The sequence below is a fragment of the Paenisporosarcina quisquiliarum genome, from assembly GCF_027563315.1.
GTDB lineage: Bacteria > Bacillota > Bacilli > Bacillales_A > Planococcaceae > Paenisporosarcina > Paenisporosarcina quisquiliarum.
This window is the reverse complement of the sequence record NZ_JAMKBJ010000004.1, coordinates 114536-170790: the sequence shown is the minus strand read 5'-3', so window position 1 is coordinate 170790 and position 56255 is coordinate 114536. Positions and strand designations below refer to the sequence as shown.

The following is a 56255-nucleotide window of genomic DNA, read 5'->3' as shown; positions in this document are numbered from 1 at the left end:
CAAGGAAAGCTTTGACGACTATCAAAGTCTGGAGCGGGTGAAGGAGTTGGATGTTCTCTTTAAAAAAGAAGTGGAGGAGTTTGTCCTTTCCTGGAATCCTCAAATGGAACATAATGAAGTGCGAGAAACGAGCCAGGATGGAATAGTGGAAATCTTCACTTGCGGAGAAATAATGCGTCATGTTATTGCACATGAAATTCACCATATCGGTCAGTTGTCCGTTTGGTCCAGGGAGCTAGGTAAAAAACCTGTATCTGCAAATTTGATTGGTAAAGGACTCACGACTTAGAATCGGGAACTCCTTCTAATTTGCTCCTTTCAAGAGGATTATAATGGATGATGATGATCAAGGTTTGAAGAGCAAATAATCACCTGTTCTAGGATCGAAAATATAGTATAAAATTTTCCCATCTTTAATGGCTGAGATAAAATAATCTTCTTGATTTTGTAAGTTAGGCACTTTTTTTGTATGCTTCCAGCCAAAATCAACCGCATTAAATTTCTCAGCATTATCTTTGTTAGGGAGCTCTACTTTTTCTTTTTGTTCAATTAACAATTCAGCTTCTTGAAAGGTGTATTGAGGTTGAATGACGAAGTAATAGATTGGTAACCCGATCAATATTCCGTATAAAATGAAAAGTTTACGATTCTTTTCACTTTGTTCATGAGGCTCAGTCGGAATTACGTACAATATGAATGTGAAAAAAATGACCATTATTAATATACTTATGTGTATCATATAGTCTTCCATGTATGCATAATCCCTTGCCTTGAATGTATAATAAATTCCTTCTGAAAATGCCAATAGAAAAGCGGCGATGGTCAACTTTTCATTCTTCAACATCTATTGCATCACCCCTTCACAGAGTATATAGTCAAATCATACAACAATGTAAAAAATAAACAAAATTAAATTTAGGGTGATAAAATGAAAACTTTAATAAATATCCGTCCCTACCGATCTGATGACTATCCGTCCATTAAACAACTGAATCAAATGGAGGGATGGAGTAACCTCGTAGAAAAAGAAGAAGATACGAAAAAAGCGTGGGACCATTCAAATATCGCTTATGTGGTAACGATGGAAGAGGAAATAGTTGCTTATGTGAGAGGAATAACCGACCAGGCAATCACGCTTTACATTTGTGAAATACTCGTCAGTGAAAAGTTAAGGGGCCAGGGAGTTGGCCAACAGTTACTGAAGTTCGTACATAATCAATACCCAACAACCCGAATGGAAATGTTGGCAAGCTCGACGTCACATACTTACTATGAACAACATGGCTTCAGGCCGTTTTTTGGATTCCGGAAAACCTTACCTGAATGGAAGTAAATTACTACGAAGGAAGTTGTGAAAGATGAACAATATTGATAAACGGAATCGTCTTGATGAAGAAGTGTTTAGTTATCGAGTTAGTAAAAACAATTCATTATTTATTAACTTCAAAGGGAAAGAAATCAAAATTGTAAAAGGCAAGGAAGCAGAGAGGTTGCTTTCAAAGATTCATGCGGCTGAAACTGATAAAGAAATCCAGTTAGTCCTTGCGAAGATTACAGGAAATTTTAAACATGGTAATGAAAAAAACAGTAAAAAGAAGGCATAGATACCCTAATTTAGGTATCTATGCCTTCAGTTTATTCGATAATCGCCAGTTCACTTGTTGCCTTAATAAAAGACGCATAAGTTACTGGTCCAAAGTGGTCTGGATTTCCTTTGAAGAATTTCTCCAGCGTATATTGTTGAGCACAGATAATTGAGCACTGCTTCGCTTGCATAATTAAGTTCATATAAGCGATAAAGTAACCCACTGATAAATTCCCGCCTTTGTTTACGACCATATTAAACCCTCCAAATTGTTAACAACACGAACTTTTTCCACCGATATTGGTACTGCAAACACCCGTTTCGGGTAAATCAAGTTCCACTCGTTTTGCTGCTTCTTGATCTCCTGTTAAGTGGGCAACAATGGAACGGATCTGTTCATAGCCAGTCGCCATTAAAAATGTCGGTGCACGTCCATAGCTCTTTACGCCTACAATATAAAAATTCTTTTCTGGTTGGCGAAGTTCGGCTTCTCCGTGAGGGCGGACAGTTCCACAGCTATGAATGTTCGGGTCAATGAGTGGCGCCAAGGCAGACACGCTCTCGGTAGCAGCATCAATGTCGAGTCGAATTTCACGCAGGAAATTGAAATCAGGACGTGATCCAGTATTTGAGATGATTTCATCAATCGTATCAATTGAATATTTCTCATTTCTCATAGTGCCATGAATCATTAACTTGCCATTGTCTTGAACGATTTCGTTAATAAGGAAAGGGGTATGAACGCTAATTTTTCCACTGTCGACTAGTTGGTGAATACGTGAACCCAATTGACCTCTTGCAGGTAGTGCATCACGGGCTTCTCCACCATACACTTCCTCTACACGATTCTTACGCAGGATCCAAACGATTTCCGTTCCATCTAATTCAGCCAATTCTAAGATTGTGTTAATTGCAGAATGACCACCGCCGACAACGGCAACACGCTTCTGTTCAAATTTAGTACGTTCTGTTCCTTTTATATTTGGGATGCCGTACGTGATTTTAGTTGAAAGTGATTCTTCTCCTTTTGTCCATACATTATCTGCATTCACAGGATTCGGTTGAGCCCATGTGCCAGATGCATCTATGACTGCTTTTGCTTCAATTCGTTCCGTATTGCCATCTTGTTCGATATACAGGATGAAAGACTGTTGGTCTCTGTTGGCATCTTTCATTTTGTCCAAGCCTTGCTTACTGATTGCCACTACTTTTGCATTGAATTTGATTAATGGTTTAATTTGAGGCAAGTTGGCTAGCGGAATCAAATAATCTTCCACAAGATCTTTGCCGAAAGGTAATCGCTTCATGACAGGTGCTTTCCACCTACTTTCCTCCAAAAGTTTCAAAGCCACTTTGTCGATATTATATTGCCAAGGAGAAAATAAACGGACGTGACCCCATTTTAAAATATTATGTCCAACGGTAGGACCGACTTCGATTATCAAGAATGGTTCGTTTTTAGCTGCCAGATGTGCAGCTGCCGCTAATCCCACTGGACCTGCACCGATGATGACTGTTGGCAAAGTAGGCGCCTCCATTGTAGATTTAGGAGAACTACAGCAATTCGTTAAAATGTTAAAATTCATTTTTTCATTTGTCATGTTGCTTCCTCTTTTCTTTTATTTGTAACTTGCAAGTATAGGGTGAAATAATAAGCAAGATTTCTCTTGCTCATATAATAGGTGTACAGCACACGCTTGATTTTGCCATGGCATTGTTCAATACTTTAATCGATCTCAAAACTGTTTCTTGTTCAAATTCATTCATATGTGAGAAAATTTCATCTAAGTAATTATTCATTGACGTTTCAATTGCCGTGGCCATGAACTTGCCTTGAGTCGTTAAGGATAAAATGTAATATCTTTTATCATCAAGGGAAGGGGATTTTGTGACCAGTCCCATTTTAATCAATGTTTGAATTTGTCTACTAAATGTCGTTACATCAATGGCAAGCAATTCTGCGATTTGTTGCATGGTTGGTTCATGATGTTTATCGATTTCGTATAAAATATGACTATGCACAGCTGAAATATCGATTCCACCAATTGCGCAACAATTTTTATTCAAAAGGCCGAAGCGACGGGTTAATACTTGAAATAACTCTCGTTTGTTTTCCATGATTCCACCTCTTTAATATAGTTATATGCTAATTGTTTGCAAAATGCAACTAAAAACTTAAAAATAAAATAAAACGAATAAAGAAGGTATGAAAATGTCCATAACAATTCGTCACATGCGTGCTACTGACTGGCCAGAAGTAAAAGAGATTTACGAAGAAGGCATTAAATCGAAAAATGCTACATTTGAAACTCAAGCACCTTCCTATGGGAAATGGATGGAAACGTCCCATCCAGACTGTCATTTGGTTGTAGAAGAACACAATCGAGTATTAGCCTGGGCGAAAGTGCTGTACACTTCAGCACGTCCTGTTTATTCTGGGGTGGGTGAAGTCAGCATATACGTCCATCCAGATGCGAAAGGCAAAGGTGTCGGAAAACGTTTATTGCAGGAATTGATCAAAGTTTCTGAGGAAAATGGATTCTGGACATTAAAAGCAGTGATTTTTCCAGAAAATGAAGCCAGCATCAAACTCCATAAATCCTGCGGTTTTCGGGAAGTGGGGGTTCACGAGCGACTAGGAAAGATGGGTGGTGTATGGCGTGATAATACGCTTTTGGAAAAACGCAGTACAATTGTAGGTGTAGACTAAAGCTTTTCTAAAGGGTTGTCTTAAAAGTCATCCATATGGACTTTTAGGTGCAACCCCTTTTTTCATGCAGCTTAATAGTTAATCTTTTAAGGCTCTACCTTTTAAAAGTCTTTTACTGGCTCAAAAATTTCAACGAACCATCTTTTTTAGATTTAAAACAACGATTAAAGTTAACGTACCAATACTTGTATAAATAATAGTAAATCCTACTGCCGAAAGAAAATCTGTGAGTAAAATAAAAAGTGAAGCTAGTAAGCCTCCTGTAGTTGCCACAACCCCCAAGACTCCTGAATAGGTACTTCGGTATTCATCTGGAATAATTTCTGCGATGATTGTTTGAGTCGATGGCAATAAAATAAGCTCACCTATCGTTACAATACCCATTGCTAAAAATAAGATGTTCGAAAGCTCACTAACACTTAATAAAATATAGCCAATAAAGAAAATCATCGAACCGGTGATTATAGCATTTAGATCACTCATCTTCTTTAGAAATCTTGTGAAAAATACTGTAAGTCCTACTGCTAATAACGTATTTTCAGTACGTAAAAACCCTAAAAGTGTATAGCCTTCATCTCCAAATAAACTAACGTAGCGAATACTTAAATAATAAGATAACTGTTCATCCATTATGGCAAAAGTCAAAGTCACATATGCTACGGAAATGAATACCGGATCCCTAAGCATCTCTCTATAGACTTTTAATGTAGAATGATTTGGTTTACCTTTGGCTTCTGGTGTTACTGCTCCCTCTACAATACTTTGATACTTGTCTTCTATCCAAATAAATACACAAATGAAGGAAATAAATGAGACAGATGCTACTACTAAAAACAATATGGTTGCATATTGATCAAAGAGAAATCCTCCTGTTAAACTACCCAAAGCAATAGATAAGTACGCTGTCCACAAGAGAACTGTGTAAACATTTTTCCGATTTTCTTTTGTTGTTTCATCAATGATAAAAGCACTGTAGGCGGGATTTGCAACACTCGAAAAAAAATAAATGATAATAAAACCTATAAAACTTACAAAGGGTTTGCTACCAACTGGCATATTCCCAATTGCAACAATAAGGAATCCAACTGCCGTTAGAAATTCGCCTATTAATATAAGCTTTTTCCTGCCATACTGATCTGCCATTTTACCTCCGATTAAATAACCAATAATACCGGAAAAACCAATACAAATAATCATCCAAGTTGCAGTTTTGTTCCCAACTTGTTCGACAAAAAATACAACTACATAAGGCATTACTATCGCATTTGAGAAAACTGTTAAAAAGCGAAGCGCTATCCTAATCTTAATGGCTGAGCTAAAGGATTTTATATCCATAATACCTCCAATTATGATTGATTAATCAATCATTTTTGTTTGTAAAAAAAGACCAAAATATTATTTCGGTCCAAATAAGCGCATAGCTATTTCTGCAAATTGGTTCCAATTTTCAAGTGATGGATCATCCGCATAAGATAATCGTAACCCGAACAGTAAACTAACGTACGCTATAGCTATTTTTTCTGCATCTCCATCGGCTAATTGATTCGCTTGCTGACCGTTTACAATTAACTGAGATACTTTATTATTTAATTTTTCATTATGTTCGTTTACTACTTTAAAAGCTTCAGAAAAACGTTCATATTGCCCGATTACTTGAACCAGTAATCGTAAATATTCTTTTTGGGTAGAAAACAACTCAAAGTGCTTTAGGATAAATGTTTGAATTTCTTCTCTGTATGAATTGGGGGATGGATCAAAATCCAACAGACTTTTCGTAAATTCTTCCAATGGTAGTACTACACAGGCCATAAAGAGTTCTTCTTTATTTCCAAAATAAATAGATACACTTCCAAAGCTAACATTAGCCTCTCGGGCAATTTCAGCCATCGTTGTTGCCTCATAGTTTTTTTCAGCAAATAGTCGAATAGCAGCCTTTAAAACAGTATCTTTCTTCATTTCAATCGTTCTTTTTTTATTGTCATTAGCCATAAATTACCACCTCACTTATACAATACAGATAAATGATTGATTAATCAATCATTTTTTATAAATTTAATTTACTCTAAACTAAGCTCTAATCTAAAAAAACGTAACCCCTGAACACAGGAGTCACGTTTTCATTTACAAGCTTCATTTATTTTTCCAACCACTCCAAAAATTCCAGGCGATTGCCGAATGGGTCACTTACATAAAAGCGGTTAGCTCCAGGTAATTGATCATCTGTCGTGACCGATATGCCTTTATTGCGAATATGTGATGCCAAAGCTTCTAGATCATTTACTTCAAAGGCAGGATGCGCTTTCTTCGCGGGAACAAAAGGTTGTTCAACGCCTATATGAATATGAACACTCCCATTTGAAAACCAAACGCCGCCATTCTTTTTCAGACTTTCAGGCTTTTCTACTTCTTCTAATGAAAGAACATCGCGATAAAAAGAGCGTGCAGTATCTTCACTACCTACTGGAGCTGCCAATTGAATATGGTCAATCCGTTTAATTAACATCATTTTTATTTTCCAACCTTTCATGTTTAATTAAAGGCATTAAGAAGAGTGCGCCGACGAATACTACAGAAGCTGCACCAACTAGTGCCAAGGAATAACTTTCTGTTTCGGTAGCTAAAACTCCTGCAATCGAAGGTCCGATCATTTGTCCGAGTGCATAAATTGTAGTCATAATTGCAATCACTCTCGCACTGCCATGGGGATTTTTGTTGCGTGCAAAGGCTGTAGCAAGAGTGGTGACACCCATAAAGGTAGCCCCAAACAAAATAGCACTTATATAAAAGCTTGTAGAGGACTCTGATAGGGCAGGCAAGGCGATCCCAATCGACTGGATTATTAATAAAATCATCAGTGAAAGCATATAGCCATGTTTACTGCCAAAATAAGCCCAAATGACGCATGAAGGGATTGCTGCCAAACCAACTAATACCCAAACACTTGTCGCGTTCCCACTAAAAGCAGGCGTGTGTTCAGCAATTGCTACAATAAATGTACCTGTTACGATATAGCCTAATCCTTCCAAACCATATGCAACGAGCAACCAAGGTAGCCATTTGGGTGTTTTGGATTGTTTTGAGGACTCGGCAACTGGACTGATAGCTGGCTCGGAGTGGTCTTCTTTTACGGTTAAGAAGACGATTATGCTTAATACTGCTGCCAACCCGGCAAGTCCAATCCAGGCACCTTCATACTGGTAATTCTTAATTAATAGGGGAACGAGTAGACCTGATACGAAAATTCCTAGACCAACTCCGCCATACATAATACCGACCAGGCTTAGTTTCCGTTGTTTAGCCAATTGATCCAATATCAAACTGGAAGCAAGAACGAAGACCAATGCACTTGTAATGCCGGACAGGAATCGCCAGACCATCCACACCGTATAACTATATGTAAGTCCCATGACTAACGTTAATAAAATACTAATGATAATGGTGATGCGTAATAAAATGGCGCGATGACGCTTTAATGGAACGATACTAGCAATGACAGCACCTACTAAATAACCAGCATAATTACTTGAAGCTAAATAGCCGGCAAAACGTGTAGAGAACCCAGTGTCCTGTTGCATAAAAGGTAGGATGGGTGTATAGGCAAAGCGGCCGATACTCATGGCTATAAACAGAGCAAAAACGCCACCGATGACAAGTAAATAAGGATTTTTAGACAAGGCGATTTCCCCCTTTAGTTTTCTTCTATAATCATACGCCTTTCATTCAAAATTTCAAAAGAAGGTTTGATTTCAACAATAAAGGAAATAGATAGGGAAAGCGAAAAGAACTTGGAGGAACTATATATGACTGATCAACAATTAAAAAAATTAAAAGACCAACTGACGAAAGAACTGGAAGATGTGAAAAATCGTCTTCATGAAGACCACCATTTAGAAACAACGGAGTTATCAAATTATGATAATCATCCAGCAGATAATGCGACGGATTTAACTGATCAAAATACAGAAATGGCAATTGAACAACATAAAGAAGAAGAAGTCGAGCAAATTGAAGCAGCCTTACAAGCAATTGAAAATGAAACGTATGGAGTTTGCGCTGTATGTGGGGAAGACATTCCATTTGAACGACTTGAAGCATTGCCAACAGCTCAGACATGCATTGAGCATGCCAATCATGATTTCGGCACGGATGGTAGACCACCTGAAGAAGACATCCTTGGTTCTTCTACGGATCATCCTTTAAAAGATCAAGGTGGTGTCCGAGATTATGAAGACAGTTTCGATGATGTTGAGAATTTCGGTTCATCTGACTCGCCACAAGATGCAGTGAAAAGCGATCAAAAAAACTTTTATAAAAAATAAGATGTAAGCGAGAATTCCTAGGAATTCTCGCTTTTTTAGTTTAATCGTAAACCGCTTGGGCTCTATTCAAAGTTGGTTCTTTTCACATATAATGGGAGAAATAAAAATATTTAAATTATCATAAAATAATCTGTAACTATTTTTTTGATGATACGTTTAATTGATTTGGAGGAACTAAAATGAGATTGGTGAAACCATCACTTGAGTGGAAAGAACAACATGAAGAGTATGTGGCGGAGTGGGGTTCTGATCGAATGGTTCCTAGTAGCATGGATTTATCGGGCTTTGATACATACGATGAGTTTTTATTCGCATTAGACTTACGAGCGAAAGGAGAAATTCCTTGGGTTCCAAGCTCCCATTACTTTTTAATAGATAGTCAGAATCAAATAGTTGGAATGGTCGATATTCGTCATGAACTGAACGAGTTTTTGCGAACAATCGGGGGACATATCGGTTACGGTATTCGTCCGAGTGAACGCAACAAAGGATACGCAACCCTTCTATTACAAGAAGCTTTAAAAAAATGTAGAGAGCTTCAAATTGAACAAGTTCTTATTACATGTGATGAAGACAACATCGGTTCTGCTAAAGTCATTATGAATAACGGTGGATTAGAGGAAGATATATTTATCACTGAAGAGGGCTTAATGAAAAGAAGATTTTGGATTTCAGTTAAGGAAAACTAATAGAATGTCTATAATTCATCACTAGGTAATTAGATAGAGAAAGTGTTGAAAAAATGTGAAATTATTAGAAACTGAGAATATACTCCTTATTATTTTAAATGCAAACAATCAAAATCATTGATATTTACATTAAAAATGGTAAATATATGTTTTCATTCATGAAATTATCAGTTACAATGGATATAATTAAGTGAAAATTCATATTAATTTGAATCTTTTTGGAATAATTACCATTTTGTAGCGGTTTTTTTAGATATCCTTCACATATTTGCCCAGTCCAATGTAGAATGGAGCCGAATCATGAATCAAGTGTTAGAGTCTATGGAATCGAAAGTAAATAGTGAAATCATGTATAGCCAGATAATTGAATACTCCGTTGAAACCATCATTATTCATGTGGATCATAAAGTTCTTTACATTAATCAATCAGGTGCAAATTTTCTCCGTGGGCCAAAAGAAGAATTCATTGGCAAAAACGTCTTAAACTTCTTTCAGGACGATATGAAGGATATGATTCGGAGAAGAATTCAAAAAGCCATGGATGGAAACGAACCGACGAATTTAATAGAACAAACTGTTACACGGTTTGACGGTTCGTTGGTTGATGTCGAGCTATATTGTCATCCTGTACAATTTGGCGAGAGAAGAGCCATTCAAACAGTTTTGCGGGATATTACTGTTCGAAAAGAAACGGAAAAGATGTTAAACGACCGACAAAAATTGGCTTCAATTGGGCAAATTGCTGCAGGAATCGCACATGAAGTGAAAAATCCACTTACATCAGTAAAAGGTTTCTTGCAATTATTGAAAGAAAACAATTCACATCCATACTTATTTACGATGGAAAGCGAACTGGAAAAGGCAATCGATACTTTGCAAAATTTACTTCAAGTATCCAAACCGAATTTTTACGAAGAACAGATTGTAGAAATTGACGTTTGTAAAGAGTTGAATTCAATTGTCTTCCTATTTCAGGACAAGCTTTACAACGTGGAGCTTGAAATGGATATTAAGGATTGCAGAAAACATATTTATGGCAAGAAAAATCTATATTTAAAAGCGTTTTTTAACTTGATTAAAAATGCAATCGAATCAATGCCATCAAAAGGAAAACTTCGAATTGAGCATTACTTTCAAGATGATCTAGTCCATGTGAAAATCAGTGATACAGGAGTAGGTATTCCAGAAGATAAACTAAATTTACTTGGCACACCTTTCTATTCAAGTAAAAGTGATGGAACTGGATTGGGTTTAACACAAGTCTTTACTACAATTAATGACCATGGTGGTCAAATGACGGTAAATAGTGTGGAGGGTCAAGGAACAACCTTCCATTTGAAATTACCACAATTTCCGGTTGGTATGTAAAGGGGTATTCGATGAGCAGATTTGGACTGTTTGGAGAAATCACGACGATCGAAGGTAAACGTGATGAATTAGTCACTATTTTGTTGGAAGCTGCAGAGGCAATGAATACTCTAGAAGAGTGTGAGCTTTATATTGTTAGTGTAAAGGAAGAAGTACCAGACGGGATTTGGATAACTGAAGTTTGGCAAAATGCAGAAGCGCATCAATCATCACTCTCACTTGATGCAATAAAAAACTTAATAGAAAAAGGCCGCCCTCTCATTAAGGGAATGAATACAATGAATACGTTTTCCCCACTAGGTGGAAAAGGCCTTTAATAGATTTCAGTCACCCGTCCGTTCTAATTAGAGAATGGATTTTTTTTTGGAAAAAAAGATTATTTTAAATGAAAAAAGCACCAATCCATGAAAGACTGGTGCGAAAAAACGATAATACTTTTAACAGTCCACCACCAGCATTCACAAGTGACTGTTTAAAGGGAAGCCAAGAATAAAACGCCCTCTGCAAATTCCTTTTCACTCGGAAGCGGTTACGTTACAGTTTTTTAAAAAACTGTAATCCATCTGAGACCTCTTCTCTAATCGTGATTAATTTACCTCCAGGTTTGCTTCCAATTCTATTTCCACATTTCCTTTTAATGCCCGACTGATCATACAAGAGCTTTCAGCTTTCTGCACCAGTTTGCTGGCTACACCTAAATCTTTTTCCGAACATAAAACAAGATGGGGACGATGAATGATTTTTTTATATGTAATGATTCCTTTGGTAATATCAACGATGCCTTCTGACGTCATCGTCAAACATTCTTTTTCAATATTGCTTCGTTCGAGCATAGCTGCGAGCGTAATAATATAGCAGGTTGCGGCTGCCCCTAATAACATTTCATCGGGATTTGTCCCAATACCTGGTCCATCCATTTCAGGTGGAATTGAAATTTTGGTATGTAAGTTTGCAGTATTAATGGTACCAACGTCATTCCGGAGACCCGGCCAATTTGCGGTTAAATGAAAAGAATGAAGTGCCATGGAATTCCTCCCTATGTTGTTTTTTCAGTGTAATGTAAATTGAAGAAAAATAGCAGGAAAATGAATTGAAGCTATTTGATAGATTTACCTGTATAGGTAAGTCGGGATAGGAAAGGTGGGGTTTTCAATTTTTTTCATTAAGCTGTATCTTTATGCTATAGCCTAAGCTCAAACAATGTTACACTTACTATAAATTTCGGTCGTATAAAGGGGTTTGTAAATTGATGGAAGAGCGTATGCTAACATTAAAAGGCAAGAGTTTCCAAAACTTTGATGATGCAGCCGACAGTATTCTAAAAATGATAAGTAAAATCGTTGATATGAATACCATATTCATCGCGAAGAACGATAAGAAAACTAATCGGATTGTCAAAGCGGTTAACACCAAAGAAGTACTGTTAGATGAAGGGGATGAACTCCCTTTTAAAGATACCTATTGCAAATTAAGTGTAGATCATGGACGAGAAATTTTAGTCATTGAAGATATAACGAAAAACGACTTATCTCAGCCTCTACAAGTGACGGAGAATTTAGGTAGTGGTTCATTCATCGGTATTCCAATTTATTATGAAAATGGAGACAATTACGGAACCATATGCGGTTTAGATACGAATAACATTAATTTTTCAGATCAACATATAGAAATTTTTGAGACCATGGCATCCTTGCTTACATATGTCCTGGAACTTGATAAAGCTAATCAACAAATACAAACTTTGTCAGCCCCATTGGTACCCGTAACTAAAGGTGTGGCAATATTACCGATAATCGGGGAAATTACCGCGTCCCGGGCAGAAAACATCATCCATACTGCACTAGCGAAGAGTCAGGAATATGATTTGGATTACTTAATCATCGACTTATCTGCAGTGACTCATATTAACGCTACTGTCAGTGAAGCTCTTTTAAAATTGGCAAATATTCTAGGGATTATCGGCGTGAAACCTATACTTACGGGATTTCAGCCAGTAATGGCGCTGAATGCCATACAAGTACATGCAGATTTAAAAGATATACTTATTGAATCCACTTTGGAACGTGCGTTAGAAAGAATTGGGTTTACGTTAGTTAAAGATAATTGATATGAAAACATCTTTCCAATTGGGAAGATGTTTTTTGTTTATATAGAAGAAAACCAATTGAATATATTCTTCATTAAGTGGTCAAATGTATGAGAAATAGATGATTTTGGATGTTATCTATAAAAAATGGACATATGTGTATATATTACAAATGTATCAGAATGACGAATCCTGTCACACAAATGATAACTCCTGCACATGCCCTTGCAATTGATTTGCAATGCGCGGGTGGTATGCTAGTGGTCGTTAGTGAAAAGGAGGAAATTCATTTATGAAAAAGAAAATCGTTGCACTAACTGCAATTGCAGTACTATCAGTAGGGGCAGCAGGTCAAGCATCTGCATCTAGCGTCCATACGGTAAAATCAGGAGATACATTGTGGTCTATTTCCCAAGATAACAATGTTAGCGTACAAGATTTACAAGATTGGAACGACTTAGAGTCTACTCTTATATATCCATCAGAAGAACTTAAAGTAGAAGATAAAGTGAAAAAACATGTTGTTGTAAAAGGTGATTCACTTTTCAAAATCGCTAAAAAACACAACTTGTCAGTGGACGAATTAAAAACTTGGAATAATATTTCTGGTGATTTAATCTTCCCAGGTGACCAGTTAGTATTGGACGGAGCAAAAGTTGCGTCTGCACATACAACTGCAAAACCTGCTTCTAATAAAGCAAAAGCTCCAGCTCCAGCTCAATCTCAATCTCAATCAACAGCTAAAGCATCTGCTCCGGCACCAGCTGCCGTACAAACTTCAGCTTCAGTTAAAGAGATGACAGTAACAGCAACAGCATACACGGCTTATTGCCCGGGATGTTCTGGTACTACGGCAACGGGAATTGATTTGCGTGCAAACCCGAATCAAAAAGTCATCGCTGTAGATCCATCTGTCATTCCATTGGGATCACGTGTATGGGTTGAAGGTTATGGAGAAGCAATCGCCGGTGATACTGGCGGCGCTATTAAAGGGAAAATCATTGATTTGTTCATGCCTAAAGAGCAAGACGCTCTTAATTGGGGACGTAAAACAGTCAAAATTAAAATCTTAGATTAATAGTGAGAAAAAAGATGAGCCTTGTGCTCATCTTTTTTTGTGGAGAAGTGGCCCGGACTCCTGACAAGAGCGCGACGTCTGAAATTTTGCGAGTGACGTCTGAAATTTTGGCGTTCACGTCGGAAAAATAATGAGTCACGTCTGAAAAAACAGCGTTCACGTCTGAAAAGACACTACCCCCCAGACCCAAACAAAAAAGCTTGAGCACACATAAATGGCTCAAGCTTTTTATAGTGGGCAGGTTTTGCATGCTTTGATAGCACCTGCAGTCTGATAATAAAGGCAACAAGTTTTTCGAGTACCCTCATCACTAGAAACATACAAAGACAACGGATGCTGTTTTGTACCGAATTCGACAGCCGGTATATCAAGCAATTGTTGAAAAGTCGCGGGATCTTGAAGATGGGTTAAAAAAATCCATTTAATATAAGTAAAGATATTTTCGAAGAGGACGACACGTGAAATCCCTTTTTCCTTTGCGAACAAATTAACCAAAGGAACGAGCGTCGCACAATATAATTCCTTTACAATCCACTCCAGTACCGTCTCGGATGAGGCAGTTTCCTTTAGTGGAAACGAATAGACTGGCAACCAACCAGCTTTTGATGATTCATCCGCGATTGTGATGAAGCGGCACTCTTTCGGGTTCGTCAATACATTGTGTTTTATACGTGCATAAATAATCAGAGCCGCCATATAACCGATACGTTTCGTAGTCATGGAAGCGGCATGACCTCTTGAAGGGCTACCATACTCACTCATTAACCGTGAAAAATGGTGCTCACGAACTTCGGAATCAAACAATTGATTCAGCGTTAACGTGTGCAATGCGTCTTCGTCCATATGCCATCGGAAGTTGGATGCCATGTCTTTCGTTAAGATGCTTTGCATTATGCGCCACCTTTTTTCCGTTGCGTCATTAATAAGAAAATGAAATACGGTGCACCTACTGCTGCAGTCCAAACACCTGCTGGCACCTCAATTGGGGCAAAGGCCACACGGGCAATCCAGTCTGCAATAAGGACAAGCAGTGCACCTACTCCAGCTGAAAATAACACCATTGATTGAAATTTAGGACCTACGATTCTTCTTGCAATATGGGGGGCAAGTAACCCTACAAATCCAATGCCACCTGCAAATGCAACAGCTACACCCGTTAATCCTGTACTAATTAACAATAATATCATTCGGTTTCGCTGAACCATTGATCCAACGCCAGTTGCAATATCATCGCCGAGTTCCAAGATATTCATTTGTCGACGGAGCAAAAGAGAAATTATGATCAATAACAGAGCCCATGGCATCAACACCGAAACTTGAGACCAATTGGCACCATAAATACTGCCAGTCGTCCAAATCGTAGCTTGACTGGCTTGATAAATAGGACCCATCAATATCCAAATGGTCGTCCCTGCTTGCATGAAAGCGGCAACGGCAATCCCGATCAAAAGAAGTCTGAAAGGGGCGATTCCGTTTTTCCATGAAAGGGCAAAGACGATCAAGGCGGTCAGAGTTGCACCCAAAAAAGCGAATAATGGTAACCACTGAATACTGACAATCAAGGCATTGTTTTCATCTGAAAACACGGTTAGAAATAGAACAACTGCGAATGATGCACCTGCTGTTACACCTATTAGATCAGGCGATGCGAGTGGGTTCTTTGTGATGCCTTGTAGAATTGCACCAGATACAGCCAGTGCCATGCCGACAAAAAGAGCCATCATAATTCGAGGTAATCTAAAATCAATTAATATGATGCGGTCGAACTCTTCCCCGTAACCAAACAAAGCAGCAAGTACTTTAGACGGTGATAACGGAAATTCTCCAGAACCAGCAGAAATAAGCATTACCGTACCAACTGCAACAAACACAAGGACAGTGGCGATTACTGGGTGACGAGTAAAATCTATTCGATTAAAAATTTTCATAGGTTAAATCCCCAGCTTTCTACGAGCGACAAAAATAAAGAACGGTACACCGATAAGAGCCGTCATAACACCAACAGGTAATTCCTGAGGCATGAGGACATAACGACCTCCTATATCTGCCAACAATAGAAGTGCAGCTCCCCCCATAGCTGAATAAGGAAGAATCCAACGGTGGTCTAGCCCGACTAATGAACGGATTAAATGGGGAATAATAATACCGACAAAGCCAATAGGACCGGCAACAGCCACGGCGCACCCTGCCAAAATAACAGCACCAGCACCAAAGAAAAACTTAATCCATATCGTACGCTGACCTAGCCCGACTGCTACATCGTCTCCAATGCTCAATACATTCAACTCTTTTGCACGCAAGAAAGTAGCCGTCAATGCGATAGCCATATAAGGCAATGCACTGACAAGTAAATCGAGCGGTCGGTTAGCCACTGAACCTGCAAGCCAAAATAATACTTGATCAAGTGCAGTTTCATTTAGTACCAACAATCCTTGCGTAAATGAAGCAAACAAGGCGGTTATGGCGGAACCAGCCAATGTCAATTTGAGCGGTGTCAGTCCTTCGCGGCCAGCGCTACTCAATAAAAACACCAGCAGAAAAGCGAAACTGGCTCCTGCAAAACTTAACCACATATAGGATTGTAGACTTTGCACGGACAGGAAAACGACGCCAACAACTACAAAGAAACTTGCACCTGCATTCACCCCAAGAATACTAGGTGAAGATAGTGGGTTTCGTGTGATTGATTGCATGATGGCACCAGAAACGCCTAAACAGGCACCGACGAATGCTGCAATTAGAGAACGGGGAAATCGTACATCTCTAATAATAAGATGCTCATTTGATCCACTTGGATTGGAAAAAGAAAGATATGCATCCCGCCAGGTGGTATCGGTATAGCCATAAACCAGGCTCGCGCCCATGAGAAAAAGAATGGCAGTCATCCCAATTGCAATGCCCCATCCTCGTTTACTATTTGTATGTAACATAAAAGACCCCTGAAATTTTTATTTAAAATCGCTAGTTGACAAATAAAATCGTAGCATATAAAGTACTCAGTGTAAATGATTTTCATTCTCAATTGAGTGATAAAAAGGAGAAACGAACATGAAAAAATTTGGTCTTATATTAATGGCATTCATGCTGATGATTTTGGCTGCATGTGGCAAAACAGATGAAAAAACTCCAACAAGTGGTGAAGATAAGGTTAAAGAAGAAAGTTATACAGTTACTCATGCAATGGGTGAAACAACTATTAAAGGTGAACCAAAACGAATCGTTGTATTAACGAACGAAGGCGTGGAGGCTTTACTTGCAATGGGCGTAACGCCTGTAGGAGCTGTGGAAGCATTCACGGGAGATACATGGTATGAACATACAGCAGAACAATTAAAAGATACGAAGCCGGTAGGAAATGAGTCTGAACCTTCACTTGAAGCGATTGCCGCACTTAAACCGGATTTGATTATCGGTAATAAAATGCGCCAGGAAAAAGTCTACGAACAGTTAAACAAAATTGCCCCAACTGTTTTTGCAGAAACGTTGCGCGGAGACTGGCAGGAAAACTTCAAACTCTACTCACAAGCAATCAATAAAGAAGAAGTGGGCCAAGAGAAATTGGACGCTTATAATAATCGCATTGAAGAAATGAAAGCATCATTAGGCGAAAAAACACAACAAAAAGTTTCAATGGTACGTTTTATGGCTGGTGATGTGCGTATTTACCATAAAGATTCCTTCTCAGGTGTTATTTTAGAGCAACTTGGATTTGCACGTCCTGCTGAGCAAGACTTACCGGACTTCGCTGAAAAAGGCGTAACAAAAGAACGTATTCCAGCAATGGACGGAGACATCATGTTCTACTTCACGTATGAAACGGGAGACAAAGAAGCGACGAAATTAGAAGAAGAATGGATTAACGATCCATTGTTCCAAAACCTTGAAGTGGCGAAAGCGAATAAAGTATTCAAAGTAAGCGACACAATTTGGAATACAGCTGGTGGTTACTTGGCTGCCCAATTAATGTTGGATGATTTGGAAAAACATTTCGAATAAGTTAGATAGACTGCCCTATGGATTTAGTGATCCTAGGTCAGTCTTTTTTTGAGGATTAAATTCTAGGTAAGTTATAGCTGATTCCTACGTGAACCTTGATTTTTCCTACGTCAACCTTGATAATTCCTACGTCAACCTCAATAATTCCTACGTGGTCCCCGTTTTTTCCTACGTCACTCATAAATTCTACAACCAAGACGATCTCTTACACTAAATTGTGTAAATTTATGGTAGATTAAGAGAGGAAATAGGAGGGAAAACATGAAATTTTCATATGCCGCAAATAAATTCTTGAGTTTGCTTATTAATATAGTGTTGGTGATTTTGATTGGTTTCTTTGTACTCATCACTCTTATCAATGGAAAAGGACAATACATCCCACTTATAGTAACAGGCGGCGCGACCGTATATATGCTGCTGAAGTATTTGCTTATTAGATTGTCCGACAGAGAGTATCATCCGAGTAAGTTCTTTTTCGTTGGATTAGTGGTCCTCTGGATTGTAGTTGGTGGAAAGCTTGCTTATGATACATATCATGAGAATATGGATCGGGTAAATGCAGAAGTGGATTTAGAGCAATATGAACCGAATACACCGGGTACGAAGGCAGTTTCATTGGAACAAAAAGCAACGTTGCAATTACCGAAAGACAACTTGTTACGTTTGGATGGTGCCACGGCACTGTACCCTTTGTATTCCGCTTTTGTTCAATCTACCTATCCAAAAAAAGTTTATAAAGTTTATGATCCAACGGTCAGGTCAACCAAAACAGATCAGGCATACAAAAATTTAATCGACGGCACAGCAGATATAATCTTTGTGGCTGGACCTTCTGATGCGCAACTTAAACATGCGAAAAATAAAGGTGTCACACTAAACATGACGCCAATCGGACGTGAAGCATTCGTCTTTTTTGTCCATGCCAACAATTCAATTGAGGGCTTAACTAGTGATCAAATTCGGAGTATTTATTCGGGTAAAGTGGTGAACTGGAAAGAGGTTGGTGGGAAAAACGATAAAATTCGTGCCTTCCAGCGTTCAGCCGATAGCGGAAGCCAAACTGCATTTGAAAAATTCATGGGCGACCACAAGTTGATGGAAGCGCCATCACAAGATGTTGTATCGGGCATGGGTGGGGTCATCAATGAAGTAGCCGAATATAAAAACTACAAAAATGCAATCGGTTATACTTTCCGATTTTTCTCTACAGAAATGGTGAAAAATGAAAATATACGATTGCTGAAAGTGGATGGAATCTTCCCAGATAAGGAGTCCATTCGCTCTGAATCGTATCCGATCACGGCGGAATTCTACGCAATTACTGCTGGAACGACCAACCCGCATGCACAAGCATTCATTGATTGGATTCTTTCGGTCGAAGGTCAAGAGTTGGTAGAGAAAACGGGGTATGTACCCATCAAATGATAGATGGTTCTTCGTATAAAGAATGAACAGTACGTAAGGGCATGCACTTTGACAATTCAGAATTGTCGGAGTGTATGTCTTTTTTTATGATAAAATATTAAACAAATGAAAGGGTGATGACAGATGGCAAACGGTCAAAATCGAGCAGACGTGAAACCTGGGCTTGAAGTAAATGTGATCTTGAAAAAAGATCAACGTACCGGAGTGAAAACAAAAGGGATTGTTAAGGATTTACTCACCAATTCAGCACGTCATCCTCATGGCATTAAAGTCCGTTTAGAAGATGGACAAGTTGGACGAGTGTGCGAAATTTTGTCTTCAGATAGATTAGTATGAAATTTTATGTAGCATCCAGCTTTCAAAACAAGGAAATTGTTAGAAGCGTAAGCGAAAAACTCATGAAGAATGGATGGCATCACACCTACGATTGGACACAAAATAATCGTGCCTGTTCTCTCGAAGCGTTGCAGAAAATAGGGACGCTGGAAAAACAAGCGGTGGCTGATTCTGATGTCGTAATTGTGATCTTACCCGGTGGAAAAGGAAGTCATATAGAACTAGGAATGGCCATTGCATGGCAGAAGAAAACCTTTCTATACTCGCCGAACTTTGAAGCGATGGATATGGAGACTACCAGTACGTTTTACCATTTGCCCGAAGTGTGGATTTGCGCAGGCTCTGTGGAAGAATTAATTTCTACCATACTAAGCGTCACTACCGAATTTTAGAAAAACCAATTTAGAGGATGGAGGATGACGATATGAGACAAGTAATAGCCTTAGGTGGTGGAGGCTTCTCAATGGAGCCGGAAAATCCTTTGTTAGACCGTTATATTCTGGAACAAAGTACGAAACAGAATCCGAAAATTTGTTTCATTGGAACTGCCAGTGGTGATGCGGAAGGATATATCGAGCGATTTTATAATTTCTTCCGTATGGAGGAGTGCGAAGCTACGCACTTGTCCTTGTTCAAGCCACATACGCGCGATATTAAAAACTTCATAATGAATCAAGATATATTGTACGTAGGCGGAGGCAATACGAAGAACTTAATGGCTTTGTGGCGCGAATGGGAAATCGATGTCGCGATTCGACAAGCTTATGATCAAGGCACGATTCTTGCAGGTCTGAGTGCAGGGTCGCTTTGTTGGTTTGAAGATGGTATTACGGATTCCTATGGAGATGAGCTTGAACCGATATCCTGTTTAGGAATTTTACGAGGCAGTCACTGTCCGCACTACGATGGGGAAGAAAGCCGAAGACCAACTTATCAGAAGTTTATCCAAGAAGGAAAAGTAGGGAGTGGATATGCAGCTGATGACGGGGTTGCATTACACTTTATTGATGAAGAATTGCATAAAATTGTGAGTTCGCGCGAGCATGCTAAAGGATACCAGGTGGACAAAGATAAAGAATCGATTTTAACGACTCACTATTTAGGTGTGAAATAATTAGCACCGCAAGTTAAATAGAAGGTAGGGACTAATTATTTACACTCCATCATATTTTGAAATGAATGATCGGCAAGAAATAAATGAAGTAATAGAAGCATATGGATTTGCGACACTTACTTCACTTCACGAAGGTTCATTGACTGCAACACAACTCCCATTGCTACTAAGTGAAGATAAAACGGAGCTTATAGGGCACTTTGCAAAAGGAAATAAACAATGGACAGATATTGAAGATCAGCAAGTACTGGTTGTCTTCCAAGGACCCCATTGTTATATTTCGCCCTCCTGGTATGAGACTCAAAATACAGTGCCGACATGGAACTATGTAACGGTTCAAGTAGCAGGTAAAGTGAAGCTTCTAAAAGAAGATGATTCAAGATTATGGCAATCCATGGTGGCTTTAACTGAAAAGTACGAGGAGCCAACGAGTGCATATAACTTACTGGATGTAGACCCTTCCTATATTTCTTCTTTATCGAAAGGAGTAGTGGGGTTTACCATCTCTATCGATAAAGTAGAAGGGAAAGCCAAGCTGAGTCAAAATCATCCAAAAGAACGTGTGGAGCGTGTAGTTGAAAGGCTTCGAAATATGAATAAGTCTGATGAAAAAGCCATTGCAAGATGGATGGAGAAAAAAATGAAGGTGAAAAAATAAATGGGCAACAAAATGGAAATCCGTAAATTGACAGGTGAAGATGCGTTGAAATATTTGCAGTTAAGATTGGAAGCTTTGCAGCAAAATCCAGAGGCATTTGCGACCACTTACGAAGAAGCGATAGTACGAAGCAATCCACTCGAACGCACAGCTACCAATTTAGATGCAACCGGAAGTTCAACATTAGGTGCATTTATCGATAATGAATTGGTCGGTGTGATGACCATAGCAGGTGAAGGAGCTCCAAAATTGCGTCATCGGGTGAATTTACTAGCCGTCTATGTGACCCCTCGAGTTCGTGGACAGCAAATCGGTAATGCGTTATTAGGGGCAACGATTGAGCATGCCAAGACTTGGCCGGGAGTCGAAAAAATGAATTTAACAGTCGTTGCAACCAATACCCCTGCAATTAGACTTTATGAAAAAGCAGGATTTAAAAAGTTTGGTCTCGAGCATCATGCAATGAAAACAGATTATCATAAGTATGTGGACGAATTGTATATGAGTCTTGAATGGTAGGTGATAAAAGTGAATAATTTAGAACGGGCTATTCAACTGAGAGAGAGCGGGAAAGCATCAGAAGCTTTACCTATATTGAAAGGTTTATTATCAAATGACTCAAACAATCCAGTGATTCTTTACCAGTGTGCGTGGGCTTGCGACGTTCAGGGATTGGAAAGAGAAGCGGTTCCTTATTATGAACAAGCTCTTGAGAATGGGTTAAGTGGACACGAGAGAGAAGGGGCATTTGTAGGGTTAGGAAGTACTTATCGCGTGATTGGTGAATACGCTAAATCCCGGTCCATTTTTGAAAAAGGTATGGCGGAATTTCCAGAAAATAATGCAATTCCTGTGTTCCTTGCCATGACGTTACATAATTTAAATGAACATGATCTCGCAATGGAAACATTGCTAAGCGTGGTAGCAACCACTACTCGAGATAAAAACATCAAACGGTATGGAAATGCCATTCAGTTCTATAAGGACAAATTAAATAAAACGTGGTGAAGTGACTTGGAAAAGGAACTTTTGGCAGTCTTTGATGAAAAGCATCAAAAGGTCGGGGAAAACACGAGAGCAATTGTTCATCAAGAAGGGCTATGGCATGAAACATTTCATTGCTGGTTTGTCCAAAAAATTAATGGTGTGCCTCACCTATTATTCCAACTAAGAAGTCATTTGAAAAAAGATTTCCCGGGTCTATTCGACATAACAGCAGCTGGGCATCTTTTGGCTCACGAAAAAGTAAGTGATGGCATTCGTGAAGTAAGGGAAGAACTCGGTGTTGATCTAGGCATGGAAGATCTTAAAACGATAGGTATCTTTAAAGACAGCATTGTGCAAAAGGATTTTATTGATAATGAATTTGCGCATACATATGTATACATGATCGGACCCGCTAATCCATCCTTACATATACAGGAAGAAGAAGTCAGTGCCATATATTCAGCACCTATGGCTGATGTGATCAGTTTATACGAGCGTGAGGTTCAACATATTACACTTCATCACATACATTCTAATTCCATCACCCATTCATCGCTTATCGTTAAGCCTGAAGACTTTGTACCGCATAGCGAAGAATATATGGGAAAAGTATTGAAATCATTAAATCGAATAGGAGGCATGATATGAAAATCATTGATTTACATTGTGATGTTTTATATAAATTATCGATAACGGATGAATTACTTCCCTATGAACATGCAGACCTTCTGCAAGCGAATAAAAATAGGTTGATTGCCGGGGAAGTACAAGTGCAGTTTTTTGCCATATTCATTTCTCCTGAAGTACCTCAAAAAGAAAAATTCATGGCTGCGCTTCGTCAAGTTGAATTGTTTCATACCCATGTGCTGGCTCCGAATCCAGAAATGGTCCACATTACAGATTGGAAGCAGATTGATCAACTGGGAGAGAATGAAATTGGTGCTGTGCTGACACTTGAAGGTGCAGATGCATTTGGAGAAGACCTTGAAAAACTGAAGGCTCTGTTGGATGCAGGGGTGAAGCTTGTTGGGCTTACTTGGAATCATGCCAACGCAGTGGCACATGGAGCGGATGAACCGTCTCATTTAGGCTTGACGCCATTCGGATATGAAGTAGTGGAATTATTGAATGAACGTAATGTTTTGATCGATGTGTCCCATTTGAATGAACAGTCATTTTGGGATGTAATTTCTAAAGCGAAACATTTGATTGCCAGCCACTCCAATGCAAGAAGCCTTTGTGACCACCCACGAAATTTAACCGATGAACAAGCCAAAGCATTAGTCGATAAAGGAGGACACATACACATCGTGTATTATCCACCGTTTATCCACAAAGAGGTAAATCCAGTTACACTTGAACACTTGCTGCATCACTTTACTCATTTCTCGAAGTTAATAGGTGTTCAGCATTTGGGACTTGGCTCAGATTTTGATGGCATTAGTGTCTTTGTCGAAGGTCTACATGATGCGAGTGATACGCAGAATGTAGTGAATACTCTAAGTGAACAGTTTACCGAAGAAGAGGTTCGAGGAATTGCCTCAAACAATTTCAAAAACTATATTAATAAAGTGATTGCTACCAGTTAGCAGTCGCTTTTTTTTGTTTGAGACAGTACTTTCCTTGAAACTTTTAAAGGCTTCATTCGTATTAAAGAAGAGAAAACATCCAAGAAAAGAGGAACTTATATGGGTTTAACATTCCTTTATAGCATCGTGATTGCGATTATTGCAGCATTTCTGATTATGCCGCTGACGTTGCTTAAAGAAAAACGCAAAGGAATTGTCGCTGGTATCGTAGGAACTGCCATTGGGTTGGTAGTTATTATTTTCACTTTCTATTATGTAACAAATATAGATCGAAATCTGTCCGCACTTTGGCCACTTGCCATTATGGCGACAGGTCTTGGTGTATTTTCATCAACCGGAAAAGAACGCCTAGTTAAAGGTGTGCTATTCCTTGCAGCTCTTGTATTTGGTGGATACATGTTAAGTGCCATGTTGTTTAATGCAGATGAAAAATTCGACTCCGCAAAAATGAAACAAGAAGTCGAAATCGAAGCCTTTGATGAAAAGGAAACACCTGCAAGTGTTCCACCAAAATTCGCACGCAACAAGATGAAAAAAGCATTCGGTCAAGTGCCGAATACGAGTTATTACGAATTAGGCAGACTACAAATTCAAAAAGTGGATGATGCCTTTGTTTATATTGCGCCAGTCGAGTTCTCTGGTTTCTTTAAATGGGTGAATGGGGACACCACCCCGGGTTACTTCACGATGAGTGCAACTGATTCATCGGACAATCCGAAGTTTGTGAAAGCAGAGATGGCGTATACACCATCTTCCTTCTTCCAAAAAAATGTTGCACGCCATTTGCGTCTAGAGCTGCCGGAAACGATTTTCCACGGCGACATGCAGCTTGAAATTGATGAAGAAGGAAAGCCGCATTACATCCGTTCATTCGGAAAATTCGTCTCTGCCCGCAATGGTTTTGAAGTGACGGGAGTAGCTGTGGTCAATCCACAATCCGGTGACATCAAGACGTATGCATTGAACGAAGCGCCAGACTTCATTGATGGAGCGGTATCGCCAGAAGTGGTGAGTTTGCAAAATGGCTATTTCGGAAAGTACGTTCACGGATTCTGGAACAGTTTATTCGGCAAGAAAGATGTGAAATTGCCTTCCGATCAAGGAACGGAAGCAAATGTCAGTCCTATTTTTAATGAGAACGGGGTAATGTATTACTTCACTGATTTCACCAGTCCAAAAGAAGGTGTTGATTCCATGCTCGGGTATTCATTGACGAATGCACGCACAGGGGAAGCGACTTTTTACACTGGTAATATGGAAGAGTCCTATATGGATTCATATGGTGCACTTCAAATCGTTGAAAAGAAATTCATCGAGAAAAAGTGGTCCGGTGAAATGCCGATTTTGTACAATTTCTACGGGGAAGCAAGCTGGTTGACTCCAGTACTTGATGCCAATGGATTTTTACAAAACTACTTTATCGTCTCTGCAGCGAATCCGGAAATTTCCGCTTTTGCGAATACACCAAACGAAGCATTGAGGCTATATAAAACGGCATTGCAACGTGGTGGTAGTAGCGTGAATGGTAGTTCAAAAGCTGAAGAAGCAACAACTACCGGAAATGTTGAACGTGTATATAAAGAGCGAGTGGGTGATTCCACGCTGGTATCGTTCATGTTAACGGATGGAACGAATTACTTGGTATCCACAGAAGTGGAACCTTTGGCGGTCTACTTAAAAGAGGGCGATCAAGTGAGCGTGACTTATTTAAATACAGGCGAAATTTTCTTACCTGTTAAAACAATGAAGATAACCAGCTTGGAATAATAGAAAGGCTGTCTCGATTAATTTGAGACAGCCTTTTCCTTATTTATGCCGTGTTTTTAAAATGGCCATTTGCTTTTCGTCACGCATTTGCGCAAGTTCGTCGATGGTTGAGTGACCGTAGGATTTACGTGATTTTGTGGCTAAACGTGATATGGTATCCTCATCCATCTTGAGATTCCCTTGTGCATACCAACTCTTCTCCATGGTTGGTCCTAGATGACGCATGAATGATTCCATCCCACCTTGACCACCGCCTAAATGCATGCCAAGCATCGGTCCGGTAGCGGCCCAGCGTAACCCGATTGAATCTTTGACGATTTCGTCTACGTCTTCCATTGCAACGACGCCTTCATCCACTAAATACATTGCTTCCCGCATCATGGCAAACTGCAAACGGTTGGCAACGAATCCAAAGACTTCTTTTTGAATATGTTGAGGGGCTTTGCCGAGTGCGCGGTAAAAGACAAGTGCATCTTCGACTGCTTCATGTGAGGTGAATTGACCTGGCACCACTTCAACTAAAGGCATCACAAGTGGCGGATTGAATGGATGCCCAATCAGCATACGACTTTTGTCTTTCATTAATACTGAAATATCACTTGCCGGAAGGGTTGATGAAGAGGAAAGCAACAAAGTATGTGCTTCCACGTAGTTTTCGATATTAGCGAAAAGTTCCTGTTTAAGCGTTAATTTTTCTGGACCGTTTTCCTGTATGACGGCCGCCCCCGTTACAGCTTGCTGAAGGTCAGATGTTAGAGTCAATCGCGATTCAAAGCCTTTAGACGGCAGGTTGAGTAAAGTTAATGTAGACTCAATGGATTTGAAATGCTGCTCAGACACTTCTTTCAAATCCGGTCGTGGATCGTATAATCTTACCGTCAGACCGTGTGCTAAAAATAATGTCGCCCACGAAAGTCCAATCGTTCCAGCACCAATTACAGTCACAGGATCGAAACGGTGTAAATCACTATGTATGCGCGTCATGGCTCAACCTCCTAGTTTTGACTAAAACCATGTTATCATATTTAAATAGTTCCTTTGTGAGAATTTTTTGAATGGGTAAAGGATGTGGATGATGATGAGTTTTGGTGGTGTTCCCGAGTGGTTTTACATATTGGCATTTGCCGTGGTTATTGGAATTGTTGTGTTTACGGAATGGTGGACTCGTTAAGTTATAGATGAAAGGTGGAATTCTAGTATGAATCAAGCACAAGTGGTGATTGTAACTGGCGCGTCACACGGCATTGGGCGTGGAATTGCCGAAGCTTATGTGGCAAAAGGTGCGCATGTCGTCCTAGCTGATGTGAATGAGAAGTTAGGTAAAGAAGTCAGCAAACAGCTTGTAGGAAGTGTGTTTGTTAAAACAGATGTACGAAAAGAAGCCGACATCAAAAATTTGATGAAAGAAACATTAAAGGCATTCGGTCGTATCGATATCCTCATTAATAATGCAGGGAAGAGCGAATTCAAACCGCTTTTTGATTTATCGATAACGGAATGGGATGATGTCATCAATACAAATTTACGCAGTGTCTTTTTATGTTCACGCGAAGCGGCTCTGCAAATGCGAGAACAGGAAAGTGGCGGATCAATTGTCAATATTGCCTCTACTCGCGCGTCTATGTCCGAACCGAATTCAGAAGCATACGCAGCGACGAAAGGCGGAATTGTCGCAGTAACCCATGCGCTTGCCGCATCTCTTGCGGAGCATCGTATCACGGTCAACGCCATTTCACCGGGCTGGATTGAAACAGGTGATTACAGCGAACTTCGCGATATTGACCATGAACAGCATCTGTCCGGCAGAGTGGGTAAACCTTCTGATATTGCCAAGGCATGTCTGTATTTAACCGACCCGCAAAACGATTTTGTCACAGGCATTAATTTGGTTGTGGACGGCGGTATGACGCGAAAAATGATTTACGAACATTGAATGTAAAAGGAGGTTTGTTCATGTTTCAGTGGAAAGGTGCCGCGGGTGTGTGCATCAATGAAGAAAATCAAGTATTAATGGTGTTGCAAGCTGCCCCAGATGAAGAGCCGAAATGGACCGTTCCTTCAGGTGGAATCGAAGGCAATGAAACGTATGAGGAAGCTTGTATGCGAGAATTCGAAGAAGAAACGGGTTTGACCGTTGAAATTGTGTCTAAACTTCAGGACAAAAATGGAATGAATGCACAGTACGGAATTTCGTATGACATACAGTATTTCTTGGTGAAGCGGGTAAGCGGAGAGTTAACCTTGCAGGACCCGGATGAATTTATTTTAGAGATTGCCTGGAAATCTGCAGATGAATTGGATTCGTTAGAGCTGAGTTATCCCGAGGATGTGGCATTCTTGAAGGGACTGTTAGTTAAGGCGATTGAAAGTTGAATTAGGAGATAATTGGTTAGTTGCCCCAATAAGGTGGAAAGTTGCCCTTATATAACAAAGAGTTGCCCCTATAACAGCAAAAGTTGCCCCATTAACTTCAAATAAAGACATGAAAAAAGCCTTCCCAACTTAGCGGGGAAGGCTTTTCACTATTTTTAATATGCTTTAGCCCAATAAACCATCTTTTCAGCTGGTTTTTCACAGCATACGCATGTATTGCTCAGCTTTTCTTGTTCGAATGGGATACAACGTGACGTCGCAGAAGTTTCTTCTTTTATGAACTCTTCACATGCCACATCTCCACACCACATCGCTTTGATGAAGCCTGGATTTTCTACCAGAACATGTTTAAATACATCAAAAGATGTCGCTACCGACGTATGTTCTTCCCTGTGAGACAAAGCTTTGTTAAACAAATTGTTCTGAATGTCTTCTAGCAATGCCGTCAGTCTATCTTCCAGTTCATCCGCAGACACCACGAGTTTCTCACCAGTATCGCGTCGTACCAACACGACTTGACCTTGTTCGATATCTTTTGGTCCAACTTCCAGGCGAATTGGAATTCCTTTCATTTCGTATTCATTGAATTTCCAACCTGGTTTTTTATCCGATGCATCTATTCCGACTCGGGCGCTACCAGATAAACTGTCTTTCAAGCTGTATGCATAATCCAATACGCCTTCTTTATGTTGTGCAATTGGGACAATCATCACTTGTGTTGGCGCAATTTTTGGAGGCATGACAAGACCTCGATCGTCACCGTGCACCATAATCATGGCCCCGATAATACGAGTTGTGAATCCCCATGATGTTTGATGAACGTATTGTTGCTTGCCTTCTTTGTCCAGATATTTGATATCGAAAGCACGTGCGAAGCCATCGCCGAAGTGATGGGATGTACCGGATTGTAGCGCTTTTCCGTCATGCATCAAGGTTTCGATTGTATATGTGGATTTGGCTCCGGAAAACTTCTCTTTGTCCGTTTTCTGTCCTTTCACAACAGGAATAGCCAGCCACTCTTCGCATAGCTGTGCGTATTCATCCAACATGCGGATGGTTTCAACTTGCGCATCCTCATCAGTAGCGTGTGCTGTGTGTCCTTCTTGCCATAAAAACTCTAGGGTACGTAAGAACGGACGTGTCGTCTTTTCCCAACGGACAACATTGGACCACTGATTGTAAAGCTTTGGCAAGTCGCGGTAAGAATGAATGATATTACTGAAATGCTCACAAAATAATACTTCAGAAGTTGGTCGTACACATAAACGTTCCGCTAATTTTTCGTTTCCACCATGCGTTACCCATGCGACTTCAGGTGCAAATCCTTCAATATGATCTTTTTCTTTTTGCAATAAAGATTCTGGAATGAAAAGTGGCATATAGACATTTTCATGACCCGTTGCTTTAATGCGTGCATCCAACGCTTCTTTTACATTGTCCCAAATTGCGTAACCATAAGGACGTATAATCATTGACCCGCGCACGCTTGAATAATCCGCGAGCTCCGCTTTTGTCACAACATCCGTAAACCACTGAGCGAAGTCATCATCCATCGCCGTTACACTTTGCACAAACTCTTTTTTCATTAAAAACACCCCTTTTAATAAATAAACGCTCTGTTAAGTTTTAGTAGGAAATTGGTTAGTTGCTCTCAAATCGTAATAGTTGCTCCCAAAATTAAAAAGTTGCTCCAAAATCAGTGAAAGTTGCTCCTAATTTCGAAAAGTTGCTCCAAAGGGAGTGCATTTGCGCCTATCATGCCGCAATCGCAAATGTACGATAAATAACCAAATCGTTTAACAGAGCCTAATAAACAAAAAAGCTCTGCGACAAACGAGGGACCATGTTTCCATGGCGGTACCACCCTCATTTGAAGCAAAGCTTCACACTCAAACATGTTAACGGCTGTCGCCGCGAATATCTTTCGACTTCGAACTCAAAGGTAGGTTCAAGAAGTGGTTTTTAGGAGTCTTTCACCTTGCAACTCCCTCTCTAAAAAAACACACGTTTCTTTACTGGTCCTTATCACTGTTGTTAAACTATTTCTGTGATTATAGCGACTAATGAATTAACATGTCAACAAAATTTTATGAGCTCTTGTGATATAATGAGCCAAAGAACCATAATGAAAAGAGGCGCACTATGCTAACATTTGAACAAAAACAAGAAATCATTGAATCTTACCCTGAACTGACTAAAAAAGAAGTATCATTAAAACGGTTGAACTATCACTTCGAAGACAGCCTATATGATAAAAAAACAGTCGTTTACCATTTGCATCCGAACGGTAACGGATTTGTATTTGTTGGGGATTTGAAGAAATATCAATCGGATAGTAAAGGCATGATCAACATTCGTGAAGCGACTGAAGCTGAGCTTCGTGAAATGATTACCGATTCTATCGGAATTTTATCCGAAGAAGAACATTATGAAGAAGAAGTACTTAACGTAGAGCAAGTGTGGAAAAATCGTGAAGGCCAGGAATTAAAGCTGATCCAGGAAGATACGCTGTGGAACATTTACCACACACACAACCTGGAAGAGAGCTACGGTTCATTTGAAGAAGCAGAAGAGTATTTATTGAGTGAAGGATTCCGCACATCAAATAAATGATGGACATTCGAAAGTTAACAAAAGAGGAAACGCCGCCGTGGGAGTTGCTGCTGCTGGCGGATCCTTCACGTGCTGTTGTAGAAGAATACCTAAAGAGTGGCAACGTTTACGTGGGCGAAAAATCAGGTAAAGCCATTGGTGTATATGTTCTGAAGGAAACGAAGAAAGTCGTCGTTGAAATTATGAATGTAGCTGTCCATGAAGATTTCCAAGGAAAAGGATATGGCAAACAATTGATTGCTCATGCAATAAACGAAGCCTCCAAAAGAGGATATGCACAAGTTGAAATTGGGACAGGTAATTCGAGTATTCATCAATTGAAACTTTATCAGCAATGTGGATTTCGTATGACTGGTATCGACTTTGACTATTTTACGCGGAATTACGATGAACCGATTGTTGAGAATGGTTTGTTGTGCCGAGATATGATTCGACTTTGCTATACATTTGAGGACTAGGATGAATTCCTGGTTCTTTTTTCTTTGGAACAATGATTCTATTATCGATATACTAGTAGAAACAATTATCGATAGGTGGTGTACGAGGTTGAATATTGAATACAAAGAAAAGGTAACGAACAAGCTGTATCGAGAAGTTATCGCATTTGCCAATGGAACCGGTGGTACGCTGAAAATTGGAATGGAAGACGAAAAGAGCATTATTGGATTGGAAAATCCTTTAGCAGAGGAAACAGCACTATATGATCAGTTAAGTAAAATGGTCGAACCTTTACCACTGGTTGATGTAAATCATGTGCATATTGATAACCAAGTCATATTAGAAGTAAACGTTAAAGCTACAGACCATGTGTATCGTAAGAGATCCACATTGTTTGAGGAACTTTATGTTCGATATGGATCTAAGAAACGCTTACTGAAAACAGCAGAGGAAGTTCAACGTTTTATCAGTTTGCGACAACTGGACGAAACAGAAAACGCATTGACCAATATCACTTTCCGTCGTGAAGACTTTTTGGGATTTGTCGATTTTGTAAAAACCTTGAACAGTGAAAAAGCCAGATTTGCACAGGTGGAAGATCACTTAGAAGAAGTATTGGCCTCTTACAATGCAATTCGTTGGAACAATGGTGAATTTGTTTTAACAAGATTGGGTACTTGGCTGGCGGATTCTTCTCAAACCCGTGGAGTGTTGCTACAATACAGTGGTGATCGCTCTACTTCTTTCTGCCAACAAGCGAGCGATTTTTCAGGTTCGATACTGACACAATTCAGTCGAATCATGGCAGGGTTGAGAGAGGTTCACGCATCATATCCTAATATCCTGCTGCAGGAAAGTGTAGTGAATGCATACGTACATCGTGATTATTCAGTGGAAGGTGATGTATCGGTTATCTTGTTTGCAAACCGTGTCGAAGTGGCATCACCAGGAACATTAGTGGAAGGCTTGTCGATAGACTCCGTAAAAAAAGGAGCCAGAATCGTTCGCAGAAATCCACTATTGCATGCATTGTTTGTCGATTTAGGTTTGACAGAGGGTCGTGGAGACGGAATACGTCGTATTTTCGATACTTATAACGATGGAGATGAGAAACCAAAATTTTCTGTTCAAAAAGATAGTGTTGTCGTTCGACTTCCACGTATTGAACAAATAGAAATAGTAAACAACCCAATAAAAATACATCAAGAGCTAACACATGAAGAAGCGATTTTGAATCACTTATTGGAAAACAAACAAGCGAAAAATATCGATTTCCAACAAATATTAGGTGTTTCTCCGTCTCGAGTGACGCAAATTGTACGCGAAATGGTGTCAAAGAATTTACTGGTAGCTGAAGGAGAAAGAAAAGGAAGAATTTATACCTTAGCCATCAACAAACAGGAGGATTAAAGTTATGAAGGGTAAGAAAGCCGTCTTAATGATTGTCGCCATTGCGCTTGTATCGATAGCAGCTGTCGTCATATCTATTTCTGTGTTTTTCCAAAATAATCAAACGCAAAACGATAATGCCAGTTGGATTGAAGGCACAGTAGCAAAAAAAGAGGATGCACGTATTTTGGTCATCAGTGGGAAAGACGAAGCTGAGTTAAAAGATTTAACTGAGGAAGAAATGCTCGAAGGTGTAAGTGAGGCCATCTGGTTTTCATTATCCATTGACCAAGCAAAAAGAGTAAGTGAATTCGATAAGGTCCGAATCTCGTATAGCCGTGTGTCTGATTCGTTTCCTGGTAAAGCTAGTGCTACTAGTGTACGAGTTATTGATGAAGAATCTCAAAATTGATGGATGAGGATTATTTGTAAAGGGGGCACACCAATGAAAATTGATAAGCCGAAAATTCCAGGGCAACTCGAATTATTAGATATTTCGACTTTAATTGAAGTAGAAGAAGAAAGATTTATTTCCCGGGGAATTGTTTCGTGTTGGAATGTATTGGAACTGCCTGAAAACAAGCTCAGTTTTGATCAGATTATTTTCCAAGACGTTTCATTTGAAGGGGTATGCTTTGATCAAGTGGAATTTATTGATTGCAAGTTCGAGCGATGTGATTTATCCAATGTGGATTTTGGAGATTCAGTGTTCCATCGTGTAGAATTCCATCATTCTAAATTAGTCGGTGTGCAGTGTACAGAAAGTCGATTTGGACATACTTTACTTAATAATTGTGTAGCGAATTACACCGTATTTAGTTTTAGTAAAATGAAACGAGTTAAGTTTCAGCAAACTGCATTGAATAAAGCGGACTTCTTCAATTGTACTTTCGATAAAGTAGTATTCGAGGAATGCCCGCTGGATGGTGCTAATTTTACTGATACTAGTTTAATGGATGTGGATCTCAGTACGTGTACCTACGAACAAGTAACAGTAAGTGTGGATCAATTATCCGGCTGTATCGTTTCAACTGAACAAGCGCTCGGTTTTGCAAAATCACTAGGTTTAATCGTTAAACAATAAAAGCTGTCCGCTCGTAACTAGAGCGGACAGCTTTTTAAGTTTAGAAGAATAAGTTTAGAATTTGGAAAAATATACCTGCAAGAAGTGCGCAAATTGGAAGTGTAATAACCCATGTTAATACAATTTTACGCGCAACGCCCCATTTAACGCCTTTTACACGTTGAGCAGAACCAACACCCATTATCGCAGAAGAGATAACGTGAGTTGTTGATACCGGCAAGTGAATCGTTGTCGCTCCGAAAATGATTAATGCAGATGATAAATCAGCTGCCGCCCCGTTAACTGGGCGGATTTTCATGATTTTACCACCAACTGTTTTGATGATTTTATATCCACCAATCGATGTTCCAAGTCCCATTGCCAGGGCAGCAGAAACACGTACCCATGTTTGGATCTCGTCTGTTGATTGTAACTCAGCGGCGATTAAAGCCATCGTCATGATACCCATTGCTTTTTGTGCATCATTTGTACCGTGAGTAAATGATTGCAATGCCGCTGTTCCGATTTGGAAAATGCGGAAGCCTTTGTTTGTTTTGTATAGAGTGTTTTTCTTAAATAATACTTTAAACAACGACATCATCAGGAATCCGACAGCAAGAGCTAAGAATGGTGAAATTAATAGTGCTTGCAAAATTTTCAAGAATCCATCGTAATTTAATATGCCAAAACCAGCTGCCGAAATCGCCGCACCAGCAATCGAACCAATTAATGCATGCGATGAACTGGAAGGAATACCGAAATACCAAGTAATTAAATTCCAGGCAATTGCGGACAATAGTGCAGCTAGAATAACAAGTGAGCCGTTTTCAAGCGTGAACGGATCTACAATATCTTTCGAGATCGTCTTAGCGACACCTGTGAAAGTTAATGCGCCGATGAAGTTCATGACAGCAGCTAACATTACCGCAACACGTGGGGATAGTGCACGCGTTGAGACCGAAGTTGCTATCGCGTTTGCTGTATCGTGAAAACCGTTAATGAAGTCAAACGCTAGGGCAAAAATGACAACCAGTATTGTTAATATAAGTACTACATCCATGTTTGATTACGCTCCTATGCATTACGCATAATGATTGTCTCAATTGTGTTTGCCACATTTTGAGAGTAATCTGCGATGTCTTCAAGCTGTTCGTAGATATCCTTGAATTGAATAATACGAATTGGATCTTTTTCATTAATGAAAAGTTGTTTAATAGATGTACGTAATACTTCATCACATTTGCGTTCGTAATCTTTAATCAAAATTGCATGTTCACGCATTTGCAGAAGTTTTTTGTTTGCCAATAATTCCATCGCTTTTACGATCTCGTCCGTACTTTTTACGATGTAATGAAGGAATGTACGCATTGAATCGTCAATGTCAATCAATGAATACATCTCTAGGTAAGCTGCAAATGCTTCTACGCCGTCTAAAATGTCATCCATTTTATTGGCTAAATAAAGAATATCTTCACGCTCAATAGGTGTCATGAATGATTTATTTAACTTTAAAATCAAATCATGTATTAATTTATCGCCTTCAGTTTCATAGTTTTTTAATTTGATGCTAAGTTCTTTTAAATCTGAAACACTGACAATTTTAAAATCATCCGCGTAATGTGTAGCTTCTCTCACTGTTTCTGCAATTCCGAGTAAAGCAGTGAAGAATGGGTCTTGTTTTTTTGAACTAAACATAGAAAGCCTCCTGGACTTTAAATAGGATAGGTTATCTGAATAACCTCACACATCATATCAAAGTATTTACAAAATCAAAACACTTTTTACGTAACTTTGAGAATCTTTACATTAAAGTAATAGAAAGAATTCTAGCAAAATCTGCTGACAATATAATAAATCCTTAATTTTTGAAGAAGTAACCCTCCATATAGAGTCATATCGAATAGTTATACAACTTGCATAAATTATAAACAAAAGTTATTATTGTCTATAATATATGAAACAATAAAAGGAAGTGTTTGTGAAATGAATTTGATAGATGCGGATTTAAATGAAATGAAAAAAGGCTTTATCGAGACTGAAAACTCATTAATGTGTTTGATGTGTAACAAGAGTATCGAAAAAGGTCTTATTTACCCAGTAGGAGAACATTTTTATGAAGCTTTGAAATTTATGAAATTACATATTAAACAAGAGCATGAGTCAGTATTTGCTTATTTAATGGAACAAGATAAAGAGATTACAGGTTTATCCGATCAACAGAAGGCAGTGCTTCACTTATTGTTTGAAGGGAAGGCAGACCGTGAAATACAAGATACGCTGAAAATCGGGAGTGCTTCCACAGTAAGGAATCATCGTTTTTCTTTAAAAAAGAAAGAACGGCAAGCGAAAGTGTATTTAACTTTAATGAGTCTGATGGAAGAGGGCTATAAGTTAAGCGCACAAAGTAAAGAAGATGCGAGATTGTTTGAGGAACCTTTCCATATAACCGAACGAGAGTATAGGGAAGTATTGAAGAAGAACTGGTCTAATGGAAAACTTCGTACATTCAACTTACAGGAAAAGCATCGCTTCATCGTTTTGTGTGAAATAGTGAAGAAGTTTCAACCTGGTAAAATATATACCGAAAGAGAAGTAAATGTTCTTATTAAAGAAGTGTTCGATGATCATACATTTGTAAGAAGATATTTAGTCATGTATCACTTTTTAGCCAGAAAAACAGATGGGTCCGCTTATTGGGTTAAAGAAAAAGAAGGAATGGATGCTGACCGGAAAAAAGAATTAAAACAACAAGTAAAAGATGAAAAGACCATTGCTGGTGTCTATTGTGTAACGAACAAAGAAAATGGGAAAATGTATATTGCTTCAACGCTTAATTTAAAGAGACAAAATGGTTTGAAATTCGAATTGAATGGCGGCACATTAATGAATAAAGACTTGCAGAGGGATTGGGAGTTATTCGGTGAAGATGCATTTCAGTTTGAAGTGTTGGAGTCCATCGAAACGGAAGGGAAATCTGCTCGGCAGTTAAAAGAAGAATTAACAGAGGCTAAAGAAAACTGGTGTGTTGAAAAGCAGCCTTACGGTGAACGTGGATATAATTGAAAGAAGCACATGTGTGAACTCATGATTGAGTTGCACATGTGCTTTTATTTGTTTTAGAAGTTCGGCTTCAAGACTCTTATCATCTACCAAATTAGAGTGTTTTTTACTGGTGGACAAACCCCGAGTTCGATTCACCACTTAATAAAATAGGTTCCTTTATCCATTCCAATTACTCCACTAATAGTAACAAAAATAAATTATTTGGAAAAATGAAACTTTTCTTTTCATCCTCCGTATTAATAAGTGTCACTAAAGAATTCATTAAATGGGAGTGATTGGATGTCCATAGAACAAATCTATATGTATATACTCCTCATCGCTGGGGCAGTAACCATTCTGTATGTATTTTTTGGAGATGTTGCTGATGGGATTGGGGAAGGAATTCCTTTTTTAAATCCAACAGTTTTAATGGCATTCGTCACTTTTGTTTCAGCCACTGGGTATGTACTTGAAGTCTCTACCATTTGGAGTAGCTGGATAGTGATGTTTGCAAGTCTGGCAGTGGGAGTAGTTTTAGATATCTTATTGTACTTTTTTATTTTACTGCCCATGTCATCAGCCGAAGTGTCAATGGCTTATACGGATGAATCGTTGGCCGGTTTAGTTGGCAAAGTCATTACACCTATACCATCTGACGGTTACGGTGAGATCGTCATCGAAACTGTAGGTGGGCTTATTAATAAGCGAGCAGTAGGATATGACAATGAGGAAATTGGCTATGGAAAAGAAGTGTTAGTTATTGAGGTAGAGGAAGGAACGTTTCTTGTAAGGGAATACGAACCTTTCGTTTTTAATAAAAAATAGATGGGGGAAATGAACATGGATATGAGTATGTTGGTTGTAATAGGGATAGTGGCGTTTGTATTGGTTGCTATTATTGGTGTGTACGTAACGAAATACAAAACAGTTGGCCCTGACGAAGCATTAATTGTCACAGGAAGTTATTTAGGATCAAAAACAGTTCATACAGACGAATCAGGTAATCGAATTAAAATCATTCGTGGTGGCGGTACATTTGTATTCCCTGTGTTCCAACAGTCACAGCCACTTAGCTTGCTTTCAAGCAAACTGGAAGTAACAACTCCTGAAGTATATACCGAGCAAGGGGTTCCGGTTATGGCGGATGGAACGGCCATCATTAAAATTGGCGGATCCATTTCCGAAATTGCAACAGCAGCAGAACAATTTTTAGGGAAATCAAAAGAAGATCGTGAAAATGAAGCTAAAGAAGTATTAGAAGGTCACTTGCGTTCCATTTTAGGTTCGATGACGGTGGAGGAAATCTACAAAAATCGTGATAAATTCTCACAGGAAGTACAACGTGTCGCTTCTCAAGACTTGGCGAAGATGGGTCTGATTATTGTTTCGTTTACAATTAAGGATGTAAGAGACAAAAATGGCTACTTGGATTCTCTAGGTAAACCACGTATCGCACAAGTCAAACGTGATGCAGATATTGCGACAGCTGAAGCAGACAAAGAAACACGTATCAAGCGTGCGGAAGCAGCAAAAGAAGCGCAGAAGTCCGAAATTGAACGAGCGACTGAGATTGCATTAGCAGAAAAAGAGAATTTATTGAAAGTTGCTGAGTATCGTCGCGAACAAGATGTTGCTAAAGCCCGTGCTGACCAAGCTTACGAACTTCAAACGGCTGTCTCGAAACAAGAAGTAATGGAACAGGAAATGCAAATTCGTATTATCGAACGTCAAAAGCAAATTGAACTTGAAGAAAAAGAAATTCTACGTCGCGAGAAACAATACGACTCTGAGGTTAAAAAGAAAGCGGATGCGGATCGTTATGCTATCGAGCAAAATGCTGCAGCTGCAAAATCCCGTGAAATGGCTGAAGCAGATGCTGAGAAATATCGTATTGAGGCAAGAGCAAAAGCGGATGCTGAAAAAGTACGACTTGATGGATTGGCGAAAGCTGACTCAGAACGTGCACAAGGTGAAACAGAAGCGGATATTATTCGCTTGAAAGGTCTTGCAGAAGCGGAAGCAAAACGAAAAATTGCCGAAGCCTTTGAACATTATGGTCAAGCAGCTGTTCTGGATATGATTGTACGCATGATGCCGGAATATGCGAAACAAATCGCAAGTCCATTAGCGAATATCGACAAGATTACCGTGGTAGATACAGGTGGTGGCGAAGGTGGCGGTGCCAACAAAGTCACTTCATATGCGACAAATTTAATGTCGACTCTTCAGGAAACATTGAAGGCTTCTTCGGGCATCGATGTGAAAGAAATGCTTGAAAACTATTCAGGCAAAGGCACATTACGTCCAAGCCTGGACCGGATCTCTTATGAAATGCAAGACAAGAAAAAGCAAGAAAAAGTGGAAGATCATGTTTCCATCTGATTTTAAGCTCTCCGATTATCGGAGAGCTTTTTCATGTTTTAAGGTACAAAATAAGGTAATAATTAGATAATTTTGACGATTTATAATGACAAATGGAGGTTGAAAATGTAAAGTTGAAAGTATCTTATACATAGAAACATGTACGGTGTGGAGGTACCTATGACATTATCAATCGAACAAATCATAGATATTAAAGAAAAAACTTCTCTTCACCGAAATGATGTAGGTCATGCCATATCAACTTACATAGGGAAATCTGACGAAATCGGGTACAGTCTATTCTCTTTATTGCCTCGTCGATCGTTTTGGGTACGGTATTCAACTGAAGATGTAGAATCTGCAATAGAAAAGTACACAGTGGTTCAGGGGAAGCTTGAAGTGCAGTATGAAGGGGATACTTTCTTTTTGCATAAAGGAGATACTCTGGATGCTTCGGAATATCCAGAGCTACTATCTTTTTATGGGGAAGAGGCTGTAGAAATCCTCGTTGAAATGACAGCAAGCGTATTCGAACGAAATTTTAGAAACACTGAAATTGTCCAACGTGATGCAGCCTCTATAGAGCGTGTGGATGGTTACACTTTTCACCATTGCTCGCGAATCAAAGATTACTCTATTGAGTTATGGAAGAAACTAGGTCAGCCCATTGAGCGCGTGAGGATGCTCAGATGGGGCGCTTATTTTCATGATATTGGCAAGTTGGCCATTCCTCTTGAAATTTTAAATAAAAAAGAAAAATTCACCCCAGAAGAATGGGAAATCATGAAATCTCACACAACATTAGGTGCTCAGATGATGCGGGAACATGAAATTGAATGGTTAAGAGATTCGGCATTTATTGTCGAAGAGCATCACGAACGTTTTGATGGCAAAGGGTATCCCTACGGTTTAAAAGAAGATGAGATTTCATTGGAAGCGGCAATTGTATCCGTCGTTGATTCATTCGATGCGATGACTACGGATCGAATCTATCGTGATTCATTGACGGTTGAAGAAGCCATCCAGGAAATCATTCGTGGCAGGGGCACTCAATTCAATCCAGTAGTGGTGGATGCTTTTCTAAAACTATTGCATGAACAACAATTTAAATGGAGATAGAAGTGGCTGTTCCAAAAGTTATGTAAATTGACGCTTTGGGACAGCCATTCTTTTCCTATTTAGAGTGGGCGCATGTAAAACAACTATGTTGATTTCCGTTTCAGACGGACGCTTTCCGCGGGCGGCCCGTGAGCCTCCTCAGGCCAACAGGATGTTGGTCACGAAGGCGTTGCCACACGATGCGGCGTAATTAGCCTTCGTTCCTTTTATATGCGGGGTCTCACCTGGACACGCTTTTCCCGCTGGAAAGGTATTGGCGAATGGCCAATATCTTTGCGACGAGTAACCGCAGGAGCACATGTTTCCGCCGCCTTCCACTTCAATCAATTAACTGTTTAAAAATTAAGCATCAAATTCAATATAGGCTTTAAAATAAAATTAATTTATTAGAGACCGCCTTTTGATATATAGATTTTCTAATGGCAGTGTAGTTAAAAACGGAAGGACGTACCCTAAGTGAATTACATACAGACAATGAGGAAGATGATTGGACATGCACCACTTTTAACGGTTGGGTGTGGGGTCATTATTGAAAGAGGGAATCAAATTTTACTGCAACATCGAACAGATGCTGATGTTTGGTGTATTCCTGGGGGAGTCATGGAATTAGGCGAGAAAGTGGAAGATGCAGCTCGAAGAGAGACGGAAGAAGAAACAGGTTTAACGATTGGTGACCTGGAGTTCTTTGGCATCTACTCAGGGCAGGAGGGCTTTGCTAAATATGCTAGTGGCGATGAAGTGTATAGCATTCAAATTATTTTTAAAACGTCCACTTTCTCGGGTGAGTTACTTCAAAAGAGCGATGAGTCAAGGGCTCATACTTTTTTCGACAAACACGATTTGCCGGACAATTTAAATTCCCATCAATCTCGATTTATTATGGATTGGGTTCAGCAAATGCCTCTACCTATCATTAAATAAGCCAAAACACGTTAAACGTGTTTTGGCTTTTTCTTTTTGAAAACCCATTCCCGTTGAACGACGAAACCTACCAAAAACAGCACGCTGTCGACAATGCCCTTAATAATCATTTCGCCTCTTCCAGTTAAGAAATACAGACCGTGAACCATTCCGGCAGAAAGTGCCATGATAAGTGCGGCAAGAACCATGTATTTCACGAACGACTTTTCGTCACCTTTTTCAAAAACTTTTTTTCGATTAATCAAGTAGTTGAAACTTGCTGAAATGACCCTTGCTATTATAGTTGCCAGTATAATATACATTTGTGGTGTATCATCTTTCCATAACCAGATAAATAGAGCAAATAACCCCATATCTAAGCCAAAGGAAGCTAAGCCGGATAGCGCAAATTTCAGAAAGACTTTATAAATCTGTAGGGAGGATCGGATGGGTTGAAAATGAGAAGATTTATTGCCATTTAAATAGACAGTATCAATTTCCACTTCATGAATCGCTATACCTGCATCTTTTGTTTCGGCAAGCATATTCAGTTCATAATCAAAAGCTTCCCCTTTGATTGATAATAGCCACTCAAGATGTTTCCTCGCGAAGAGTCGTAGACCGGTTTGTGTATCTGTAATCCCAATACCTGTCGCATAGCGAAACAAATTTCGGGTTAATTTGTTTCCGAATCTGCTTCGAAACGGAATGTCTTCCAGGTCAAAATTCCGCACTCCAAGAATAATTCCATCATGTTCATTAGAAGTTTGTAGTACAGCGCAAATATCTTTTGTGAGATGTTGACCGTCTGCATCTACTGTAATTACTTTTTGAATGGTAGGTTGTTCGTTCAATATGTAATGAAATGCGGTCTTAATTGCTCTGCCTTTTCCTTGATTGGCAGCATGATGAATTACTGTCACTTCCTGCATTTGAATAATCTTATCGAAGAAAGGAGTGAATTTTTTTCCCGAACCATCATTAACGACCAAAATGTTCGAAAAGCCAGCTTCGATTAGCTCAGTGATCGTTTGACGACAAGAATCGTCGGGCTTATAAGCTGCGATGAGTACGCAAGTAGTGTCCACACAAATTCCCCCTCCCCAATAACTACCCAAAAACGATGTAAGTTATGCAGAATTTGAAGGGAACTTTTTTAATACCGTCGAATCTTAACTAGAGAGAAGATTTATAGATTTATTATGTCCTTCTAGGATTCGATGAGATAAAAAGTGAGAATCAATAATGAAATGATGACTGTATTTAGTAAATAGTATGTATTTCTTGATATTTCCCTGTCGAAAAATGCAAATCTGTCTACAAGCTTATAACTTAGTACCATGATACCTATCACAACAAGAACTGACACAAAAATAGGCATATCGTAAACTTTATGATCAATGAACCTTACAAAAATAAGTGTAGCGGCCATAATGACTCCATAAGCAACGCGTTTTAATTCCATGAATGTACTCCTTTACTTTTTTATTAAGTATAGCAATGAGCTAAATGGATAGATAGAGACTGGAGAGTAGTAAGGCATGTGATTAATATAAATAAAGGGGCAATAAACATGGCAAATAAAATACGTATTGTAGGATCAGTCGGCAGTGGCAAAACCACACTCGCAAGAAAACTTGCCCGCCAAAAAGGAATTGAGATGCATTCATTGGATGATGTGGTATGGTCCAGAAGTGAAGACGGAGATATTCGAAATTCAGAAGAAAAACGAGATGCCCAATTAGCGGATATTCTTAGCCAACCATCCTGGATTATCGAAGGCGCTCATCTTGGTTGGTCCTATAAGACTTTCGATGAAGCGGACCAAATCATTTTCTTACACCCGCGTCTCTCTGTGCGTCTGTATAGGATTTCACATAGATTCTACAGACAAAAAAGAGGAATTGAACAAGCCAGTTACATACCCAGTTGGCGAATGTATGGACGTATGTTCAAGTGGACGTACCAATACGAAACAATCTATAAGAAACAAGTTCGGAAAATCGTGAACAATGCTCATGAAAAGGCAGTAGAGATTCGCGATGGGAAAGAGGTAGGAGTTTAAAAGATGGAAAACAAACCGTTTGTTGCTTCATGGAGTGGTGGCAAGGATTCTGCCATGGCCTATTATCGTGCGATTCAGTCAGGAATGATGCCCAAGAAATTACTGACGATGTTCCAGGAAGATGAAGAAATCTCGAAGTCACATGCTCTGCCACTAAAAGTGATACAAGCTCAGGCAGATCGCCTGAATGTGCCATTAATGATTCGTGGCGCAGGATGGGAAGATTACGAAATGAAGTTTATCGATGCCATGGATGAGTGTCGTTTGGCGGGAATCACACACGGTGTCTTTGGTGATATCGACCTTGAAGGACATTTGGAATGGGTACAAAAAACGTGTGCAAAATCAGGCATTATTCCAATTCATCCGTTATGGCAAGAACCGAGACGTTCAATACTGGAGGAACTTCTGGAGGTTGGATTTGAAGCGGTTATTGTCGTCATCAATACAAGGATGATGCCAAGGGATTATATCGGCCGGACATTCACAAAAGAGCTGATGGACGAATTAGAAACGCTAGGAATTGATTCATGTGGAGAAAATGGGGAGTTTCATACAGTCGTCATTGATGGTCCGATTTTTTCATCACGTGTACCTGTTAAGTTTGGAGAGGTAAGGGAAAATGAAGAATATGTTTTCTTGAGTGTTGAATTATAGGTTTGTTCAGATGATAAATTTTTACAAGAAAAAGGCATTGTCTTTTAAGACAATGCCTTTTTGTATGTCGATTTATAGGTAATCTTTCAATTCATTCTCAAGAAACGGTTTTGCTTTTAGGAAATCCACGAAAGCTCGATATTTTTGCTGTTCCTCTGGTGTCGATTTTTTTCCATTGAAATAAGCTCGAATCAAAATGTTTTTTGGCGTATGTTCCATATCAATGAATTCGAGTAATTGCGCATCATAACCGACAAGTTTCAGCAACTCCGCACGGATAGAATCTGTTGCTAGAGCGGCAAAGCGTTCTTTCACCAGGCCATGCTGAAGCATAACATCCAGAGCGGGACTGTTCAGTTGTGTGTTTAGCTCATGTTGACAACATGGTACACTCAGAATCACTTTTGCTCCCCATTTTACAGCACGAGCCAGTGCCATATCCGTTGCCACATCACAAGCATGAAGTGTCACAACCATATCCACCGACGTTTCTTCATTATAATCATTGATATCGCCGACCAGGAATTCAAGGTGGTCATAGTTTAGATCATCCGCAATTTGCTGACATTCTTCAATGACTTCTTTTTTCAAATCAAGTCCAGTGACTCGAATATCGAGACCTTTTTCAATTCTCAAGTAGTGATAGAGCGCAAAGGTCAAGTAAGATTTCCCTGAACCAAAGTCCAAAATCCGAACTGGTCGATCTTTCGGAAGATAGTCCAGTGCATCATCAATGAATTCGACAAATCGATTGATTTGGCGGAATTTATCATGCTTTTGCTTTTTGACTTTCCCATCGGGCGTCTGAACACCAAGACGCACAAGAAACGGGTAGGATGTATCTTCGTCCAGTAAATAGTTCTTCTTTCGGTTATGTGAAAGATTCACCAATTTTTTTGAGACAACTTGGTCTGACTTCCACAATACTTTAAACTTTTTGGAAAGCTGAATATGCACTTTTTCTTCCTGAAAATCAGCTTGTACCTGTCTGTATTGCTGAAGTAAGGCATGCAATTTTTCATTCGCTGCATCAAGTTCAAGGTTCTCGTGTTTTAATATACGTTCGTATTGGTATTCAAACTGAATATGATAGATACCCTTTAGTTCAACGGGTTTGAGTTTTACGCGTTTAACTTCTTCTGATTTTGCACGTGGTTGGCTGATCGTTGCAGAGATCAGCTGTTGTTGCTGAATCAAATCACTTAACTGGTCGAACATTTGTTGATATTCCATATAGACCGCCTTCTCTTCAAGTTTATTACCGCTAGTTTATCACATCAGCCAGAATATCTTTTCGAATAGAAGGTAAACCGATGTCAAAAGTGATGAATGGACGGAAATTCGACGTGATTGGACAAAGCTAGTGTGACTGGTCATAAATCAAATTGAATGGACGGAAATCCAAATTGAATGGACGAAAACCCAGCACGAATGGTCGAAACCCCACGAATCCCTCTAAACCTTAAAAAAAAGCCTCTCCTTAGTCACTTGAAGTGAACAGGAGGGCGAAATCAATCTTTCCATAATTGCTCAAAGCTACTTTCATCATTTCCAATAGTAATCGTATATACATCAGGGTTACGAAGTGATTTCCACTCTTGAAAACCGATGGAATCATCAAAGTGTTTCAAGATAAGGCTCATTAAATTACCATGTGTAACGATAATGGTATTGTTAGGCGCCTCATTTATGACTTCGATAGCACGGGATGTCGCTTCACGACTGGTTTCGCCGCCGGTCAGCTTCAAATCGAGATTGTGGAATGTCTCTTCAAGAAGCTCGAGCCAATTGGGCAGATCAGACGTACTCAACGTGCGTTCTGCCAAACGATCATCGATAGTAAGTGGTAGATTTTTTGCTTTTGCTGTTGGTTTAATTGAATCTTGTGCCCTTTTAAATGGACTTGAAATGATGTTTTCAATTAAAATCCCGCTAAAAAATGCAGCTAACTTTTCAGCTTGTTCAAATCCCGACTCGGTTAATTCAGCATCTGCAGCTTGTCCGTTTGCAGAACAGTGGCGAACGAGGTATAGCGTCTTCATCTGGCAAGCACTCCTTTTAACCATTTGTAAAAGTATACGAAATAAAAACCCTGAAGCAAAGAGCTTCAGGGTTAATTATTAACCTAATTTTTTCATTAAATTTGCCATTTCAATAGCAGCCGTTGCAGATTCCCAGCCTTTATTTCCTGCTTTCGTTCCAGCGCGTTCGATTGCTTGTTCAATCGTATCTGTCGTCAGAACACCGAAAATCACTGGAATATCATGTTGGTAACCAGCATTGGCAACGCCTTTAGCTGCTTCATTACATACATAATCAAAATGAGGAGTGGAGCCACGAATCACCGTACCGAGTGTGATCACGGCATCGTACTTTTTGGAAGCTGCCATTTGTTTCGCGACTAGTGGAATTTCAAAAGCACCAGGAACCCAGGCAATCGTCACATTTGCTTCATCCACGCCATGACGCTTCAGTGCGTCTTCGGCTCCACCTAATAGTTTACTTGTGATAAATTCATTGAATCGACCAACAACGATACCGATTTTTAAATCGGACCCAACTAAATATCCTTCTAAATGTGTTGTCATATACAAGCTCCTCTATAAACTCAGGAAATGTCCGAGTTTTGATTTTTTGGTTTTCATATAGCCTTCATTATCTGTATGAGAGGGGATTTCGATTGCTACACGTTCAGTTACTTCCAGACCATAACCATCGATTCCCGCAATTTTTCTTGGATTGTTGGTCATAAGCATCATTTTACGGACACCGAGGTCGCGCAAAATTTGTGCGCCAATTCCGTACTCCCTTAAATCATCAGCAAATCCCAGTTTTTGATTGGCTTCGACAGTATCTAACCCTTCGTCCTGCAGAGCATACGCTTTTAATTTGTTGATTAAACCGATACCGCGCCCCTCTTGTCGCATGTATAACAAAATGCCTGAGCCAGCTTCTTCAATCTGTTTGAGTGAGGCATGGAGTTGTGAACCACAATCACATTTACGAGAAGCAAAAACATCCCCAGTCAGACATTCAGAATGTACCCGGGTCAAAATTGGAGTTTCTTCAGAGACCGATCCTTTGACAAGGGCAATATGTTCTTTCCCTGTCAAGGTTTCGGTATATCCAAATACCTTAAAATCACCATACTCAGTTGGCAAAATAGTTTCCACTTCGCGGGTAATCAGTTTTTCATGCTTTTGTTTGTACGCAATCAATTCAGCGATGGTTAATATACCTATATTTAATCGTTTCCCTATGGTAACTAAATCATCGAGTCGAGCCATTGTGCCATCTGCATTCATAATTTCACAAATCACACCCGCAGGCGCAGAACCTGCAAGCAATGCCAAATCTACTGCTGCTTCAGTATGTCCTGCACGCTTAAGAACTCCACCTTTTTTCGCAATTAAGGGGAATACGTGACCTGGTCGTTTAAAATCGGATGCGGTCGATTGATTATTAATCATTTGAAGAATGGTGTGCGAGCGTTCAAATGCACTGATACCCGTTGTTGTGTCAATATGATCGACACTGATTGTAAAAGCAGTACTATAAGGGTCTGTGTTGTGATCCGTCATTAACCCAATGTCCAGTTGACTTGCAATTTCTTCTGCCACTGGTACGCAAATAAGACCTTTCCCTTCGGTGGCCATTAAATTGATGACTTGAGGTGTTGCAAATTCAGCAAGCGCAACAAAGTCTCCTTCGTTTTCTCGGTCTTCGTCATCAACAACAATGATGGCTTGGCCTTTGGATAGTGCTTCAACTGCTTCTTCTACCGTATAAAACATAAGAAACCTCCTTAAAATCCTTTATCTTGTAGCCATTCTTTTGATATGCCAGTTTTAGATGTTAGGATACGTTCGGTATATTTTGCGAGCATGTCACATTCGATATTCACTTTTTCACCAATGCGTTTGTCCCCGATCAACGAATCATATTGAGTTGTTGGAATCAAAGAAATCGTGATGGAAGATTGATCGACATCAAAAACAGTGAGAGAAGTTCCGTCTATGGCAACGGAGCCTTTCGGCGTAATGTATTTCATGAGGCTAAAATCCACTTCAATCTTTTTTGTGATGGCATTGGATTCTTTTTTGATCGAGCGAATGACACCGATGCCGTCCACGTGCCCACTGACAAAATGGCCGCCAAACCGTCCGTTTGCCGCCATGGCGCGTTCCAAATTAACACGCGCATTTGATGATAAATTGGCTAAAGTGGTCGAATTGAAGGTTTCCGGAATGACATCCACAACAAACGTATCATGTGTAAAAGATGAAACCGTCAAACAAACACCATTTACGGCGATACTATCGCCTCTTTTTACATCAGCTAGTACCACTTTTGCACGAATGGATAATTCGAGCGCATGTGATTTACGTTTGATGGAAGTGACAGTGCCAATTTCTTCAATGATTCCTGTGAACAAGTAATCAACCTCCTACTGAAGAGAGAATTGATGCGAACATCAAAGTCTTTTTGTTATCCATTATTTAGTTAGTGGTGCCAATCTTATACGCCTGTAGAGACATACTTTGTAAAGCTTTTATAAGGATGATTTTTTCCACCAAGGGGCAGATAGGTGGTGGGGAAAGGGATATGATGATGGATTCTATTGACTAAATGAAAAAGAGCGATTAAACGATTACGTAACAAAAGAAAGTTCTCGCGTAATTTCTGCGAACGAAACTCTTTTTTAGCATCCGTTGTGTCAAAAGAATAGAGTATGGTAACGCAATGTGAAAACACTCGGTTATGATGCTTCGCTTCTTGTGTGAACCTACTTGCAGGAACCCTAAATTGGGTAGCTTTAAGAAGCCTGTCTTTCAATACAAGTGCGTTTGCAATAGTCATATGGAATTCAGACACAGTGCCAACTGATCGTATGTACTTCAAACACGGGATAGATAAGCTGGACTCCTTTAGTTGTTGATTGATACAAGCTCCTCCTTTCGAATTTTCAATCGAAAAGAAGCGATGCGCGAGCATGACAAATAAACCTCTCTATACTCTTCTCCCATCCAGACTATACTGTCGGTGTTGGATTCGCACCAACTCCACCGCTACTTTTTCAAGCACCGGGTCACGGACTTACAAATCTACATTTGCTCACCGCCGGTAAGGAATTTCACCTTGCCCCGAAGAATATAAAGCGACTAGTTATCGTTTTTATAGTAGCACAATTAGCAGGGTTTGATAAAATCATCACCACCACGATTCAATAAACGATTTTCTCCAACCGTAAAAATGGGTAAAGATGGATTCTCTATTACAATTCGTCTGAATTTTGTGATAACATAATAGTGTTGTAGACATTCACAAAGGGGGAAGCAACATGTTAAAACATCAAACCGTTGGGGAAGTAGTTCGGGAAATGGCGAAACGGTATCCTACTACAGAAGCTTATGTTTATCCAGAGAAGCAAGTACGCAAAACATATAAAGAATTTGATGAAGAGACGGATCGATTGGCTAAAGCGTTCATGGGGATGGGCATAGCCAAAGGTGAACATGTTGCCATTTGGTCAGACAACAAAAGAGAGTGGTTATTAAGTCAATATGCCACAGGCAAGATGGGTGCAGTTCTCGTGACGGTTAATACAAACTATCAAGAAAAAGAATTGGAATATTTATTGAATCAATCTGATTCAACCACCCTTATTTTAGGCGAAGAATTTAAAGGAACGTCTTACATAGAGATTATTAATTCCGTATGTCCTGAATTGAAATCATCGGTTAAAGGGGATATTCAATGCGCGAAGCTCCCTAATTTCAAACGCGTGATTGTCATGAGTGAAAATGACTATCCTGGTATTTATTCCTGGAGTGAGTTTGAGGCGCATGCATTAAACGTAACGGACAAGCAACTTGACGAAAGACTGGGCTCTTTAGAAGTAGATGATGTAATAAATATTCAATATACATCCGGAACTACAGGGTTTCCAAAAGGCGTCATGCTGACACATATGAACATTGTCAATAACGGTCAAATTATCGGAGACCATATGAAGTTAACACCGGAAGACCGCTTATGTATTCCAGTTCCATTTTTCCATTGTTTTGGCTGTGTGTTGGGTACGCTTGCGGCCGTCACGCATGGAACAACGATGGTATTAGTGGAGCAATTTGATCCTAAGCGAGTGCTCCAGATTGTACAGGACGAAAAATGTACAGCTCTTCACGGGGTACCAACTATGTTTATTGCCGAGCTGAATCATCCTGAATATGAACAATTTGATACTTCATCCCTAAGAACAGGCATTATGGCGGGTTCACCTTGCCCGATTGAGGTAATGAAAAAAGTCATCGATGATATGGGGGCTAGCGAAATAACAATTTGTTATGGACTTACTGAATGTTCACCTGTTATATCCCAAACTAAATCTGATGATGCGATTGAAAAACGCGTGAAAACTGTAGGGAAACCACATCCTCATGTAGAAGTGAAAATTATTGACCCCGCAACTAAAGAAGAATTGCCTGCAGGAATGCCAGGTGAGTTATGTGCACGGGGATATCTTGTGATGAAAGGTTATTACAAAAATGAAGAAGCAACACGCGAGGCAATCGATGAAGATGGTTGGCTACACACAGGAGATATAGCACTTTTGGATGATGAAGGTTATCTCGAAATTACAGGTCGAATCAAAGATATGGTGATTCGTGGAGGAGAAAACATCTATCCACGCGAAATTGAAGAGTTTCTATATCAACACCCGAGTGTACAGGACGTCCAAGTAGTGGGCGTACCAGATCCGAAATATGGTGAAGAGCTAATGGCGTGGATTATTGTAAAAGAGGGAGAATCAGTTGATGCTGAAGAAATCCGCTCATATTGTAAAGGAAAGATATCACATCATAAAATCCCACGTTATATTGAGTTTACAGAATCCTATCCAATGACCGCATCTGGAAAGATTCAAAAGTATCTTTTGCGAGAAATGTCGAAAGAGAAGAGTGTAAGCGTTTAATATGACATATTTCCTGGGAAATACAAAAACCCTGTAAAACGTTGGTAATTCTATGTTTTGTGACAATTCTTACTAAAAAAATATTCTCGTTCTTCTGCAATGAGCATGTTATGATGAGTTTGAAATACTCACAACATTCTCAAAGGAGGAACAAACATGACTGATTATGTATATCAATTAATTGCAATCATCATTTATATGGCTGCGATGCTGTATATAGGTTATTATTCTTACAAAAAAACAGCCAACTTAACGGATTTCATGTTGGGAGGGCGTTCATTAGGGCCTGGAGTAACAGCGCTGAGTGCTGGAGCAGCCGATATGTCAGGTTGGTTATTGATGGGGCTACCTGGAGCAATCTATGCAACTGGTTTGGTAGAAGCATGGATAGCTATCGGATTAACTGTTGGAGCTTACTTAAACTGGTTGCTAGTTGCACCACGTTTACGTGTGTATTCACAAGTTTCGAATGATTCCATTACAATTCCAAGTTTCTTGGAAAACCGCTTGAAAGATACTTCACGATTATTACGTGTTGTTTCAGGTATTATCATCCTGGTATTCTTTACGTTCTATGTATCATCAGGAATGGTAGCCGGAGGAGTGTTCTTTGACGAGTCATTCGGTTTGGACTATCATACAGGTTTATTAATTGTGTCGGCAGTTGTTATTGCTTATACACTGTTTGGAGGATTCCTTGCAGTAAGTTATACAGACGTTGTTCAAGGACTTGTTATGTTCTTGGCATTGATATTAGTGCCAGTCATCGGTTTATTCTTGGTAGGTGGATCCGATGGTGCAGCAGAAAGCATTCGTTCTGTTGATCCTGCTCGATTAAGTTTAATTGAAGGAGCAACTGCATTAGGTGTTCTATCTTCCATCGCTTGGGGTCTTGGTTATTTTGGTCAGCCTCATATCATTGTGCGCTTTATGGCAATTAGTTCAGTAAAAGAAACAAAGCAAGCTCGCCGTATCGGTATCGGTTGGATGGCGTTAAGTCTCCTTGGTGCAATCGCAACAGGTTTGATTGGAATCGCTTACTATCAGCAAAATGCTGGTGAAACTTTAAGTGATCCAGAAGCAATCTTTATCTCTTTAGGACAAGTTATTTTCCATCCATTTATCGCTGGTATCATGTTGGCAGCAGTACTTGCTGCAGTTATGAGTACGATTTCTTCTCAACTGATTGTTACGTCTTCAGCATTGATTGAAGATTTGTACAAAGCTGTCATTAACAAAGATGCTTCAGATAAGCATTTTGTGTTACTTGGACGTATTGCAGTACTGTTTGTTGCAGTAGTTGCAATGTTCATTGCATGGGAGAAAAACACAACCATCCTTGATTTAGTCGCATATGCTTGGGCTGGATTTGGAGCTGCATTTGGTCCTGTTATTCTTCTTTCTCTATTCTGGAGAAAGTTAACTACTTGGGGTGCTTTAGCAGGTATGGTCGTTGGAGCAACTACAGTAGTTATATGGGGGAACAATGAAACCCTTAAAGGCTTGATTTATGAAATCGTTCCAGGATTTATCCTATGCTTGATTGTAGCGGTTATTGTAAGTCTTGTTACGTACCGAAAAAATGCTGAAATTGATCGTGAATTCGATGAAGCAATTACATTATTGAAGCAAGAAAGATAAATTGTCATCCCACAACATATTATAGTTGTGGGATTTTTTTATCCCCCATTGACCGATTGGTCAGTGAAGCATATAGTTAAAGTAATAATTGGAATACAAGGGAGGTTTCATGTATGAATGCAATTGAATTGAATCACTTAACCAAACGTTACGGAAAAGCACGCGGTATAGAAGACGTCACGTTCCAAGTCGCACAAGGGGAGATTTTTGGATTCATTGGACCTAATGGAGCAGGTAAGAGTACCACAATCCGTACATTACTTAACTTTTTATATCCAACAAGTGGTACTGCAAAAATCTTGGGAAAAGATGTGGTGACAGAAGCGAAAAATCTCCGTCAACACATTGGATATTTACCTTCTGAAGTTCATTATTATGACGATATGAAAGTGAGTGAATTGTTCCGTTTTTCTGCAGGCTTCTACCCAGGAGATTCATCAAAACATGCACTGGAGTTAGCTGAACGTCTTCAACTCGACACGAGCAGAAAAATTGAGGATTTGTCTTTTGGAAACAAGAAAAAAGTTGGTATCATTCAGGCGCTCATGCATGAACCACAGATTTTGATATTAGATGAACCGACTGCAGGCTTAGACCCACTTATGCAATCGATATTTTTTGAACTGCTAAGAGAGCTACAACAAAAAGGAACGACGATATTCTTTTCATCCCATTATCTAAGTGAAGTACAGAAATTATGCAACCGTGTGGCCATCATTAAAGACGGCCGAATGATTAAAATTGAAAATATGGAAGACTTGCATGCGAAGAAATTTAAAAAAGTCCATCTTCATTTTCAAAACAAATGGGATCAAAAGATACGCTTAGAAGGAGTTCTGCAAGAAAACGTAACGGATAATAGCTACGAATTTATTTATAATGGCCACACTCGGAATTTGTTGGAACAGCTGGTTAACATTCAATTTGATGATGTAACCATCGAAGAACCGTCGCTTGAAGAGATTTTCATGCATTATTACGAAAAAGAAGCGGGTGAGAATGATGGTCTTTAAGAGAGAATGGAAGCGAGCACAAAAAGCGTTATGGATTTGGACATTGGCGCTTGGAGGCATGACTTTTTTAATCATGAGCGTCTATCCGCAATTTGCAGAAAATAAAGAGCAACTTCAGGAGTTGATGAAATTGTATCCCGAAGCCATGCTTAAAGCGTTTAATATTGATCAACTAGGCTTCGATAGTGCACTCGGTTTTTATGCTATTGAAGGATATTTATTCGTTACACTGTTTGGCAGTATTTATGCTGCAATGTTAGCTGGAGGCATGTTGGTGAAAGAAGAAAGTGATCGTACCATTGAATTTTTATTATCAAAGCCGATTTCAAGAGTTCAAGTGGTTGTTCAGAAAGCTGCGGCCGTTGCGTTGGTTCTAGTGGTCTTTAATACCGTACTTTCTGTGATTAACTATTTGGGATTCCAGGTTGCCGGTGACGACCATATCGATATGGTGACATTCACACTGATTTCCTTGGCTCCCTTATTATTGCATTTAACTTTTGCAGCCTTAGCTTTTGGACTATCTGCATTTTTCCGTAAGCAACGTCTTGTAACATCAATTTCGCTAGCCATTGTGTTATTCAGCTATTTTGTTAGTATTGTCGCGAGTATTTCCGATAAACTATCCAAGCTGAAATGGATTACCCCGTTTGAATATGTAAATTCGGCTTATATAATAGAGCAGGCATCAATTAAGCCCGTGTATTTAATTATCATGATTATGATTATGGTTATATCTGTAACGGCAGCTATTATGAAGTATATGAAAAAGGACTTGGTTATTTAATGGATATAGAAAAAAATGAACGGATATTCCAAGTTGCTAAAGAGCTATTTGCTACACTTGGTTATCACCAGACATCCGCGAATTTAATTGCAGAAACAGCTGACGTTTCGAAAGCACTTATTTTTCACCATTTTCAATCCAAGAAAAATTTGTATTTGACCATTATCAATGATTCCATCGATGTTTTGATGAATGCGTTTGAGAAGGAATGGCATCCTCAAGATTCTGAAGATTTCTTTGAACAATTGAAGTACTTTGTAAAGATGAAATTAAACGTGGCAGTATCATGCCCGTTGGAAAATCAATTGTTAATGCAAGCTTTTATAACGCCACCTAAAGAAATCATGAAAGAATTAGAACAACTATTTATGGAAAAGTCGAAACCAATGATCGCTTTAAATGACGACTATATTTATCAACTCTTAACCCCAAAGTCTTTACGTGATGACGTTGAACTGAATCAGGCAAAACGGTTAATCCGCACAGTTTTTGAAGGATTCTCCCAGCGGATAATAAATGAATATACAGGGAAGTTCGAAAATCTAGTGGATGAAACCGACAAAATTCTCTCGGAGATGGATGCAATAATCGACATATTGAAGTATGGAGTATGTACGCGTGCATTAGATTAGCTTTGACATGTGGAAGAGAACAGGAGTGGTGAAAATGATTGAGCTGGATCATGTTGTATATTTCAGTAAGCAAACCCCGGAAGAGCATGTTCGAAAAAGCGAAGGTACTTCAATCGGTGGGCGGCACAAAAATTGGGGAACGGTAAATGCGTTAACCTATACGAAAAATAGTTATGTCGAATATCTATCAGTGGAACATATGGACATTGCCAAACAGGCGAATCATCCACTAACGAATCTTTTGTTGCATGATTTAGAGAATGGCGAAGGATGGGGAACTATTTGTTTTCGCACGGCAGATATTGTGGGGTTGAATAATAGGTTGAAGGAAGAAGAAGGATGGACCACCTCTGGAGTATTGAATGCGGAACGTGAGACATCAACAGGATTTATCCGAAAATGGAAAATGCTTTTCATCGACCAGGAAGTTTCCGACAAATTGCCATTGCCATTCTTCATTGAATGGGATGAACCATTTGAGGATCGAATGAACAGTTTAAGGGCAGACGGAACTCTGAAAGAGTACAATGAGCAACTTCAAATCACACGTTGTGAATTTGCTGTGGAAAATCCCGAACATCATAGCAAAATGTGGGCAAGTCTTTTTTCCACAGACCGAGTAGAGAATACCATCATTTTACCCAACACCGAGTTGGTTTTCCTGAAAACCACTCAAGACAAGGAACGTCTATCACACGTTGAAATCAATTGAAAAACTTCGAAACACATGCTGATAGAGCATGTGGCAGATTGTAAATAATATAATGATTGAATATAACTGCATACTATTGTAAAAGTACCAATACAAGAAAATGTTGATATCCATTGCGGTGGACGCCGTCGCCTCCATTCCAATCAACAGAACGCGCTTCTGTATATGTTTCTCTTAAAATTATTTAAGGAGGAAAGTGGTCGGCTGTTTCTGAAGACTCCTGCGGAAAAACGGAACAAGCTAGACCCCGCAGGATTTGCTGTCATAGACAGCAAAGCTGAGGAGGCTAGCGTTTCGTCCGCGGAAAGCGAAAGAAATAGCCGACCACCTTTTTTGTGAATGGGTGCAATAAGTAAGAACACGAATTTTTATACTTTTATATTAATCAATATTCTTTTGTCCTAGTCTGACACATGCTAACGAAGCATGTGTTTTTTTCGTTTTCTATGATTCTTCGAGAATAGAAGTAAATAGATTGACATTTTATTCTAACATTGTTTTAATTTTATTTGTATTCAGAAAATTTAAATAAAGCAAAGGGGTGTTTCTAATGGTAGTAGCAACAAAGCGAAATTCGAAGAAAATTGAGCGCAAAGCATTACCCGATTTTGAAAAAATTGAAGAGTCTCCCGGTTTCCGCAATCTATTAAAAAAGAAAAAAGCATTTTTAATTCCTAGTACTCTGTTATTTTTAGGTCTTTATATTTTATTTCCTATTATTATTTCGTATACAAATGTTTTGAATGCATCATTTATCGGTGATATCT

General features: G+C 39.4%; 66 protein-coding genes, 1 riboswitch and 1 other annotated feature (2 of these 68 running past the window's edge). Of the genes, 42 read left to right on the top strand and 24 right to left on the bottom strand.

Annotated elements, in window-relative coordinates; all coding sequences use genetic code 11:
* Window positions 1–289, top strand: partial view of a DinB family protein gene (locus tag M9R32_RS06750; RefSeq protein ID WP_269925970.1) — the 3' portion only. The gene continues 185 nt to the left of window position 1, outside the view; 289 of the gene's 474 nt are visible here — the last part of the coding sequence; its start codon lies off the left edge, out of view; the stop codon is at window positions 287–289.
* 57 nt (window positions 290–346) lie between these two features.
* Here M9R32_RS06750 and M9R32_RS06745 read toward each other — a convergent pair whose 3' ends face one another.
* Window positions 347–844 (bottom strand): hypothetical protein, encoded by a 498-nt coding sequence (locus tag M9R32_RS06745; protein WP_269925969.1) that lies wholly within the window; start codon window positions 842–844, stop codon window positions 347–349.
* Window positions 845–928: 84 nt separating this feature from the next.
* Between M9R32_RS06745 and M9R32_RS06740 the strand changes: the two genes are divergently transcribed.
* Both M9R32_RS06740 and M9R32_RS06735 read left to right on the top strand, forming a co-directional pair.
* The gene (locus M9R32_RS06740) at window positions 929–1333 is read left to right on the top strand and encodes a GNAT family N-acetyltransferase (protein WP_269925968.1); all 405 of its coding nucleotides are present in this window, start codon (window positions 929–931) and stop codon (window positions 1331–1333) included.
* A 25-nt stretch (window positions 1334–1358) separates the two neighbouring features.
* A complete protein-coding gene (locus tag M9R32_RS06735) occupies window positions 1359–1604 on the top strand; it encodes a hypothetical protein (RefSeq protein WP_269925967.1) in 246 nt (81 codons plus the stop codon).
* A 31-nt stretch (window positions 1605–1635) separates the two neighbouring features.
* On the opposite strand, the gene M9R32_RS06730 is transcribed toward M9R32_RS06735, so the two are convergent.
* From M9R32_RS06730 to M9R32_RS06720, 3 genes are all read right to left on the bottom strand, one after another.
* Window positions 1636–1839, bottom strand: a complete 204-nt coding sequence (locus M9R32_RS06730; protein WP_269925966.1) for a hypothetical protein — start codon at window positions 1837–1839, stop codon at window positions 1636–1638.
* Window positions 1840–1857: 18 nt separating this feature from the next.
* Window positions 1858–3186, bottom strand: a complete 1329-nt coding sequence (locus M9R32_RS06725) for an NAD(P)-binding domain-containing protein (RefSeq protein ID WP_269925965.1) — start codon at window positions 3184–3186, stop codon at window positions 1858–1860.
* Between the two features lie 70 nt (window positions 3187–3256).
* Window positions 3257–3703 (bottom strand): MarR family winged helix-turn-helix transcriptional regulator, encoded by a 447-nt coding sequence (locus M9R32_RS06720; RefSeq protein WP_269925964.1) that lies wholly within the window; start codon window positions 3701–3703, stop codon window positions 3257–3259.
* A 94-nt stretch (window positions 3704–3797) separates the two neighbouring features.
* On the opposite strand from M9R32_RS06720, the gene M9R32_RS06715 reads away from it, so the two are divergent.
* A complete protein-coding gene (locus M9R32_RS06715) occupies window positions 3798–4295 on the top strand; it encodes a GNAT family N-acetyltransferase (RefSeq protein ID WP_269925963.1) in 498 nt (165 codons plus the stop codon).
* A 129-nt stretch (window positions 4296–4424) separates the two neighbouring features.
* On the opposite strand, the gene M9R32_RS06710 is transcribed toward M9R32_RS06715, so the two are convergent.
* The 4 genes from M9R32_RS06710 to M9R32_RS06695 all read right to left on the bottom strand — a co-directional run bounded on the left by M9R32_RS06710 (window position 4425) and on the right by M9R32_RS06695 (window position 7969).
* Complete coding sequence (locus M9R32_RS06710) at window positions 4425–5630, bottom strand: MFS transporter (RefSeq protein ID WP_269925962.1); 1206 nt, start codon at window positions 5628–5630, stop codon at window positions 4425–4427.
* 60 nt (window positions 5631–5690) lie between these two features.
* On the bottom strand, window positions 5691–6284 hold the full coding sequence (locus tag M9R32_RS06705; RefSeq protein ID WP_269925961.1) for a TetR/AcrR family transcriptional regulator: 594 nt from the start codon (window positions 6282–6284) through the stop codon (window positions 5691–5693).
* A gap of 145 nt (window positions 6285–6429) precedes the next feature.
* On the bottom strand, window positions 6430–6801 hold the full coding sequence (locus M9R32_RS06700; RefSeq protein WP_269925960.1) for a VOC family protein: 372 nt from the start codon (window positions 6799–6801) through the stop codon (window positions 6430–6432).
* Complete coding sequence (locus tag M9R32_RS06695; protein WP_269925959.1) at window positions 6788–7969, bottom strand: YbfB/YjiJ family MFS transporter; 1182 nt, start codon at window positions 7967–7969, stop codon at window positions 6788–6790. Before M9R32_RS06695 ends, M9R32_RS06700 begins: the two co-directional genes overlap by 14 nt.
* A 126-nt stretch (window positions 7970–8095) precedes the next feature.
* Between M9R32_RS06695 and M9R32_RS06690 the strand changes: the two genes are divergently transcribed.
* The 4 genes from M9R32_RS06690 (at window position 8096) to M9R32_RS06675 (ending at window position 10988) form a co-directional block, all read left to right on the top strand.
* Entirely contained in the window at window positions 8096–8614 is a 519-nt protein-coding gene (locus M9R32_RS06690; protein ID WP_269925958.1) for a TraR/DksA C4-type zinc finger protein, read from the top strand.
* Between the two features lie 179 nt (window positions 8615–8793).
* Window positions 8794–9303 carry a GNAT family N-acetyltransferase gene (locus M9R32_RS06685; protein ID WP_269925957.1) on the top strand — a complete coding sequence of 170 codons (510 nt, stop codon included), beginning with the start codon at window positions 8794–8796 and terminating at the stop codon, window positions 9301–9303.
* A gap of 300 nt (window positions 9304–9603) precedes the next feature.
* Complete coding sequence (locus tag M9R32_RS06680) at window positions 9604–10671, top strand: ATP-binding protein (RefSeq protein ID WP_269925956.1); 1068 nt, start codon at window positions 9604–9606, stop codon at window positions 10669–10671.
* An 11-nt stretch (window positions 10672–10682) separates the two neighbouring features.
* A complete protein-coding gene (locus M9R32_RS06675; RefSeq protein ID WP_269925955.1) occupies window positions 10683–10988 on the top strand; it encodes a putative quinol monooxygenase in 306 nt (101 codons plus the stop codon).
* Between the two features lie 270 nt (window positions 10989–11258).
* Here M9R32_RS06675 and M9R32_RS06670 read toward each other — a convergent pair whose 3' ends face one another.
* Window positions 11259–11696 carry an OsmC family protein gene (locus M9R32_RS06670; RefSeq protein ID WP_269925954.1) on the bottom strand — a complete coding sequence of 146 codons (438 nt, stop codon included), beginning with the start codon at window positions 11694–11696 and terminating at the stop codon, window positions 11259–11261.
* 224 nt (window positions 11697–11920) lie between these two features.
* Between M9R32_RS06670 and M9R32_RS06665 the strand changes: the two genes are divergently transcribed.
* Window positions 11921–12778 (top strand): STAS domain-containing protein, encoded by an 858-nt coding sequence (locus M9R32_RS06665; RefSeq protein ID WP_269925953.1) that lies wholly within the window; start codon window positions 11921–11923, stop codon window positions 12776–12778.
* Window positions 12779–13049: 271 nt separating this feature from the next.
* Complete coding sequence (locus M9R32_RS06660) at window positions 13050–13835, top strand: 3D domain-containing protein (protein ID WP_269925952.1); 786 nt, start codon at window positions 13050–13052, stop codon at window positions 13833–13835.
* A 228-nt stretch (window positions 13836–14063) separates the two neighbouring features.
* On the opposite strand, the gene M9R32_RS06655 is transcribed toward M9R32_RS06660, so the two are convergent.
* Genes M9R32_RS06655 through M9R32_RS06645 form a run of 3 tightly spaced genes read right to left on the bottom strand, consistent with a single transcriptional unit; the run spans window position 14064 to window position 16765 of the window.
* Entirely contained in the window at window positions 14064–14726 is a 663-nt protein-coding gene (locus M9R32_RS06655; RefSeq protein ID WP_269925951.1) for a (2Fe-2S)-binding protein, read from the bottom strand.
* Entirely contained in the window at window positions 14726–15763 is a 1038-nt protein-coding gene (locus M9R32_RS06650) for a FecCD family ABC transporter permease (RefSeq protein WP_269925950.1), read from the bottom strand. Before M9R32_RS06650 ends, M9R32_RS06655 begins: the two co-directional genes overlap by 1 nt.
* Before the next feature lie 3 nt (window positions 15764–15766).
* Window positions 15767–16765 (bottom strand): FecCD family ABC transporter permease, encoded by a 999-nt coding sequence (locus M9R32_RS06645; protein WP_269925949.1) that lies wholly within the window; start codon window positions 16763–16765, stop codon window positions 15767–15769.
* 118 nt (window positions 16766–16883) lie between these two features.
* On the opposite strand from M9R32_RS06645, the gene M9R32_RS06640 reads away from it, so the two are divergent.
* Window positions 16884–17831 (top strand): ABC transporter substrate-binding protein, encoded by a 948-nt coding sequence (locus M9R32_RS06640; RefSeq protein ID WP_269925948.1) that lies wholly within the window; start codon window positions 16884–16886, stop codon window positions 17829–17831.
* Between the two features lie 55 nt (window positions 17832–17886).
* Here M9R32_RS06640 and M9R32_RS06635 read toward each other — a convergent pair whose 3' ends face one another.
* Window positions 17887–18027: a hypothetical protein gene (locus tag M9R32_RS06635; RefSeq protein WP_269925947.1), complete on the bottom strand. Its 141-nt coding sequence runs from the start codon at window positions 18025–18027 to the stop codon at window positions 17887–17889.
* Between the two features lie 65 nt (window positions 18028–18092).
* Here M9R32_RS06635 and M9R32_RS06630 point away from each other — a divergent pair, with 65 nt between their 5' ends.
* The 10 genes from M9R32_RS06630 to M9R32_RS06585 all read left to right on the top strand — a co-directional run bounded on the left by M9R32_RS06630 (window position 18093) and on the right by M9R32_RS06585 (window position 25707).
* Window positions 18093–19256, top strand: coding sequence for a PstS family phosphate ABC transporter substrate-binding protein (locus M9R32_RS06630; RefSeq protein ID WP_269925946.1), 1164 nt, complete (start codon window positions 18093–18095; stop codon window positions 19254–19256).
* A gap of 123 nt (window positions 19257–19379) precedes the next feature.
* A complete protein-coding gene (locus M9R32_RS06625; RefSeq protein ID WP_269925945.1) occupies window positions 19380–19592 on the top strand; it encodes a YwbE family protein in 213 nt (70 codons plus the stop codon).
* Window positions 19589–19984, top strand: coding sequence for a nucleoside 2-deoxyribosyltransferase (locus M9R32_RS06620; RefSeq protein WP_269925944.1), 396 nt, complete (start codon window positions 19589–19591; stop codon window positions 19982–19984). Before M9R32_RS06625 ends, M9R32_RS06620 begins: the two co-directional genes overlap by 4 nt.
* Before the next feature lie 32 nt (window positions 19985–20016).
* Window positions 20017–20706 (top strand): Type 1 glutamine amidotransferase-like domain-containing protein, encoded by a 690-nt coding sequence (locus M9R32_RS06615; protein WP_269925943.1) that lies wholly within the window; start codon window positions 20017–20019, stop codon window positions 20704–20706.
* Window positions 20707–20743: 37 nt separating this feature from the next.
* Window positions 20744–21364 carry an FMN-binding negative transcriptional regulator gene (locus tag M9R32_RS06610; RefSeq protein WP_269926060.1) on the top strand — a complete coding sequence of 207 codons (621 nt, stop codon included), beginning with the start codon at window positions 20744–20746 and terminating at the stop codon, window positions 21362–21364.
* On the top strand, window positions 21365–21883 hold the full coding sequence (locus M9R32_RS06605; protein ID WP_269925942.1) for a GNAT family N-acetyltransferase: 519 nt from the start codon (window positions 21365–21367) through the stop codon (window positions 21881–21883).
* A gap of 9 nt (window positions 21884–21892) precedes the next feature.
* Window positions 21893–22372 (top strand): tetratricopeptide repeat protein, encoded by a 480-nt coding sequence (locus M9R32_RS06600; protein WP_269925941.1) that lies wholly within the window; start codon window positions 21893–21895, stop codon window positions 22370–22372.
* A gap of 6 nt (window positions 22373–22378) precedes the next feature.
* On the top strand, window positions 22379–22999 hold the full coding sequence (locus tag M9R32_RS06595; RefSeq protein ID WP_269925940.1) for an NUDIX hydrolase: 621 nt from the start codon (window positions 22379–22381) through the stop codon (window positions 22997–22999).
* Window positions 22996–23940, top strand: a complete 945-nt coding sequence (locus tag M9R32_RS06590) for a dipeptidase (protein WP_269925939.1) — start codon at window positions 22996–22998, stop codon at window positions 23938–23940. Before M9R32_RS06595 ends, M9R32_RS06590 begins: the two co-directional genes overlap by 4 nt.
* A 99-nt stretch (window positions 23941–24039) precedes the next feature.
* On the top strand, window positions 24040–25707 hold the full coding sequence (locus M9R32_RS06585; protein ID WP_269925938.1) for a hypothetical protein: 1668 nt from the start codon (window positions 24040–24042) through the stop codon (window positions 25705–25707).
* 39 nt (window positions 25708–25746) lie between these two features.
* On the opposite strand, the gene M9R32_RS06580 is transcribed toward M9R32_RS06585, so the two are convergent.
* Window positions 25747–26691: a 3-hydroxyacyl-CoA dehydrogenase NAD-binding domain-containing protein gene (locus M9R32_RS06580; protein ID WP_269925937.1), complete on the bottom strand. Its 945-nt coding sequence runs from the start codon at window positions 26689–26691 to the stop codon at window positions 25747–25749.
* Window positions 26692–26905: 214 nt separating this feature from the next.
* Here M9R32_RS06580 and M9R32_RS06575 point away from each other — a divergent pair, with 214 nt between their 5' ends.
* A complete protein-coding gene (locus M9R32_RS06575) occupies window positions 26906–27640 on the top strand; it encodes an SDR family NAD(P)-dependent oxidoreductase (RefSeq protein WP_269925936.1) in 735 nt (244 codons plus the stop codon).
* Between the two features lie 20 nt (window positions 27641–27660).
* The gene (locus M9R32_RS06570) at window positions 27661–28080 is read left to right on the top strand and encodes an NUDIX hydrolase (RefSeq protein WP_269925935.1); all 420 of its coding nucleotides are present in this window, start codon (window positions 27661–27663) and stop codon (window positions 28078–28080) included.
* A gap of 155 nt (window positions 28081–28235) precedes the next feature.
* Here the strand turns inward: M9R32_RS06570 and proS are convergent, their stop codons facing one another.
* Complete coding sequence (proS, locus tag M9R32_RS06565; protein WP_269925934.1) at window positions 28236–29666, bottom strand: proline--tRNA ligase; 1431 nt, start codon at window positions 29664–29666, stop codon at window positions 28236–28238.
* A gap of 247 nt (window positions 29667–29913) precedes the next feature.
* Window positions 29914–30118, bottom strand: a binding site (T-box leader).
* 104 nt (window positions 30119–30222) lie between these two features.
* Here proS and M9R32_RS06560 point away from each other — a divergent pair.
* From M9R32_RS06560 to M9R32_RS06540, 5 genes are all read left to right on the top strand, one after another.
* Entirely contained in the window at window positions 30223–30693 is a 471-nt protein-coding gene (locus M9R32_RS06560) for a hypothetical protein (RefSeq protein ID WP_269925933.1), read from the top strand.
* The gene (locus tag M9R32_RS06555; protein WP_269925932.1) at window positions 30690–31151 is read left to right on the top strand and encodes a GNAT family N-acetyltransferase; all 462 of its coding nucleotides are present in this window, start codon (window positions 30690–30692) and stop codon (window positions 31149–31151) included. The genes M9R32_RS06560 and M9R32_RS06555 overlap by 4 nt, the downstream gene beginning before the upstream one ends.
* Before the next feature lie 88 nt (window positions 31152–31239).
* Complete coding sequence (locus M9R32_RS06550) at window positions 31240–32541, top strand: RNA-binding domain-containing protein (protein ID WP_269925931.1); 1302 nt, start codon at window positions 31240–31242, stop codon at window positions 32539–32541.
* A gap of 4 nt (window positions 32542–32545) precedes the next feature.
* Window positions 32546–32932, top strand: coding sequence for a YobA family protein (locus tag M9R32_RS06545; RefSeq protein ID WP_269925930.1), 387 nt, complete (start codon window positions 32546–32548; stop codon window positions 32930–32932).
* 33 nt (window positions 32933–32965) lie between these two features.
* Entirely contained in the window at window positions 32966–33604 is a 639-nt protein-coding gene (locus M9R32_RS06540; RefSeq protein WP_269925929.1) for a pentapeptide repeat-containing protein, read from the top strand.
* 40 nt (window positions 33605–33644) lie between these two features.
* On the opposite strand, the gene M9R32_RS06535 is transcribed toward M9R32_RS06540, so the two are convergent.
* Both M9R32_RS06535 and M9R32_RS06530 read right to left on the bottom strand, forming a co-directional pair.
* Window positions 33645–34643 (bottom strand): inorganic phosphate transporter, encoded by a 999-nt coding sequence (locus tag M9R32_RS06535; RefSeq protein WP_269925928.1) that lies wholly within the window; start codon window positions 34641–34643, stop codon window positions 33645–33647.
* Between the two features lie 14 nt (window positions 34644–34657).
* Complete coding sequence (locus M9R32_RS06530; RefSeq protein WP_269925927.1) at window positions 34658–35278, bottom strand: DUF47 domain-containing protein; 621 nt, start codon at window positions 35276–35278, stop codon at window positions 34658–34660.
* A gap of 288 nt (window positions 35279–35566) precedes the next feature.
* On the opposite strand from M9R32_RS06530, the gene M9R32_RS06525 reads away from it, so the two are divergent.
* The 5 genes from M9R32_RS06525 to M9R32_RS06505 all read left to right on the top strand — a co-directional run bounded on the left by M9R32_RS06525 (window position 35567) and on the right by M9R32_RS06505 (window position 41026).
* Entirely contained in the window at window positions 35567–36646 is a 1080-nt protein-coding gene (locus M9R32_RS06525) for a DUF2087 domain-containing protein (RefSeq protein WP_269925926.1), read from the top strand.
* A 279-nt stretch (window positions 36647–36925) separates the two neighbouring features.
* On the top strand, window positions 36926–37450 hold the full coding sequence (locus M9R32_RS06520; RefSeq protein WP_269925925.1) for an NfeD family membrane protein: 525 nt from the start codon (window positions 36926–36928) through the stop codon (window positions 37448–37450).
* 15 nt (window positions 37451–37465) lie between these two features.
* Window positions 37466–39007: a flotillin family protein gene (locus M9R32_RS06515; protein ID WP_269925924.1), complete on the top strand. Its 1542-nt coding sequence runs from the start codon at window positions 37466–37468 to the stop codon at window positions 39005–39007.
* Window positions 39008–39166: 159 nt separating this feature from the next.
* The gene (locus tag M9R32_RS06510; RefSeq protein ID WP_269925923.1) at window positions 39167–40105 is read left to right on the top strand and encodes an HD-GYP domain-containing protein; all 939 of its coding nucleotides are present in this window, start codon (window positions 39167–39169) and stop codon (window positions 40103–40105) included.
* 456 nt (window positions 40106–40561) lie between these two features.
* Entirely contained in the window at window positions 40562–41026 is a 465-nt protein-coding gene (locus M9R32_RS06505) for an NUDIX hydrolase (protein ID WP_269925922.1), read from the top strand.
* Window positions 41027–41037: 11 nt separating this feature from the next.
* On the opposite strand, the gene M9R32_RS06500 is transcribed toward M9R32_RS06505, so the two are convergent.
* Both M9R32_RS06500 and M9R32_RS06495 read right to left on the bottom strand, forming a co-directional pair.
* Window positions 41038–42093, bottom strand: coding sequence for a bifunctional glycosyltransferase family 2/GtrA family protein (locus tag M9R32_RS06500; protein WP_269925921.1), 1056 nt, complete (start codon window positions 42091–42093; stop codon window positions 41038–41040).
* 122 nt (window positions 42094–42215) lie between these two features.
* A complete protein-coding gene (locus tag M9R32_RS06495) occupies window positions 42216–42470 on the bottom strand; it encodes a hypothetical protein (RefSeq protein ID WP_269925920.1) in 255 nt (84 codons plus the stop codon).
* Window positions 42471–42578: 108 nt separating this feature from the next.
* On the opposite strand from M9R32_RS06495, the gene M9R32_RS06490 reads away from it, so the two are divergent.
* Both M9R32_RS06490 and M9R32_RS06485 read left to right on the top strand, forming a co-directional pair.
* Window positions 42579–43070 (top strand): AAA family ATPase, encoded by a 492-nt coding sequence (locus tag M9R32_RS06490; protein WP_269925919.1) that lies wholly within the window; start codon window positions 42579–42581, stop codon window positions 43068–43070.
* Window positions 43071–43073: 3 nt separating this feature from the next.
* Window positions 43074–43727, top strand: coding sequence for a Dph6-related ATP pyrophosphatase (locus M9R32_RS06485; RefSeq protein ID WP_269925918.1), 654 nt, complete (start codon window positions 43074–43076; stop codon window positions 43725–43727).
* Between the two features lie 72 nt (window positions 43728–43799).
* Here M9R32_RS06485 and M9R32_RS06480 read toward each other — a convergent pair whose 3' ends face one another.
* The 5 genes from M9R32_RS06480 to ribE form a co-directional block, all read right to left on the bottom strand.
* Window positions 43800–44960 (bottom strand): class I SAM-dependent methyltransferase, encoded by a 1161-nt coding sequence (locus tag M9R32_RS06480; RefSeq protein ID WP_269925917.1) that lies wholly within the window; start codon window positions 44958–44960, stop codon window positions 43800–43802.
* A 278-nt stretch (window positions 44961–45238) separates the two neighbouring features.
* On the bottom strand, window positions 45239–45769 hold the full coding sequence (locus tag M9R32_RS06475) for a histidine phosphatase family protein (RefSeq protein WP_269925916.1): 531 nt from the start codon (window positions 45767–45769) through the stop codon (window positions 45239–45241).
* A gap of 78 nt (window positions 45770–45847) precedes the next feature.
* Window positions 45848–46315, bottom strand: a complete 468-nt coding sequence (ribH, locus tag M9R32_RS06470) for a 6,7-dimethyl-8-ribityllumazine synthase (protein ID WP_269925915.1) — start codon at window positions 46313–46315, stop codon at window positions 45848–45850.
* A gap of 12 nt (window positions 46316–46327) precedes the next feature.
* Complete coding sequence (locus tag M9R32_RS06465; protein ID WP_269925914.1) at window positions 46328–47521, bottom strand: bifunctional 3,4-dihydroxy-2-butanone-4-phosphate synthase/GTP cyclohydrolase II; 1194 nt, start codon at window positions 47519–47521, stop codon at window positions 46328–46330.
* 11 nt (window positions 47522–47532) lie between these two features.
* Window positions 47533–48162, bottom strand: coding sequence for a riboflavin synthase (gene ribE, locus M9R32_RS06460; RefSeq protein WP_269925913.1), 630 nt, complete (start codon window positions 48160–48162; stop codon window positions 47533–47535).
* A 576-nt stretch (window positions 48163–48738) separates the two neighbouring features.
* A riboswitch (FMN riboswitch) is annotated at window positions 48739–48883 on the bottom strand.
* 185 nt (window positions 48884–49068) lie between these two features.
* On the opposite strand from ribE, the gene M9R32_RS06455 reads away from it, so the two are divergent.
* From M9R32_RS06455 to M9R32_RS06425, 7 genes are all read left to right on the top strand, one after another.
* Entirely contained in the window at window positions 49069–50703 is a 1635-nt protein-coding gene (locus M9R32_RS06455) for an AMP-binding protein (RefSeq protein ID WP_269925912.1), read from the top strand.
* Window positions 50704–50859: 156 nt separating this feature from the next.
* Window positions 50860–52344, top strand: a complete 1485-nt coding sequence (gene putP / locus M9R32_RS06450) for a sodium/proline symporter PutP (protein ID WP_269925911.1) — start codon at window positions 50860–50862, stop codon at window positions 52342–52344.
* A 113-nt stretch (window positions 52345–52457) separates the two neighbouring features.
* The gene (locus M9R32_RS06445) at window positions 52458–53357 is read left to right on the top strand and encodes an ABC transporter ATP-binding protein (RefSeq protein WP_269925910.1); all 900 of its coding nucleotides are present in this window, start codon (window positions 52458–52460) and stop codon (window positions 53355–53357) included.
* Complete coding sequence (locus M9R32_RS06440) at window positions 53347–54144, top strand: ABC transporter permease subunit (RefSeq protein WP_269925909.1); 798 nt, start codon at window positions 53347–53349, stop codon at window positions 54142–54144. The genes M9R32_RS06445 and M9R32_RS06440 overlap by 11 nt, the downstream gene beginning before the upstream one ends.
* Complete coding sequence (locus M9R32_RS06435) at window positions 54144–54776, top strand: TetR/AcrR family transcriptional regulator (protein ID WP_269925908.1); 633 nt, start codon at window positions 54144–54146, stop codon at window positions 54774–54776. Before M9R32_RS06440 ends, M9R32_RS06435 begins: the two co-directional genes overlap by 1 nt.
* Before the next feature lie 34 nt (window positions 54777–54810).
* Window positions 54811–55488, top strand: a complete 678-nt coding sequence (locus M9R32_RS06430; protein ID WP_269925907.1) for a VOC family protein — start codon at window positions 54811–54813, stop codon at window positions 55486–55488.
* A 550-nt stretch (window positions 55489–56038) separates the two neighbouring features.
* Window positions 56039–56255 carry the 5' portion of a DUF485 domain-containing protein gene (locus tag M9R32_RS06425; protein WP_269925906.1) on the top strand. Its footprint extends 143 nt past the window's final position, so 217 of the gene's 360 nt are visible here — the first part of the coding sequence; its start codon is at window positions 56039–56041; its stop codon lies beyond the right edge, outside the window.

What these genes read in the sequence shown, in the direction of transcription:
- M9R32_RS06430 (WP_269925907.1), top strand. Translation starts at nt 54,811, where the DNA reads ATGATTGAGCTGGATCATGTTGTATATTTCAGTAAGCAAACCCCGGAA.
- M9R32_RS06555 (WP_269925932.1), top strand. Translation starts at nt 30,690, where the DNA reads ATGATGGACATTCGAAAGTTAACAAAAGAGGAAACGCCGCCGTGGGAG.
- ribH (WP_269925915.1), bottom strand. Translation starts at nt 46,315, where the DNA reads ATGACAACACATTTAGAAGGATATTTAGTTGGGTCCGATTTAAAAATC.
- M9R32_RS06670 (WP_269925954.1), bottom strand. Translation starts at nt 11,696, where the DNA reads ATGGCACTTCATTCTTTTCATTTAACCGCAAATTGGCCGGGTCTCCGG.
- M9R32_RS06735 (WP_269925967.1), top strand. Translation starts at nt 1,359, where the DNA reads ATGAACAATATTGATAAACGGAATCGTCTTGATGAAGAAGTGTTTAGT.
- M9R32_RS06545 (WP_269925930.1), top strand. Translation starts at nt 32,546, where the DNA reads ATGAAGGGTAAGAAAGCCGTCTTAATGATTGTCGCCATTGCGCTTGTA.
- M9R32_RS06740 (WP_269925968.1), top strand. Translation starts at nt 929, where the DNA reads ATGAAAACTTTAATAAATATCCGTCCCTACCGATCTGATGACTATCCG.
- M9R32_RS06675 (WP_269925955.1), top strand. Translation starts at nt 10,683, where the DNA reads ATGAGCAGATTTGGACTGTTTGGAGAAATCACGACGATCGAAGGTAAA.
- M9R32_RS06660 (WP_269925952.1), top strand. Translation starts at nt 13,050, where the DNA reads ATGAAAAAGAAAATCGTTGCACTAACTGCAATTGCAGTACTATCAGTA.
- M9R32_RS06455 (WP_269925912.1), top strand. Translation starts at nt 49,069, where the DNA reads ATGTTAAAACATCAAACCGTTGGGGAAGTAGTTCGGGAAATGGCGAAA.
- M9R32_RS06475 (WP_269925916.1), bottom strand. Translation starts at nt 45,769, where the DNA reads ATGAAGACGCTATACCTCGTTCGCCACTGTTCTGCAAACGGACAAGCT.
- M9R32_RS06650 (WP_269925950.1), bottom strand. Translation starts at nt 15,763, where the DNA reads ATGAAAATTTTTAATCGAATAGATTTTACTCGTCACCCAGTAATCGCC.
- M9R32_RS06690 (WP_269925958.1), top strand. Translation starts at nt 8,096, where the DNA reads ATGACTGATCAACAATTAAAAAAATTAAAAGACCAACTGACGAAAGAA.
- M9R32_RS06715 (WP_269925963.1), top strand. Translation starts at nt 3,798, where the DNA reads ATGTCCATAACAATTCGTCACATGCGTGCTACTGACTGGCCAGAAGTA.
- M9R32_RS06560 (WP_269925933.1), top strand. Translation starts at nt 30,223, where the DNA reads ATGCTAACATTTGAACAAAAACAAGAAATCATTGAATCTTACCCTGAA.
- M9R32_RS06710 (WP_269925962.1), bottom strand. Translation starts at nt 5,630, where the DNA reads ATGGATATAAAATCCTTTAGCTCAGCCATTAAGATTAGGATAGCGCTT.
- M9R32_RS06520 (WP_269925925.1), top strand. Translation starts at nt 36,926, where the DNA reads ATGTCCATAGAACAAATCTATATGTATATACTCCTCATCGCTGGGGCA.
- proS (WP_269925934.1), bottom strand. Translation starts at nt 29,666, where the DNA reads ATGAAAAAAGAGTTTGTGCAAAGTGTAACGGCGATGGATGATGACTTC.
- M9R32_RS06530 (WP_269925927.1), bottom strand. Translation starts at nt 35,278, where the DNA reads ATGTTTAGTTCAAAAAAACAAGACCCATTCTTCACTGCTTTACTCGGA.
- M9R32_RS06605 (WP_269925942.1), top strand. Translation starts at nt 21,365, where the DNA reads ATGGGCAACAAAATGGAAATCCGTAAATTGACAGGTGAAGATGCGTTG.
- M9R32_RS06620 (WP_269925944.1), top strand. Translation starts at nt 19,589, where the DNA reads ATGAAATTTTATGTAGCATCCAGCTTTCAAAACAAGGAAATTGTTAGA.
- M9R32_RS06580 (WP_269925937.1), bottom strand. Translation starts at nt 26,691, where the DNA reads ATGACGCGCATACATAGTGATTTACACCGTTTCGATCCTGTGACTGTA.
- M9R32_RS06745 (WP_269925969.1), bottom strand. Translation starts at nt 844, where the DNA reads ATGTTGAAGAATGAAAAGTTGACCATCGCCGCTTTTCTATTGGCATTT.
- M9R32_RS06570 (WP_269925935.1), top strand. Translation starts at nt 27,661, where the DNA reads ATGTTTCAGTGGAAAGGTGCCGCGGGTGTGTGCATCAATGAAGAAAAT.
- M9R32_RS06615 (WP_269925943.1), top strand. Translation starts at nt 20,017, where the DNA reads ATGAGACAAGTAATAGCCTTAGGTGGTGGAGGCTTCTCAATGGAGCCG.
- M9R32_RS06705 (WP_269925961.1), bottom strand. Translation starts at nt 6,284, where the DNA reads ATGGCTAATGACAATAAAAAAAGAACGATTGAAATGAAGAAAGATACT.
- M9R32_RS06575 (WP_269925936.1), top strand. Translation starts at nt 26,906, where the DNA reads ATGAATCAAGCACAAGTGGTGATTGTAACTGGCGCGTCACACGGCATT.
- M9R32_RS06490 (WP_269925919.1), top strand. Translation starts at nt 42,579, where the DNA reads ATGGCAAATAAAATACGTATTGTAGGATCAGTCGGCAGTGGCAAAACC.
- M9R32_RS06630 (WP_269925946.1), top strand. Translation starts at nt 18,093, where the DNA reads ATGAAATTTTCATATGCCGCAAATAAATTCTTGAGTTTGCTTATTAAT.
- M9R32_RS06525 (WP_269925926.1), top strand. Translation starts at nt 35,567, where the DNA reads ATGAATTTGATAGATGCGGATTTAAATGAAATGAAAAAAGGCTTTATC.
- M9R32_RS06480 (WP_269925917.1), bottom strand. Translation starts at nt 44,960, where the DNA reads ATGGAATATCAACAAATGTTCGACCAGTTAAGTGATTTGATTCAGCAA.
- M9R32_RS06440 (WP_269925909.1), top strand. Translation starts at nt 53,347, where the DNA reads ATGGTCTTTAAGAGAGAATGGAAGCGAGCACAAAAAGCGTTATGGATT.
- M9R32_RS06495 (WP_269925920.1), bottom strand. Translation starts at nt 42,470, where the DNA reads ATGGAATTAAAACGCGTTGCTTATGGAGTCATTATGGCCGCTACACTT.
- M9R32_RS06625 (WP_269925945.1), top strand. Translation starts at nt 19,380, where the DNA reads ATGGCAAACGGTCAAAATCGAGCAGACGTGAAACCTGGGCTTGAAGTA.
- M9R32_RS06730 (WP_269925966.1), bottom strand. Translation starts at nt 1,839, where the DNA reads ATGGTCGTAAACAAAGGCGGGAATTTATCAGTGGGTTACTTTATCGCT.
- M9R32_RS06665 (WP_269925953.1), top strand. Translation starts at nt 11,921, where the DNA reads ATGGAAGAGCGTATGCTAACATTAAAAGGCAAGAGTTTCCAAAACTTT.
- M9R32_RS06685 (WP_269925957.1), top strand. Translation starts at nt 8,794, where the DNA reads ATGAGATTGGTGAAACCATCACTTGAGTGGAAAGAACAACATGAAGAG.
- M9R32_RS06725 (WP_269925965.1), bottom strand. Translation starts at nt 3,186, where the DNA reads ATGACAAATGAAAAAATGAATTTTAACATTTTAACGAATTGCTGTAGT.
- M9R32_RS06540 (WP_269925929.1), top strand. Translation starts at nt 32,966, where the DNA reads ATGAAAATTGATAAGCCGAAAATTCCAGGGCAACTCGAATTATTAGAT.
- M9R32_RS06465 (WP_269925914.1), bottom strand. Translation starts at nt 47,521, where the DNA reads ATGTTTTATACGGTAGAAGAAGCAGTTGAAGCACTATCCAAAGGCCAA.
- M9R32_RS06515 (WP_269925924.1), top strand. Translation starts at nt 37,466, where the DNA reads ATGGATATGAGTATGTTGGTTGTAATAGGGATAGTGGCGTTTGTATTG.
- M9R32_RS06485 (WP_269925918.1), top strand. Translation starts at nt 43,074, where the DNA reads ATGGAAAACAAACCGTTTGTTGCTTCATGGAGTGGTGGCAAGGATTCT.
- M9R32_RS06445 (WP_269925910.1), top strand. Translation starts at nt 52,458, where the DNA reads ATGAATGCAATTGAATTGAATCACTTAACCAAACGTTACGGAAAAGCA.
- M9R32_RS06640 (WP_269925948.1), top strand. Translation starts at nt 16,884, where the DNA reads ATGAAAAAATTTGGTCTTATATTAATGGCATTCATGCTGATGATTTTG.
- M9R32_RS06700 (WP_269925960.1), bottom strand. Translation starts at nt 6,801, where the DNA reads ATGATGTTAATTAAACGGATTGACCATATTCAATTGGCAGCTCCAGTA.
- M9R32_RS06435 (WP_269925908.1), top strand. Translation starts at nt 54,144, where the DNA reads ATGGATATAGAAAAAAATGAACGGATATTCCAAGTTGCTAAAGAGCTA.
- M9R32_RS06645 (WP_269925949.1), bottom strand. Translation starts at nt 16,765, where the DNA reads ATGTTACATACAAATAGTAAACGAGGATGGGGCATTGCAATTGGGATG.
- M9R32_RS06680 (WP_269925956.1), top strand. Translation starts at nt 9,604, where the DNA reads ATGAATCAAGTGTTAGAGTCTATGGAATCGAAAGTAAATAGTGAAATC.
- M9R32_RS06585 (WP_269925938.1), top strand. Translation starts at nt 24,040, where the DNA reads ATGGGTTTAACATTCCTTTATAGCATCGTGATTGCGATTATTGCAGCA.
- putP (WP_269925911.1), top strand. Translation starts at nt 50,860, where the DNA reads ATGACTGATTATGTATATCAATTAATTGCAATCATCATTTATATGGCT.
- M9R32_RS06720 (WP_269925964.1), bottom strand. Translation starts at nt 3,703, where the DNA reads ATGGAAAACAAACGAGAGTTATTTCAAGTATTAACCCGTCGCTTCGGC.
- M9R32_RS06535 (WP_269925928.1), bottom strand. Translation starts at nt 34,643, where the DNA reads ATGGATGTAGTACTTATATTAACAATACTGGTTGTCATTTTTGCCCTA.
- M9R32_RS06655 (WP_269925951.1), bottom strand. Translation starts at nt 14,726, where the DNA reads ATGCAAAGCATCTTAACGAAAGACATGGCATCCAACTTCCGATGGCAT.
- M9R32_RS06510 (WP_269925923.1), top strand. Translation starts at nt 39,167, where the DNA reads ATGACATTATCAATCGAACAAATCATAGATATTAAAGAAAAAACTTCT.
- M9R32_RS06590 (WP_269925939.1), top strand. Translation starts at nt 22,996, where the DNA reads ATGAAAATCATTGATTTACATTGTGATGTTTTATATAAATTATCGATA.